At 57.2% G+C, this 57,671-nt stretch carries 38 protein-coding genes and 1 pseudogene; 30 read left to right on the top strand and 9 right to left on the bottom strand.

Features of this window, described 5'->3' with window-relative positions; translation table 11 throughout:
* Window positions 1–811: 811 nt before the first annotated feature.
* Complete coding sequence (gene glmS, locus PHU01S_RS16495; protein ID WP_127508608.1) at window positions 812–2,647, top strand: glutamine--fructose-6-phosphate transaminase (isomerizing); 1,836 nt, start codon at window positions 812–814, stop codon at window positions 2,645–2,647.
* Between the two features lie 858 nt (window positions 2,648–3,505).
* On the opposite strand, the gene PHU01S_RS16490 is transcribed toward glmS, so the two are convergent.
* The gene (locus PHU01S_RS16490; RefSeq protein ID WP_127508605.1) at window positions 3,506–3,913 is read right to left on the bottom strand and encodes a very short patch repair endonuclease; all 408 of its coding nucleotides are present in this window, start codon (window positions 3,911–3,913) and stop codon (window positions 3,506–3,508) included.
* A 92-nt stretch (window positions 3,914–4,005) separates the two neighbouring features.
* Between PHU01S_RS16490 and PHU01S_RS16485 the strand changes: the two genes are divergently transcribed.
* The 3 genes from PHU01S_RS16485 to PHU01S_RS16475 are packed head-to-tail and all read left to right on the top strand — an operon-like array spanning window position 4,006 to window position 7,464.
* Window positions 4,006–5,103, top strand: a complete 1,098-nt coding sequence (locus PHU01S_RS16485) for a DNA cytosine methyltransferase (RefSeq protein ID WP_127508602.1) — start codon at window positions 4,006–4,008, stop codon at window positions 5,101–5,103.
* A 39-nt stretch (window positions 5,104–5,142) separates the two neighbouring features.
* Window positions 5,143–6,480, top strand: coding sequence for an ATP-binding protein (locus PHU01S_RS16480; protein WP_127508599.1), 1,338 nt, complete (start codon window positions 5,143–5,145; stop codon window positions 6,478–6,480).
* Window positions 6,481–7,464 (top strand): O-methyltransferase, encoded by a 984-nt coding sequence (locus tag PHU01S_RS16475; RefSeq protein ID WP_127508596.1) that lies wholly within the window; start codon window positions 6,481–6,483, stop codon window positions 7,462–7,464.
* Between the two features lie 864 nt (window positions 7,465–8,328).
* Here PHU01S_RS16475 and PHU01S_RS27155 read toward each other — a convergent pair.
* Window positions 8,329–8,445: pseudogene (locus tag PHU01S_RS27155) on the bottom strand (excalibur calcium-binding domain-containing protein); the annotation flags it as partial.
* 173 nt (window positions 8,446–8,618) lie between these two features.
* Between PHU01S_RS27155 and PHU01S_RS26390 the strand changes: the two are divergent.
* The 4 genes from PHU01S_RS26390 (at window position 8,619) to PHU01S_RS16450 (ending at window position 12,191) form a co-directional block, all read left to right on the top strand.
* On the top strand, window positions 8,619–8,843 hold the full coding sequence (locus PHU01S_RS26390; protein WP_218032464.1) for an ATP-binding protein: 225 nt from the start codon (window positions 8,619–8,621) through the stop codon (window positions 8,841–8,843).
* A gap of 38 nt (window positions 8,844–8,881) precedes the next feature.
* Window positions 8,882–9,697: a sugar phosphate isomerase/epimerase family protein gene (locus PHU01S_RS16460; protein WP_048745608.1), complete on the top strand. Its 816-nt coding sequence runs from the start codon at window positions 8,882–8,884 to the stop codon at window positions 9,695–9,697.
* A 37-nt stretch (window positions 9,698–9,734) separates the two neighbouring features.
* Window positions 9,735–10,955 (top strand): substrate-binding domain-containing protein, encoded by a 1,221-nt coding sequence (locus tag PHU01S_RS16455; RefSeq protein ID WP_049868871.1) that lies wholly within the window; start codon window positions 9,735–9,737, stop codon window positions 10,953–10,955.
* 69 nt (window positions 10,956–11,024) lie between these two features.
* Window positions 11,025–12,191, top strand: coding sequence for a levoglucosan dehydrogenase (locus PHU01S_RS16450; RefSeq protein WP_127508593.1), 1,167 nt, complete (start codon window positions 11,025–11,027; stop codon window positions 12,189–12,191).
* Window positions 12,192–12,282: 91 nt separating this feature from the next.
* Here PHU01S_RS16450 and PHU01S_RS16445 read toward each other — a convergent pair whose 3' ends face one another.
* Window positions 12,283–14,070, bottom strand: a complete 1,788-nt coding sequence (locus PHU01S_RS16445) for a cache domain-containing sensor histidine kinase (RefSeq protein WP_246029258.1) — start codon at window positions 14,068–14,070, stop codon at window positions 12,283–12,285.
* A gap of 84 nt (window positions 14,071–14,154) precedes the next feature.
* On the opposite strand from PHU01S_RS16445, the gene PHU01S_RS16440 reads away from it, so the two are divergent.
* The 8 genes from PHU01S_RS16440 to PHU01S_RS16405 all read left to right on the top strand — a co-directional run bounded on the left by PHU01S_RS16440 (window position 14,155) and on the right by PHU01S_RS16405 (window position 24,043).
* Window positions 14,155–15,579 (top strand): response regulator, encoded by a 1,425-nt coding sequence (locus PHU01S_RS16440; RefSeq protein WP_127508590.1) that lies wholly within the window; start codon window positions 14,155–14,157, stop codon window positions 15,577–15,579.
* 32 nt (window positions 15,580–15,611) lie between these two features.
* The gene (locus PHU01S_RS16435) at window positions 15,612–17,027 is read left to right on the top strand and encodes an ABC transporter substrate-binding protein (RefSeq protein WP_246029257.1); all 1,416 of its coding nucleotides are present in this window, start codon (window positions 15,612–15,614) and stop codon (window positions 17,025–17,027) included.
* A gap of 188 nt (window positions 17,028–17,215) precedes the next feature.
* On the top strand, window positions 17,216–18,388 hold the full coding sequence (locus PHU01S_RS16430) for a substrate-binding domain-containing protein (protein WP_127508584.1): 1,173 nt from the start codon (window positions 17,216–17,218) through the stop codon (window positions 18,386–18,388).
* Window positions 18,389–18,458: 70 nt separating this feature from the next.
* On the top strand, window positions 18,459–19,958 hold the full coding sequence (locus PHU01S_RS16425) for a sugar ABC transporter ATP-binding protein (protein ID WP_127508581.1): 1,500 nt from the start codon (window positions 18,459–18,461) through the stop codon (window positions 19,956–19,958).
* A complete protein-coding gene (locus PHU01S_RS16420) occupies window positions 19,939–20,922 on the top strand; it encodes an ABC transporter permease (RefSeq protein ID WP_049868878.1) in 984 nt (327 codons plus the stop codon). Before PHU01S_RS16425 ends, PHU01S_RS16420 begins: the two co-directional genes overlap by 20 nt.
* Window positions 20,919–22,088 carry a Gfo/Idh/MocA family protein gene (locus tag PHU01S_RS16415; protein WP_021878547.1) on the top strand — a complete coding sequence of 390 codons (1,170 nt, stop codon included), beginning with the start codon at window positions 20,919–20,921 and terminating at the stop codon, window positions 22,086–22,088. The genes PHU01S_RS16420 and PHU01S_RS16415 overlap by 4 nt, the downstream gene beginning before the upstream one ends.
* 20 nt (window positions 22,089–22,108) lie before the next feature.
* The gene (locus PHU01S_RS16410) at window positions 22,109–23,143 is read left to right on the top strand and encodes a zinc-dependent alcohol dehydrogenase family protein (RefSeq protein ID WP_232317002.1); all 1,035 of its coding nucleotides are present in this window, start codon (window positions 22,109–22,111) and stop codon (window positions 23,141–23,143) included.
* Between the two features lie 48 nt (window positions 23,144–23,191).
* Window positions 23,192–24,043: a sugar phosphate isomerase/epimerase family protein gene (locus PHU01S_RS16405; RefSeq protein ID WP_049868880.1), complete on the top strand. Its 852-nt coding sequence runs from the start codon at window positions 23,192–23,194 to the stop codon at window positions 24,041–24,043.
* Between the two features lie 147 nt (window positions 24,044–24,190).
* On the opposite strand, the gene PHU01S_RS16400 is transcribed toward PHU01S_RS16405, so the two are convergent.
* The 5 genes from PHU01S_RS16400 to PHU01S_RS16380 are packed head-to-tail and all read right to left on the bottom strand — an operon-like array spanning window position 24,191 to window position 26,505.
* Window positions 24,191–24,487 (bottom strand): spore coat protein, encoded by a 297-nt coding sequence (locus PHU01S_RS16400; protein ID WP_048747009.1) that lies wholly within the window; start codon window positions 24,485–24,487, stop codon window positions 24,191–24,193.
* A gap of 11 nt (window positions 24,488–24,498) precedes the next feature.
* Complete coding sequence (locus tag PHU01S_RS16395) at window positions 24,499–24,699, bottom strand: hypothetical protein (RefSeq protein WP_127508578.1); 201 nt, start codon at window positions 24,697–24,699, stop codon at window positions 24,499–24,501.
* A 31-nt stretch (window positions 24,700–24,730) separates the two neighbouring features.
* Window positions 24,731–25,867 (bottom strand): zinc-dependent alcohol dehydrogenase, encoded by a 1,137-nt coding sequence (locus tag PHU01S_RS16390; RefSeq protein ID WP_021878553.1) that lies wholly within the window; start codon window positions 25,865–25,867, stop codon window positions 24,731–24,733.
* The gene (locus PHU01S_RS16385; RefSeq protein ID WP_049868881.1) at window positions 25,864–26,250 is read right to left on the bottom strand and encodes a spore coat protein; all 387 of its coding nucleotides are present in this window, start codon (window positions 26,248–26,250) and stop codon (window positions 25,864–25,866) included. Before PHU01S_RS16385 ends, PHU01S_RS16390 begins: the two co-directional genes overlap by 4 nt.
* A gap of 12 nt (window positions 26,251–26,262) precedes the next feature.
* A complete protein-coding gene (locus PHU01S_RS16380; RefSeq protein WP_021878555.1) occupies window positions 26,263–26,505 on the bottom strand; it encodes a hypothetical protein in 243 nt (80 codons plus the stop codon).
* Between the two features lie 190 nt (window positions 26,506–26,695).
* Here PHU01S_RS16380 and PHU01S_RS16375 point away from each other — a divergent pair, with 190 nt between their 5' ends.
* The 7 genes from PHU01S_RS16375 to PHU01S_RS16345 all read left to right on the top strand — a co-directional run bounded on the left by PHU01S_RS16375 (window position 26,696) and on the right by PHU01S_RS16345 (window position 35,508).
* Complete coding sequence (locus tag PHU01S_RS16375) at window positions 26,696–26,977, top strand: hypothetical protein (RefSeq protein ID WP_049868882.1); 282 nt, start codon at window positions 26,696–26,698, stop codon at window positions 26,975–26,977.
* A gap of 343 nt (window positions 26,978–27,320) precedes the next feature.
* Window positions 27,321–28,409 (top strand): L-dopachrome tautomerase-related protein, encoded by a 1,089-nt coding sequence (locus PHU01S_RS16370; protein WP_127508575.1) that lies wholly within the window; start codon window positions 27,321–27,323, stop codon window positions 28,407–28,409.
* A 390-nt stretch (window positions 28,410–28,799) separates the two neighbouring features.
* Window positions 28,800–29,735: a carbohydrate ABC transporter permease gene (locus tag PHU01S_RS16365; RefSeq protein ID WP_049868884.1), complete on the top strand. Its 936-nt coding sequence runs from the start codon at window positions 28,800–28,802 to the stop codon at window positions 29,733–29,735.
* A 15-nt stretch (window positions 29,736–29,750) separates the two neighbouring features.
* On the top strand, window positions 29,751–30,584 hold the full coding sequence (locus PHU01S_RS16360) for a carbohydrate ABC transporter permease (protein ID WP_049868885.1): 834 nt from the start codon (window positions 29,751–29,753) through the stop codon (window positions 30,582–30,584).
* Window positions 30,585–30,687: 103 nt separating this feature from the next.
* Window positions 30,688–32,052 (top strand): ABC transporter substrate-binding protein, encoded by a 1,365-nt coding sequence (locus tag PHU01S_RS16355; protein WP_021878561.1) that lies wholly within the window; start codon window positions 30,688–30,690, stop codon window positions 32,050–32,052.
* 122 nt (window positions 32,053–32,174) lie between these two features.
* Window positions 32,175–33,929, top strand: coding sequence for a cache domain-containing sensor histidine kinase (locus tag PHU01S_RS16350; protein WP_049868887.1), 1,755 nt, complete (start codon window positions 32,175–32,177; stop codon window positions 33,927–33,929).
* The gene (locus PHU01S_RS16345; protein ID WP_127508572.1) at window positions 33,922–35,508 is read left to right on the top strand and encodes a helix-turn-helix domain-containing protein; all 1,587 of its coding nucleotides are present in this window, start codon (window positions 33,922–33,924) and stop codon (window positions 35,506–35,508) included. Before PHU01S_RS16350 ends, PHU01S_RS16345 begins: the two co-directional genes overlap by 8 nt.
* A 198-nt stretch (window positions 35,509–35,706) precedes the next feature.
* On the opposite strand, the gene PHU01S_RS16340 is transcribed toward PHU01S_RS16345, so the two are convergent.
* The gene (locus PHU01S_RS16340; RefSeq protein WP_049868889.1) at window positions 35,707–35,958 is read right to left on the bottom strand and encodes a YolD-like family protein; all 252 of its coding nucleotides are present in this window, start codon (window positions 35,956–35,958) and stop codon (window positions 35,707–35,709) included.
* A gap of 641 nt (window positions 35,959–36,599) precedes the next feature.
* On the opposite strand from PHU01S_RS16340, the gene PHU01S_RS16335 reads away from it, so the two are divergent.
* The 7 genes from PHU01S_RS16335 to PHU01S_RS16305 all read left to right on the top strand — a co-directional run.
* On the top strand, window positions 36,600–37,034 hold the full coding sequence (locus PHU01S_RS16335; RefSeq protein ID WP_127508569.1) for a hypothetical protein: 435 nt from the start codon (window positions 36,600–36,602) through the stop codon (window positions 37,032–37,034).
* A 203-nt stretch (window positions 37,035–37,237) separates the two neighbouring features.
* Window positions 37,238–38,086, top strand: a complete 849-nt coding sequence (locus PHU01S_RS16330; RefSeq protein WP_127508566.1) for a copper amine oxidase N-terminal domain-containing protein — start codon at window positions 37,238–37,240, stop codon at window positions 38,084–38,086.
* A gap of 274 nt (window positions 38,087–38,360) precedes the next feature.
* A complete protein-coding gene (locus PHU01S_RS16325) occupies window positions 38,361–41,423 on the top strand; it encodes a hybrid sensor histidine kinase/response regulator (RefSeq protein ID WP_164763092.1) in 3,063 nt (1,020 codons plus the stop codon).
* A 3-nt stretch (window positions 41,424–41,426) separates the two neighbouring features.
* Window positions 41,427–42,548: a response regulator gene (locus tag PHU01S_RS16320; RefSeq protein WP_127508560.1), complete on the top strand. Its 1,122-nt coding sequence runs from the start codon at window positions 41,427–41,429 to the stop codon at window positions 42,546–42,548.
* A 168-nt stretch (window positions 42,549–42,716) separates the two neighbouring features.
* On the top strand, window positions 42,717–47,975 hold the full coding sequence (locus PHU01S_RS16315) for a hypothetical protein (RefSeq protein ID WP_127508557.1): 5,259 nt from the start codon (window positions 42,717–42,719) through the stop codon (window positions 47,973–47,975).
* A gap of 31 nt (window positions 47,976–48,006) precedes the next feature.
* On the top strand, window positions 48,007–55,605 hold the full coding sequence (locus PHU01S_RS16310) for an S-layer homology domain-containing protein (protein WP_127508554.1): 7,599 nt from the start codon (window positions 48,007–48,009) through the stop codon (window positions 55,603–55,605).
* Window positions 55,606–55,694: 89 nt separating this feature from the next.
* Window positions 55,695–57,671: hypothetical protein (locus PHU01S_RS16305; protein WP_218032463.1), on the top strand; the 1,977-nt coding region annotated here is incomplete at its 3' end.

The following is a 57,671-nucleotide window of genomic DNA, read 5'->3' as shown; positions in this document are numbered from 1 at the left end:
GGTTAACCCGGGCGCTTCCCGGGTTAATGTCTTCCAGCTGGCTAAGCACTGCGGACGCTCAGTTGCAATTCAAGCCCGCATTGAATATGATATAGGGTATTGGTTTTGATTCCGGAAGGAAAGCGAGGATCGAGGTTGGATCAGGCAATATAAGCGCCAGAGCTTGCAACAAAGGATGCCGATTTTCGGCAGGACTCCCGGCCACGGAGCGGGAGCAAAGGATAGCCCGTGTCATACGGGTACGGTCCATGGTCAACGACGCCGGATAGAAGATCCAGGCGGGAGCGGCGGGACCGGGCAGCTTCGCGAGGAGCGGCGGCCTTTGGATTCCTGAGGCATCCCCAGAGCAAGCTGACGAGGTGAAGGTGTTCGAAACATTCGGCGGGGACCTTCCGGTGGGCATGACATCGACAGCCGTTATCGCAAAAGGACGCGGGCAACCGGTCTTACAAACGAACGGCACCATGCAGGAATGAAACGTAGAGGGCATGGCCGGCATCGCAGCCGGTTTGCTTTTGGACCTTATAGATTCTTTTAGAAGCAACATACTACTACAGGACGGGTCTGCCGCCCTGAAGGTTTGCGATGCCCGTATGAACATGCGCCGAGCGCATGAGGGATCGGGCTGCTGCGGATACTAGGCCAAGGATGGCGACATCCAGGGTTCTGTTTTCTGCTGCTTAAGGTCATCGGCGTCCCATGGACTGCCGCGCCACCACTGATTCGACAAAACGGAATCGGCGCAGGGGAAGCCTGCGTCTAATGGCATCCAACCGGGCGGCCGGCGCCGCATACGGAGGTTTATTTCACTATGTGTGGAATCGTAGGTTATATCGGCAATCGTGACTCGAAGGAAGTTCTGATCGAAGGACTCAAGAAATTGGAATACCGCGGGTATGACTCCGCAGGCATCGCCGTATTCACGGACAACGGGCTGGAAATCCGCAAATCCAAGGGACGCCTGGCCAACCTGGAGGAGAAGCTCGTCAGCGAGCCGATCCAAGGGTCCGTCGGCATCGGTCATACGCGCTGGGCTACGCATGGCAAGCCGTCCGATGTGAACTCCCATCCGCATACCGACAACTCGTCGAAGTTCTCGGTCGTGCATAACGGCATTGTCGAAAACTATCTGGATCTCAAGGAAGAGCTCGGCGCGAAAGGCCATACCTTCGTGTCGGAAACCGACACCGAGGTCATCTCCCATCTGATCGCAGACGAGTACGACGGCGATATCGTCGCAGCGGTGCAGCGTGCCGTGAAACGCATGAGAGGCGCTTACGCCCTCGGCGTTCTGACCGAATACGAGCCGGAGAAGCTGGTTGCAGTGCGTTTCGCAAGCCCGCTCGTCATCGGTATCGGCGAGAATGAGAACTTTATCGGCTCCGATATCCCGGCCATTCTGGAGTATACGCGCAACGTGTACATCCTGAACGATGGCGAAATGGCTGTTCTGACGCGCTCCGGTGTCGAACTGATGACGACTTCGGGCGACATTATTTCCAAGGAAATATTCCATGTCGACTGGGATCTCGTCACCGCGGAAAAAGCCGGATTCGATCACTTCATGCTCAAGGAAATCCATGAGCAGCCAAAGGCTTACCGCGACACGATGATGAGCCGCATCAGCGAAGACGGCAAGTCGGTCGATCTCAAGAAGGAAATCAGCATGACGACGGAGCAGATCCGCGGCATTTCCCGCGTGCATATCGTCGCTTGCGGAACGGCTTACCATGCCGGTCTCGTCGGCAAAACCGTCATCGAGAGCCTGGCCCGCATTCCGGTAGAGACAGATGTCGCTTCCGAATACCGGTACCGTTCACCGATCATCACTCCTGATACGCTCGTCATCGTCGTAAGCCAATCCGGCGAGACGGCAGACACGCTGGCCGCTCTGCGCGAAGCGAAGCGCAACGGCGCGCGCGTGCTTACGATCACCAACGTGGTCGGCAGCTCCATCGCCCGCGACGCGGATGATGTCATCACGACCTGGGCGGGACCTGAGATCGCGGTCGCTTCGACCAAAGCGTACTCCTCCCAGCTGATCGCCTTCTACCTGCTTGGTTTGTACCTAGGGCAAGAGCGCGGAACCGTCGAGGCGGAACAAGCGGCGGAGATCATCGCCGCCATGCAGAAGCTGCCGGAGCAAGTCGAGCAGATTCTGGAGCAAGCGGACATCTTCAAGGCTGTCGCCGAATCCGTGTCGAAACATGCCAATCTGTTCTTCATCGGACGCGGCCTCGACTTCGCCGTCGCCCAAGAGGGATCTCTGAAGCTGAAGGAAATCAGCTACATCCACTCCGAGGCTTACCCGGCCGGCGAACTGAAGCACGGCACGCTGGCTCTGATCGAGGAAGGCATTCCGGTCATCGCCCTGGCGACGCAGGAAGAGCTGTATGAGAAGACGCTGAGCAACATCAAGGAAGTCAAAGCTCGCGGCGCGCATGTTCTGGGCATAGCCAACGCAGGCTACGAGGAAGAAGTCATGAAGTCGGTCGACGAGGTGTTCTCGATTCCTCGCACGCTTCCGCTGCTGACGCCTGCGCTGTCGGTCGTTCCTCTCCAGCTGCTGAGCTACCATGCTTCGCTGGCCCTCGGCAACGACGTGGATAAGCCAAGGAACTTGGCGAAGAGCGTGACGGTGGAGTAAGGAAGGCGAGACGGGTTTAAAACGTGAATGGGTTAAAAATTGTTTGTAACTGAAAAACATTGTAACTGATAAATAAAGACTATAACTGAGTAATAAAGTCTGTAACTGTTCGGAGACATTAAAGTTGGTGTACGGACATTAAAGTTGGTGTACGGACATTAATGTTGGTGTTCCATTGAAGACTCAGGAGCATAAATATCACCTAGAATTGGTCCCGATGATTAAAATCATTCGGGACCTTTTTTATAAAAGCGGAAGAAAAATGGATACCATCGGTGCAAGGGTGAAAAACATGAAGGAGTTAGAGAAGTCAGCACCCAGGATACGATGGTTGGAAGCGACACTCCTCCTATTGAGTTTCAAACCTTGGAGACGATTCCTGCTAATGAAGCTATTGAACTTGAGCAGTTCTTTCAGATAATTGAGATCTTAAAGTCGTCCTTTTCAGTGAGCATAAGAATGTCAGTCCTTAGAGTGTCAAGTGGCAAACGCTTTCTGTGTGTCCAAATGGACCACGAAGGACATGTGCAGTTGTTCATGTTGAATATGGGAGTTCAGTACTTTACATTGTTGAGGTGGCAAGGCAGGATGAATGGTCAATTATCGACACTTATACTACGTCCAATAAATCAGATCAAGATAATAGCAGCTGAGCAGAACATTAACCCTGCTTCTTGACGGTTTGGTTCAAATAGGCGGCCACTGGGATCGGGATGTCCTCAATCAATGCAGTGAAATGAGCATTGATAAGTTCGGGCATTATCGTAGTGATACAAACAAAGAATGGGCCTATAGAGCCTGATTGAAAAAATAAATTAATTCTTAACTATGATAGGGAATCGATATGATTTGTCGAAATTAGTTACGAAGGAACAAGTGGATTTTTTCTAGAGTAGCCGGATAATCGCTTTTAATTTCGTGCTCCCAAATTCTCAATATATTCCATCCTTCTGCAATATAGAAATCGGTAACCTCTATGTCTCTTTGGATATTTTTATTAATTTTATTCTCCCAAAAGTCTAGATTAGACTTTGGTAATTTGAAATGAAGTTGACAACCGTGCCAAAAGCAAGAATCAATGAAAACTACTTTCTTTTTGGTTTTAATCGATATATCTGGTTTTCCAAGTAAGGTTTTAGTGTTTTTTCTAAAACGTAGTCCTTGTGCCCATAAATCTTTGGTTATACGATCTTCAAGTTTTGTGTGGGTGGATTTAACGGAACGCATTATCTCCGACCGTTTTTCTTTAGAAACGTGATCGCTCATACTACAACGCACCTCAAATTATTCATAATTTAGCGATCGACAAATCATTTAACTAAATGTACGATTAAGAAAAATATAAGGTGGAATTTGCGTTGAAAGTAATTGATTTATTTGCGGGTGTCGGAGGCATGAGTCTTGGAGCAGCAAAAGCTGGGTTTTCATTGGCTGGTGCTGTGGAACTAGACCCAATCGCAATCGAAACACACGAATTAAACTTTCCCAAGAGTATTCACTTAAAGTGTGATGTATCTAGCCTGACCGGTGACGATCTAAGGAGTGAATTGAAATTAAACCGTGGAGAGCCTACTGGAATAATTGGCGGTCCTCCCTGCCAAGGGTTTAGTTCAATGGGGAGAAGAGATATTGAAGATCCACGCAACTCCTTGTTTATTCATTATTTCCGAATAGTCAGCGAATTACAACCTGACTTTTTTGTTGCAGAAAACGTCCCTGGGATACTCGATTCCAAATATGATAAAATTAGGGAAGAAGCTTTTGCGCTTTTGAAAAAGAAATATGTTTTTCTGCAACCAGTAACGATTAGCGCAAAAGATGTTGGAGCACCTACTACAAGAACTAGGGTTTTCTTTATTGGAGTCAAAAAATGTTATAAATCGCTTGCACCAAGAATTGAGTTTGGTCTTCAGTTAGAAAAATACAATTATGTAAAAGATGCACTTCTGGGATTGTCGGATGAAGTTATTTTTAAAGAAGATTGTTGGGTAAATGCTGAGAAGCATCAAGATTCATACAGTAATAAAATCTCCAATTTCATTCCTGAAGGAGTAGGGGACCCATCATCGATCGAGCGTTTCCTAATTAAGTCTGAAATATCCGGCATGGTGGGAACAAGGCATACTGAAGAAGTTATTCAACGGTTTGAGTTGGTAATGGAAGGACAAACTGATAAGATCTCCAAGGCCCCAAGGTTGAGACAAAATGGCTTTTGTCCTACATTAAGGGCTGGTACTAATAAAGATAGAGGTTCTTATCAGGCGGTAAGACCCATACACCCTACTCAAAATAGAGTCATCACTCCAAGGGAAGCGGCCAGATTACAAGGATTCCCTGATTGGTTTCAGTTTCATAAAACCAAGTGGCATAGTTTTAGACAGATTGGGAACAGCGTCTCCCCAATTGTATCGGAGCATATCTTGAATCGCATAAAAGAGCATCTATTTAAAGCGTAGTCAATGATTATTACAACGATATTATTGAGGTGAAGGACAATGGATGAAATAAATGAAGAGTTGAGAATTAAGGCTTCACCAACTAAAGAGTTCTTTTTATATATGCTAACGAAAGACATTTTGATTGAAAGTGCAATTGCTGAACTTGTTGATAACAGTGTAGATGGTGCTCGAGCAATTCAAGAAAAAAGCGAAAGTATGTTTAAAGATAAAACTATTAGAATTGATCTTAATAAAAACCAGTTTAGAATTGAAGACAATTGCGGCGGCATCCCTGTAGAGATTGCTCGAAAATATGCCTTTAGATTTGGAAGACCAAGTGCTATTGAAAAACAAGGAAGAACTATTGGTCACTTTGGAGTTGGAATGAAGCGTGCATTATTTAAAATGGGGAATTATTTTAAAATCGAGTCACGTACTATAGATTCATATTTTGTAGTTGAAGAAGATATTAATGAATGGTTAGCTAAGGACGAGGAAGATTGGGATTTTAAGTTTAAAGAGGTGCAAGAGAATTACCCCTTAAAGGAAGGAGAAGAAACCGGAACGACAATAACTGTAAGTCGGCTACATGAAACTGTATCTGAAAAGTTTGCCCTAGAGAACTTTGAAAAAAAGGTTAAAATGACTTTACAAACAGACCATCAAATCAGTTTGCAGAATGGCCTTGTAATGACGTTAAATGGAATACCTTTGACATTTGAACCCACAGGTCTTCTTAGTTCTTTGGATCTTCAACCTGCACATCTCAGCACTACATTCAATATTGATGAATCAATTCTGAATGTTAGTATCTACGCTGGATTAAGCAAATCAGAACCAGAAAAGGCAGGTTGGTACGTATATTGTAATGGAAGGCTAATTTTAGAGGCTGATAAAACGGAAGTTACAGGATGGAAAGACGGAATTCCAAGATTCCATAATCAGTTTGCCAGATTTAGAGGATATATTTTATTTGATGCGGATGATCCGAAAGTGTTGCCATGGAACACCACTAAAACCGGTTTGGATGTATCATCTAAAAGTTTTATCGTTGCAAGACAGGAAATGTTAAATTTGATGAGACCAATAATAGATTTTCTCAATAAACTCGAAAGTGAGAAGAAAAATAAAGAAGATGACAGCCCAACCCAATTAGAAATTATATTGGACCAAGCTACAACTGTTGAAGTGGATAAAATTAAAACTGAACAAGTATTTATTGCTCCACAGCCGAAACCGGAACCCAAAATAATAAAAATCGAGATGGGCAAAATAAGATACGAAAAGCCGAAAGAAGAACTAGAAATTGTAAAGAAAAAACTCAAAGCAAAGACCTACACCGAAATCGGAGAAAAAACATTCGATTATTTCTTCAAGATGGAGTGTGAGGATTAAGTGCCAAGCTACAACAGGATAAACTACGATTTAAGGCCTGCTAAATCAATAGAAAGAAAAATGATAAATGAATCATTAAGGAAATTGAGTGCTTTTCAAAGTATCGAATCTTACAGGTACATTGGATTTGGTTCGCTTTATTTTAGTGATTTTAGTTTGTTTCATAAAGAATTAAATTTAACGGATATGAATAGTATTGAACATACGAGTAGTCCTAAAGAGCAAACTAGAATAGATTTTAATAGACCATTTAATTGTATAAATATGTATTATGATGAGTCATCTAATGTATTACCACAATTTCACTGGGACGATACATGTACGATAACTTGGTTGGATTATGACTATGATCTTAATAAAGAAATTCTTGATGATATACGAATAGTTACTAATAAATCTTGTTCTGGCAGCATAATAATCGTGACGGTTAAAGCGGATCCCCCATCCTTTCAAGATGAAGAGGGAGAATTAAATTTAGATCAAGCTTTACCGAACTTTTATACACGATTTAAAGAACGTATTGGAGAGGATAAATTACCTTCGGATGTAACTTACCGAAATCTAAGAGGATGGGACTTTGCAAAAGTTTGTCGTCGTATAATAAACAATGAAATTCTAGAAGCTCTCCAAGCGAGAAATGTGGCACGTCCTAGCACTCAAAAAATGAGTTATAAGCAATTATATAACTTTCACTATTCTGATGGCGCTAAAATGATAACAGTGGGAGGAATTATTTACAATCAAGGGCAGTCAGATAAGGTTACCTCTTGTGGTTTTCAAAATCTTAACTTTATAAAAGAAGACGAAGAGCCCTTCAAAATTGAAATTCCAATGCTTACATATAAAGAATTAAAGCATTTAAACTCTCAATTTCCTCAAAGTGATCTATCTAACTTAGAGTCTATTGGTATACCTAAAAAGGATATTGAACGCTATCATTCTATTTATAGATACTTTCCTAATTTCGCAGAGATTGGGAACTAGTTGGTCTTATACAGAGATTTGCTAGTTTGAATGTAGAAATCCGAAAAGAGCCTAAAGAATGTCAGTCTAATACTTTATTTTTGAAAATTGAACAGCATGTTCCTACAGGTAGGAAAGCAGTCTAAAACTTATTTCTCAATAGCTGACGATTTTCCAACTCAAAAACCGCGTCAAATCAACAACTCCAGTTTTATACTTTATTTTCTTTGAACAAAACGTTGTCCGGTGATAAAAAAGTGTGGAACCAGTAAAAAACTGTGGAACCACCCATTAAACATCATGGGCCGTCCTACAAGCTGAGGACGGCCCAATTTTCGTTATATATGGAGGTCCAAAGATGAATGTAATTGGTGAGAAAATTAAGCCATTGTATAAGTTTCAACTACCGTCAGCCTCGTTAGTTTTAATGAAATTAAACCACCAGGAGATGTCGTAAAGATAGAATATCGACACGGGGGAAACGGCTTGCTCTACCAGTCAGAGAACAAGGCTGAAATTAATCATTTTATCCAATCAATGAGAGCAACCACATATTCGAAGACAACACAAATCCATGGACAGGTGGTGGAGGTCATCAACTATACGATAAAGAAAATAAAATGATAATAGGTTTGTCGTTTGGACCGAATCAAAATATCCAAATCTATGGAGTTTATTATCATATGACAAAGATATTGATGACAGACTAAAGACCTTCTATGATGAATTTTTAACTGATAAAAATATCGTCAAGAGTAAATGAGATTGAACTAACGGATTACGTTAGCTCAATGAACCGCCCCCCACGTAGGGCGGTTTTCTTTAGGTTGAAAATCAACATTAAGATTTATCATAGCCTAGATAAAAGAAAAAGCTCCGCAGGGCTCATTTACATGCAACGCCATCTTTGTCCCGATCAAGCTTGGTGCTGTATCCAGGATCTCCTACGTAAAGAGGCGCTTTTCCGGCTGCTCGAACCGCTGTGCAGTTTTTGTAATAGACGTTTGCTGGCGCGGCGGTCGCTTTCGGTTTAGCGATTGATCGTGCAGACCGCTGACTTGCCGGCTGCAATTGCCTTGCTGATATGAGCTGCCGTATCCGGGTACTTGTCGGATGGCCAGATCGCGCCGAGCCTTCGTAAACGAAAAATCATCAAATTGATCCTGCAGCCGATCATGGAAAATGCGGTGAAGCACGGGATCAGCAAGCTTCCTGAAGGGAAGGGGGAAATCAAGCTCACCGCCAGGCAGGACGGTAATGAAATGGTGTTCGTCATCGAGGAGACGCGTACGCTAAAAATATCAGCGCTTCCGGCTAATTTATTCCGCTTATTCCGGTTCGCAATGCCTTTTATACTTGGCTTAGCAGCCAACCGTGCCTGTTGCGTTGCAGGAAGATGAAGGCGCTATCAGATCAAAAGGGGAAAGGAGGATGGAACATGAAAATCGGCTATCAGACGAATACCTGGGGGGGCGTCGTCGGTCATCCGGCCGGAGTCACGTCGGTCAAAGATCTGTTCTATCTGGCCAACGGTTCCACGGAGCAGGCGATCCGCGACATTGCGGCTGCCGGCTACCAGGGGATTGAGCTGTTCGACGGCAATCTGGTCCAGTACGAGAACCGGATGGACGAATTCCGCCGGCTGCTGAGCGGCAGCGGCTTGGACCTGATCGGCGTATATACCGGCGCCAACTTCATCTATGAGGACATCCTGCCGGACGAAATGGCCAAAATCGAGAAAACGGCCGAGCTTGCCGCCGCAGCGGGCGCGGAGCATCTGGTGCTCGGTGGAGGAGCCGTCCGCGCTGCCGGTATACGGGACGAGGACTTTGCCGCGCTTGCCAAAGGGCTCGACATCGCTGCCGGGATTGCAAGGCGACACGGCCTGCAGGCCAGCTATCATCCGCATCTGGGCACCATGGTGGAGCGCCCCGATCAGTTGGACCGGCTTATGCCGCTGACGGACATTCCGCTTTGTCCGGATACGGCGCATATCGAAGCGGGAGGCGGCGACCCGCTGGAGGTCATCCGGAAATACGGCAGCCGGATCACATACATTCACTTCAAGGATTACCGCTCGGGCGCATTCGTCCCGCTCGGTGAAGGCGGACAGTCGTTCGGCGACATGCTGAGGCTTCTGCGGGAGCAGGGATACGACGGCTGGGTTACGATCGAACTGGACAGCCACGACGATCCGGCGAAGGCGGCAGGCATAAGCAGAGCATACCTGAGAGATACGCTGCATTTGCGATAGAAGGTTAGGATAAACCAAATTTGGGGGGCCATATGGCATGAAAAGATCGACCCTGCTTTCCATTATGCTCGTCTGCCTGTTATTGCTCGCAGCCTGCGGCAACGGAGGCTCGAAAGCGGATACGAATAACTCCGGTGGCGCGCCGGACAATACGGCATCCGGTGCCGCAGCCAACACAACGTCGAATTCGGGGACGGCGGATGCGGACGGCACTGCCGACGGCCCGATCACGATTAACCAGGACCTGCCGGACAAGGATATCCTGAGCAAGGGTCCCGACGGCGAGAGCGCCGTCTCCGCCAAGACGCTGTCGCTCTCGCCGGAGGATCTGGCTAAGGTCAAGGAAGGCAACTACACGGCGGCGATTTCCATGCACTATGCCGGAAACGACTGGTCGGCCGCTCAGCTTAAAGGGCTTAAGGATACGTTCGCCAAGATGAACATTGAGATCGTCGCCACAACGGACGCGAACTTCAAAGCCGAGACGCAGGTGGCCAATATCGAGACGATTCTGGCCAAGAAGCCGGATATTCTCGTCAGCATTCCGGTCGACGCCGTATCCACGGCGAGTGCGTACAAGAAGGCGGCCGCTCAGGGCGTCAAGCTCGTCTTCATGGACAATAAAGCCGCCGGTCTTACAGCCGGCAAGGATTATGTGAGTGTCGTTTCCGCCGACAACTACGGCAACGGCGTTGAAGCCGCACACATCCTCGCAAAAGCGATCGGCGAAGAAGGCGACATCGGCGTAATCTACCACGACGCAGACTTCTTCGTCACGAAGCAGCGCACCGAAGCGTTCGAGAAAACGATCAAGGAATCGTATCCAAATATTCATATCGTCGAGCGCGGCGGCATTGCAGGCCCGAATGACGGCGAGAAAGTAGCTGCGGCCATGCTGACCAAGCAGCCCAAGCTGAAGGGCATGTTCGTCGTATGGGATGTCCCGGCTGAAGGCGCCATGGCCGCCGCCCGTTCGGCAGGCCGCACTGATCTCGCCATTTCCACGATCGATCTCGGCACGAACGTCGCCTTGGAAATCGCCAAGGGCGGCATGATTAAGGGTCTCGGCGCCCAACTGCCGTACGACCAAGGCGTAGCGGAGGCCATCCTGGCCGCAAATGCGCTGCTCGGCAAGGAGACACCTCCTTATGTAGCGGTTCCGGCGCTGCCCGTCAATCAGGAGAACATCTTGGATTCGTGGAAGACCGTGTACCATGCGGATGCGCCGAAAACGATTCAGGACGCGGCCAAGAAATAAGGCGTATAAGCCGATGCGGAAGTTCCGTGCCCAACAAGCAGGCGCAGACAGAAAAGGAGAGATGGCCACATGCGTACGTTAAATGTTGGAATGATTGGCGGGGGGTTCATGGGCAAGGCCCACTCGCTCGCCTATGCGGGGATGCCGATGTTCTTCTGGCCGGCGCCGGCCATTCCGTTCCGCAAGACTGTCGTGGATATCTCAGACGACTTGGCTAAGGAAGCGGCAGCCCGTTACGGCTTCGAATCCTACGCCTCCGATTGGAGAAAGGTTGTCGAGGATCCTTCCATCGACATTATCGACATCGTGACGCCGAACAATACGCATGCCGAAATCGCAATCGCGGCGGCCAAGGCGGGAAAGCACATTATTTCCGAGAAGCCGCTTGCCCGGACGACCGAGGAAGCCAAGCAGATGCTGGATGCCGTCACCGCAGCCGGCGTGAAGCATATGGTCGCTTTCAACTACCGTAGGACGCCGGCCGTCGCGCTGGCGAAGAAATACATCGAGGAAGGCGCGATCGGGCGCGTGCTGAACTTCCGCGGGACCTACCTGCAGGACTGGTCGGCCGATCCGAATTCGCCGCTGTCCTGGCGGTTCCGGAAGGATATCGCGGGATCGGGCACGCTGGGCGACATCGGCACTCACGTCATCGACTTTGCCCGCTATCTGGTGGGCGAAATTACGGAGGTCATGGGCACGGCGCAGACCTGGATCAAGGAGCGTCCGGTATCGTCCGGGCCGGTCGACAAGCTCGGGACCGTGAAGGCTTCGGGCGAGGTCAAGAAGGAAGCCGTCGACGTCGACGACGAGATCAGCACGCTGCTCCGGTTCGAGAATGGTGCGGTCGGCAGCATTGAAGCGACGCGCAACGCGTGGGGACGCAACAACTTTCTGACGTTCGAAATCCATGGCGAAAAAGGCTCCATCGCGTTCAACTACGAGCGCCGCGACGAGCTGCAGGTCTGCTTCGCCGACGATCCGGACGACCGCCGCGGATTCCGGACGATCTATACGGGTCCGGCGCATCCGAACGGCCCGGCGCTTTGGCCGATTCCGGCGCTCGGCATCGGCTATGGCGAGACGAAAATCATCGAAGCGCATGACTTCATCTCCGCCATTGTCAACGATACCGATGTATCGCCGAACTTCCATGACGGCTACCGCATCCATGTCATTTCCGACGCCATCATGGCTTCCGCAGAGAGCGGCACATGGGTCAAAACGGTCGAATAACCCTCCGAGAACACTTGATACATCAGAAAGAGACAGTCCCGAGCGGATCGCCGTTCGGGACTGCCTCTTTGTCGTTTCATCTCGCAGGGGCTTAAAGGGCCGGTCGTCCGGCTGGAACCCGGAACCGGAAACGCGTTCCCGCGCCGGGCACGCTCTCGACGATGACATCTGCCTCGCTGCCGTAGACGAGAAACAGCCGGCGGAAGGTGTTGCGGACGCCGGTATGCGACCGGAAATAAGGGTCCTTCGACTCGCCTTGTTCCGCAATCAGCTGACGGATGCGACGAAGCACGTCCGGCGGCATGCCGGTGCCCGTATCTTGAACGTCGACCTCCAGATAATTGTCCTGCAGGGACACCTTCACGGTGAGCTTGAATTCGTCCGCCGTCATGTTGGGGCTCCAGCCGTATTTGATCGCGTTCTCGAAATACGGTTGAATGCTGAGCTTCATGACCTGCACGTCCATGGCCGCTGGATCGATGTCAAACATGGCGCTTACCTCCTGGCCGTTCCGGTAATAATGGATGGTCAGGAAATTACGGATGTATTCCAGCTCCTCGCGGAGCGGCGCCCAGCCGTCATCGTTCCGGACCGTAAAGCGCATCATGCGCGAGACCGACTGCACCATGTCGCCTACCGCAACGCCGTTGTTCCGGGAAGCGTAGGAATCGATCGTTTCGAGCGTATTGAACAGGAAATGCGGATTGATCTGGGCCTGAAGCTGCAGCAGCTCGCGCTCCTTTTCCCGCAGGTTCGCCTGGTACACTTCGCGCTCCATCCGCTGCAGCTTCTCCAGCGTCTTGTTGAAGCTGCGGATCAGGTAGCCGATCTCGTCGTACCGTTCGCCCTGTGGAATCGGCACGTACTTGCCCTGCCCCAGATTCAGCATGCCGGCCTTCAGCTTGTACAGCGGACGCAGAAGAACGCTCATGACCGGAAACGCAACGATGAGTGCCGTTAGCAGGCTGAGGACCGCAATCAGCAGCGACAGTTGAACCGTCTGCCGCACCGCTTTATTGATCGTATTCAGGGGCGCGGTCCAGACGACCAGCCATTGGCTGTCGGGTAGCGCGGCGTAGCTGGCTTGGTATTCGGTAGGGCCGGAGTGGAAAAGGAAAGGCTGCTTCGCCCCTGCTTGATCGACCAGTGCGGATTTGAAATCGCGCATGACGCCGGAATCGACCGGCGTCTCCGACACAGTGGCACCGGTTTGGGTGTGCATCAGGATCACCTGACCAGGCTGGTCGGTCTGCTCGCCCCGGAGCATGCTCTTGATCCGGTTCTCCTGGATTTCCACGACGAAAACGGCCCTCGTTACGCCGGTATCCGTGTCCAGGATGGGTCGGACATAGGAGAACGTCGTATCTTTGCTGTAGAGCACGTACGGCATGGCGTGCGGCTCGCTCAGCGCATTCCGGTTGATCCGGAACGCCTTCCGGTACCATGGGTCTTCGCCGAAGGCAAAGGCCGGATCGAGCTGCCGCTGATAGGAGTCGAAGTACACTTTCCCCAGGCGGTCCAAGTAGAGAACGCTAGTCACTTCGGGGTGGAATTGCAGCGAGCTCCGGACGAGCGGCCGGAACCGCATGAGATCCTCCGCCTGCTCCTTCAGCCAGCTGTCCGGCGTACCCATGTAATGGACGAAGGCCGGCGTGCTGAACAGGGGGTCGAAGGATTGATTCAGGCTCTGGAGGTAGGCGTTCAACTCCGTCGATACGAAATCCACGTATTGCGATGAGATGGAGCCGGAATACGCCGTTCCCGAGCGGAACATGAACGTATTGGAGTTGTAACCGACCAGGGTTATCGGGATGATGGATATAAGGATCAGCAAGACGAACAGCTTGAATTTCAAGCTAAGCCGGTTTACGATACGCATGACAAAGGCGGGCATGGCCACGTGAGGACCTCCTGGCGTGTGACGTACTCCAGCTCAGGTTGGCCGGAAGGAGCAAGTTCGATTATGAAAATCTGTGTGGTCGACGACGAACGGGAGGTCCGGATGAGCATTCTTCAGAAGCTGAATGCGCTGTTTCCGGACGACGAAATATTTGACGCCGAATTCGGTCATCAGGCGCTGGAGCGGATTGAGATGGTACGCCCGGATCTGACCTTCCTGGATATCCGCATGCCGGAGATCGGGGGGATCGACATCCTTAAACGGCTGAAAGCCAGTTACCCGGCCATGCATGTGGTCATTATATCAGGGTACGATGATTTTGAATACGCGAGGCAGGCGCTGCAATCCGGGGCATCGGACTATCTGCTGAAGCCCGCGGACCGCGTACAGCTCAGGGAAATCGTCGACAGGGTCCGAGACTCCCTGCATATGCTGCTGCTCCAGGACATGCGGCAGCGGATCGACGCCGCAAGCATTCCCATGCTCGCCGGTTTCCGGATCGTGCCGCAGGAAGCGGGAATATGGTTCGACGAAAGGCTGTGGAAGGCGGTTTCCTTCGAGCCCCGGGATATGGAACCGGCGAGTCCGCGCAACGGCGAAACCGGCCTGGTCTTCGCCTTCGCCCTAGAGGACGGAACGGAAGGGGCCGTCGTCGGCATGACAGTAGAGCCGGCGTCCGGAGGCTTCCGGGAAAAGGCGGCATTCCTACCGTCTTTTCTGGCCGAATACCGGAAGCATCGGGCCCGCATGTTTTTTCATTCGCGTCCGGCAGCGGACAACGGCGGCCGCTCGGGCAAGGAATGGGCGCGCCGGGCGGCCGCCTGCCGGGAGCGGATCGTCCTGCATGCGCGCGGCGGCGATTACGGAGAGCTGGAGCGTGCCTTCGAAGAATGGATGGACAGCCTTGGCCATCTGGATTATAACGCCCTGGAGCACCAGTGTGCCTTTTTGATGGCGCTTCTGGACGAAGGGTTGACGAAGAAGGACATGCTTATCGTCGACGAGGATACGCTGCGCTACTGGCAGCAATGGGTGTCGAACCATGCCTCCTGGGAAGAACTTAAGCAGCGGTTGCAGCGAATCGTTCTTGGCGGCGTAAAGGCTATCCAGGACGTGGAGCGCCAGGAGCGCTCGGAGCGGGAGCAGCCCCCCGGCAGCTGGTTTCAGCAGGCCTTGGCGCTTATCGAGAACTCCACCGACATGAACGTCAGCCTGGAGGCGGTCGCGGATGCGGTGAACGTGCATCCCGTCACGCTGAGCCGGATGTTCAAGCAGCAAATGGGCGAAAATTTTGTCCGCTACCTGACGCGAAAAAGGCTGTCGTATGCCAGGGAACGCCTGCTGCGTACGCCTAAAAAAATCAATGAAATCGCCGAAGAGACCGGTTACGCGGATCATGCCTATTTCAGAAGCCTGTTCAAACGGGAATTCGGCTATTCGCCCTCCGAGTTTCGCAGGCAGCATGGAATCGACGGGGTGCCGGAGTGATCAGGATGCCGTGCGGAAGAGGGACAGCCGGAGTGAAACGATGGAGAGTCGGATGGATTACGCTGCTGGCTGCTTCGCTGCTGCTCGCAGGGTGCAGCCAGTCAGGCGGCGGCGGGCCCGAGGAGCAGCCCCCGGCGCCGCGTCCGCTGCGGGTGTTGTACGCAACGGTTGAAGCCGGCTCGGAGGCCGTGATTGCGGCGACCGAGCGCTATCAGGCCATCACTGGCCAACCCGTTGAAGTCGACACGTTTCCTTACAACAGTCTGCAGGAAAAGGTGTTTTCGGAGCTCGCGCGGAAAAGCGCCCAGTATGACCTCATGGCCGTGGATACGCCTTGGATGCCGCGGATTCTTCCTCATCTGGAGCCCCTTTCCGCCTACATCCGGAGCGCGAACCCGCCAATCCGCGTAGACGATTTTATCGCCAAGGTGTTTCTGGATACGTCTGTTTTCGATTCCATCCAGTCGCGCCAGCAGCCGCCCGCCATGGACGTCGTCGATGTGGACCGCATCCAGAACGCCGGCTTCGATATTTGGAGCCTGCCCATCCAATCCAATGTGCTGACCGTCAGCTATCGGAAGGATTTGTTCCTCGACCCGGCCAACCGTTCCGCATTCCGGGAGCGGTACGGCCGCGAGCTCGAGGTGCCGCAGACGCTGGACGAGTACCTCGATCTGGCCCGTTTTTTTACGCGCGACACAAACGGGGACGGAACGGTCGACTTGTACGGCACAACGCTGATGGCGGGCATGAGCGAAGCCAATTTCGTCGATTTCAAATCGTTCCTGAACGTATATGGCGGGGAGCTGTTCGACCACAATATGCGGCCGGTCTTCAACTCGCCGGCTGGTGTCCGGGCGCTGGAGACGTACGGCGATTGGATCCTCAAGGACAAGGTGACGCCTCCCGGCGTAACGGGGTACACCTGGGACGAGGTCGAGATTGCCTTCGGCTACGGGCAGACGGCGATGGGGATGAATTATCACGACATGAAGCTGAACCCTAAGGTGCAGGGTCAGGTGGGCTCGTTCATGTTGCCCGGCGTGGAACGGAACGGTACGATCATAAGGGGACCCCATTTCGGCTCGTGGGGGCTGGCTGTCAACAAGTACTCCCGGCAGAAGCAGGCGGCCTTCGACCTGGCTGCCTACCTGGCGGGGGTTGAGGCTCAGCAGGGCTACCTGAAATACCGCCACCATGTGACGCGTATGTCGGCCTATGAGGCGGCACGGCACCTTGGGGACACGTCACTGCGGGAATATTACGACGTCCTGGGAGCGTCGCTGCGCGTCGGCGTGGGCCGGCCGCGCATCAAGAACTACAATCAGCTGTCCGAAGCTGTGCAAACCGCAGTCCAGAGCTACCTGTCCGGCAGGCAGTCGGCTAAGGCAGCGCTGGACCAGGCGGTGGATACGGTCTCGCAATTCATGATCATGGAAGGCTACTGAATGAAGTACCGGGTTCGCGAATTGTTCGCGGACCCGTTTTTTTTTGTCAGGGTCCTCCAGCTAAAAATTTCCCCCCGCGCGGTTAAAATCGTCGGCTACAGCCGCTTCCCCGGTCCCGATATACTCAGGATACGAATCGTTCGCAACCGTCAGGTTCGACAAAAAAACAAAAAAGCGGGGGAAGCAGCATGAAGAGAAAGTCGTGGACAACCGCAGTCGCGGTTCTGCTCGTCAGCGGGCTGGCGCTTGCCGGCTGCGGCTCGGCAAAAACAACTACGTCGGCGGCGGAGGTCACCTCCAAAAACTACAGTGCGGATGCATCCGGACCGCTTACGATCAATCCGAACATCCCGGACCTGCCGGTGCAGGACATCGGTCCGAACGGTGAGAAGGCGGTGTCCGCCAAGGAGCTGAAGCTCACCGAGGATGAGCTCAAGAAGATCAAGGACGGCCATTACACGGCCGCCATCGTCATGCATTACTCCGGCACCGACTATATGAACGCGGCCGTCGGCGCCATGAAGAACACCTTTGAGCGGATGGGCATCAAGGTGGTTGCGGTAACGGACGCCCAGTTCAAAGCGGAGAAACAGGTGAACGACATCGAGACGGTGCTCGCGAAGAAGCCGGACGTCATGATTTCGGTTCCGGTCGATGCGGTGTCGACGGCCGGCGCCTACAAGAAAGCCGTTCAGCAGGGCGTCAAGCTGGTGTTCATGGACGGCGCGGCGCAGGGCATGAAGCCCGGCAAGGATTACATCAGCATCGTTTCGGGCGACAACTACGGCAACGGCGCGCTCGCGGCGGACATCATGGCCGAGAAGCTCGGCGGCAAGGGAAAGGTCGGGGTCGTCTTCCATGACGTCAACTTCTTCGTCACGAAGAACCGCTCGGACGCCTTCGAGAAACGAATGAAGGAAAAATATCCGAACATCGAAATCGTGGCCCGCGGCGGCATCACGGATCCGAACAAGGGCGAAGAGGTCGCTTCGGCGATGTTGACGCGCCATCCCGACATTCAGGGAATCTTTGCCCCATGGGACGTGCCGGCCGAAGGCGTTATGGCGGCCGCCCGGACGGCCGGCCGGAACGATCTGATCGTGACGACAGTCGACCTCGGCACGAACGTAGCGATTTCGATCGCGTCCGATGGCATCGTCCGCGGTCTCGGCGCCCAGCTGCCTTACGATCAGGGCGTGGCGCAGGCGATTCTGGCGGGCTACGCGCTTCTGGGCAAACAGGCGCCCGCGTACGTCGCGTCCCCGGCGATCAAGGTGACGAAAGAGAATGTGCTCGACAACTGGAAGCTGATTTACGGTCAGGACGCACCGGACAGCGTGAAGAACGCGCTGAAGCAATAAGGAGCAGAATCAGGCGGAAGGCCGCACCCGGGCGGCCTTTCCCGCCATCCCACAAAGAAGGTGAGTGCGAATGGATCAACCCGTGCTGGAGATGACGAACATTTCCAAGGCGTTTAACGGCATTACGGTTCTCGACGATGTCAGCTTCTCGGTGAATAAAGGCGAGGTTCATGCGCTGATGGGCGGCAACGGGGCAGGCAAATCGACGCTCATGAAAATTCTCACCGGCGTGTATTCCGCCGACAAGGGCGAAATCCGGATCGAGGGCAAGCCCGTTACGATTCACAGCTATGAAGATGCGAGGGCGAACAACATCTCGATGATCTTCCAGGAGTTCAGTCTGATCCCCACGCTCACGGTTGCACAGAACATCTTTCTGACGCGCGAGACGAAGACGGCGATGGGGCTGCTGGACGACAGGGACAACAAAATCCGGACGGCGAAGCTCCTGAACGACCTGGGCGTCGACATCAAGCCGGACGATGTCGTGCAGAACCTCGGCGTCGGCTATTGGCAGATGACGGAAATTGCGAAAGCGCTATCGCAGGAAGCGAAAGTGCTGATCATGGACGAGCCTACCTCGTCGCTGACGAAGACGGAGACGGAAGTGCTGTTCTCGTTCATCGAAAAGCTGAAGGCCAAAGGCTATGCCATCATTTATATTTCGCACCGGATGGACGAAATTTTCAAAATCTGCGACCGGATCACGATCCTCCGGGACGGCCGTAAAATCACGACGGAAGTGATCAAGGAGACCAACCTTGAATCCGTTATCCAGCATATCGTCGGCCAGTCCTTCAATAAGGCGTTCGAATGGGTGGCGCGCGACTACGCGAAGGAAGCGGCGCCGGTGCTGGAGCTGCTCGGCGTCTCCTCGGGCGAACGCGTCCGGGACGTGAGCCTGAGCATCCGGCCCGGCGAAATCGTCGGCATTGCCGGCCTAATGGGAAGCGGGCGGACGGAGCTGCTTCGCACTATTTTCGGCATCGATCCGATGGACGGCGGCGAGATCCGCCTCAACGGCAAACGACGCACCATTCGCAGCGCGACCGATGCCATTGACGCGGGCATCGCGCTTATCCCGGAGGACCGGCGCGTGCAGGGTCTGGTGCTGCAGCACAGCGTGCGGGACAACATGATCCTGCCTATCATCCGGAAGATGAAGAAAGGCCCCTGGCTTGACGACCGCAAAGCGAACGACGTCAGCAAGCGAATGGTCGAACGGCTGAAAATCAAGACGGACAACATTTTCAAAACGAGTAACCTGCTGTCGGGCGGCAACCAGCAAAAAATCGTTCTCGCCAAATGGCTGGCGAACGATCCGGATGTTCTCCTGCTCGACGAGCCGACAATCGGCGTCGACATCGGCGCCAAAACCGAAATCATCGACATCGTCCGCGAAATGGCGGAGAGCGGTAAAGCGGTGCTGGTCGTTTCCTCCGAATTGCCCGAGTTGCTGGCGCTCAGCGACCGGGTGCTGATCATGCACGAAGGCCGGCTTATCAAGGAATTGGAGCGGCAGGACATTCACACAGAGGAGGAGCTTCAGTATGCCATCCAAGGGTATTGAACCGGCGAAGCCGGCCCCGTTCGCGGGACTCAAGGGCTTCGAATGGCGCAACTATATCGTCTATATCGCATTCATCGGCGTGCTCATTTACTTCTCCGTCACCCTGTATTCGGACGGCTTTATGACGACGGGCAACCTGCTCAACATCGTGCGGCAGACGGCGACCATCTCGCTGATGGGTCTGGCGATGACGTTCGTAATCAGCACGGGCGAGATCGACCTCTCCGTCGGCTCCATCGCTGCCTTGTCTTCGCTGACGGGCGCCCTGGCGGTTTCGCACGGCTTCGGCGTCATCGGCGGTCTCATCGCCGGACTTGGAACCGGCGTTCTTGTCGGGCTGGTCAACGGCATGCTGGTGACGAAGGCGGCCATCCCGTCATTCCTCGTGACACTGGGTACGATGGGGGCGGTTAAGGGTCTTGCCATGTGGGTCACGGACACGGCGCCGGTACCGATCGTCAACGATACGTTCAACTTTATCTTCGGCTCGGGCGATATAGGTCCGATTCCGGTTCTGCTGATCTGGACGCTGGTGTTCACGGTCATCGCCCACGTGCTGCTCCGCAAAACGTCGTTCGGTCGGCAGACGCTGGCCACGGGCGGCAATGAGACCGCAGCCCGCTTTTCCGGCGTCAAGACGATGCGGATCAAGCTGCTCGTCTTCCTTGGTACCGGCTTGATGGCCGGTCTGGCAGGACTGCTCTATGCGGGCCGGATGAACGCCGGGCGGTTTTCCTTCGGCGAAGGCGACGAGCTCTCGGTCATCGCCGCGGTCATTCTCGGCGGCACGAGCCTGTTCGGCGGCGTCGGCACGATCATCGGAACGGTCGTCGGCGCAATCATGATCGGCACGATCAACAACGGCTTAATCATCATGGGCCTCGACGTCTCCCAGCAGATGATGATCAAGGGCCTTATCATCATCCTTGCCGTGATGTTCGGCAAAAAGGCGATCAAGAAATGACGGCCCCCAAAATTCGGGCGGGCGTCATCGGAACCGGCTTTATCGGCCCGGCGCATATCGAGGCCATGCGCCGGCTCGAATTCGTCGAAGTCATCGCCCTCGCCCAGAACGGCGAAGAGATGGCGCGGGAAAAAGCGGCACAGCTTGGCGTGCCGCTTGCCTATGGCGATTATCGGGAGCTGCTGGCCCATCCAGACATCGACGTGGTGCATAACTGCACGCCGAACCACCTTCATTTCGAGATCAACAAAGCCATTATCGCTGCGGGCAAGCATGTGCTGTCCGAGAAGCCGCTGGCCATGACAAGCCGCGAGTCGGCGGAACTGCTTCGCCTGGCGCGCGATCGCGGCGTCGTGCACGGCGTCAATTTCAACTACCGGCAATACCCGATGATGAAGCAGCTGGCCGAGATGGTAAAGCAAGGCGAGCTTGGCCCGATCCATCTCGTGCACGGCAGCTACTTGCAGGACTGGCTGCTGTTCGATACCGACTATAATTGGCGGCTCGACCAAGCGATCGGCGGAAGGTCGCGGGCAGTCGCGGACATCGGCTCGCACTGGTGCGATACGGTACAGTATGTGACAGGCAAGCGGATCACGGCCGTCTTCGCGGATTTGTGGACGGTCCACCCGGTCCGGAAAAAGCCGATCGCGAGCGGTGCAACGTTCGGCCTGCAGACGGACGGCGGCGAAACCGCCTACGAAGAGGTGCCTGTCAGCACCGAGGATTGCGCGTCGGTGCTCGTCCGGTTCGAGGATGGAAGCAAGGGCTCCTTTACGGTTTCCCAAGCCAGCGCAGGCCGTAAGAATGCGCTGAGCTTCGAGTTGAACGGCAGCCGAAAATCCGCTTATTGGAAACAGGAGGAGCCCGCCAGTCTGTGGATCGGACACCGGGACAAATCGAACGAAGTTCTGATGGCGGATCCTTCGCTGTTCCTGGAGGAAGCTCGGACATCCATCCACCACCCCGGCGGGCATACGGAAGGCTGGCCGGATTCGCTGAAGAACATGATGCTTCAATATTATACATTCATCCGCGATCGTAAGGACCCGCGCAAGGACCGGCCGAACTTCGCTACTTTCGAGGACGGACACCTGTCCATGCGCATTACGGACGCCATCCTTCAGAGCCACGAAGAGGAACGCTGGATACGCGTAACAACCTAACCACCAAGGAGGGACTCATTATGATGAAGGCGGTTGTTTTTCCGGGAGACAAGAAGGTCGAAATAAGGGAAGTTCCGATTCCTTCGCCGGGCGGCGGCGAAGTGCTGATCAAGATGAAGGCGTCCGCGATCTGCCGCAGCGATATGAGCCTGTACTACGGCAGCGATGCGGTGGTTGGAGGAGAAGCGGCCAAATCCGGCTGCATCCACCCCGGTCATGAACCGGCGGGTGAAATCGTGCAGGTGGGCGAAGGCGTAACCCGCTTCAAGGAAGGCGACCGCGTGGCCGTGTACCTCGCCGTCGGCTGCGGCGAATGCGCGCACTGCAAGAGCGGCTACCGGATGTTTTGCCCGGAATGGAAATGCATCGGCTTTGACCAGCACGGCGGCGACGCGGACTACATGGTCGTGCCGGCTGAGAACTGCATGCGCATCCCCGACCGCATGAGCTACCTGGTGGCAGCGGTATCTACCGATGCGGTCGGCACGCTGTACCACGCGCAGAAGCGGCTGGCCATCAGCGGCCGCGACACGCTGGTCATCTTCGGCATGGGCCCGATGGGGGGCGCCGGCGTCATGGTCGCAAAGGGGCTCGGCGCTACCGTCATCGCCGTCGACATGCTGGACGAGCGGCTGGAGGTCGCCAAGGAACTGGGTGCCGATTATGTCATTAACGGCAAGGAAGACGTGCTGGCCCGAGTGATGGAGATTACGGGAGGCCGCGGCGCCGATGCCGCGATCGACTGCTCCGGCAGCCCGCACGCGGAAAATACGGCACTGAACGCCCTGAGGCCGCACGGCCGCGCCGCGTTCATCGGCGAATGCCGCGAACTGACGATCCATCCCAGCAATCAGTTGATCCGCAAGCAGGTCACCGTTATGGGCTCCTGGTATTTTCCCATCTTCGAATATGACGAAATCACGAGGTTCATCATGGAGAAGGGCCTTCCGGTGGAGAAGCTCGTTTCCCACACGTTTCCGATCGGGGAAGCGGAGACCGCGTTCCGGATGTTCGACGAGCGCAAGACGGAGAAAGCGGTCTTTGTCTGGGACTGACGCGGGCGTACAAGAAGCAAGACTACCCTTCCGAGAGGACGTGTACCGATGAAAGGACTTTCGTTCAATACCTGGGTGTACAGCAGCTTCCCCGTATGGGTTCCGTCGTATCCACTCGAGGAGACGATCCGGCGCATAGCGGGCTTCGGCTATGATGCGATTGAGATCGGCTGCGCCAGCCCCCACGCCTGGCCCCCGCATCTCAACGCCGAACGCCGTCGGGACATCCTCGCCCTGCTGCGCAGGGAGAAGCTCGCCGTCTCGTCGATGCTTCCGGCGCCGGGCGGCGGACCGGGCAACAACCCGAGCTCGCCGGTAGCGGAGGAGCGCGCCTGGGTCGTGGAGCATTACAAGGACATTCTCCGGCTGGCCCACGATTGGGAGTGCCCGACCGTCATCTATCTGGCCGGCTGGGCCGTGTTCGGCACGTCGCAGACGGAGGCCTGGAATTATAGTCTCGAGGCGCTCGACCAGATTGCGCCGTATGCGAAGGAGCTCGGCATCACGCTCGTGATCGAGCCGACGCCGACGGACAGCAACCTGATTGAATCGGCCGACGACGCGATCCTGCTCGCCGAGCAGTCCGGCCACGACAACGTGAAGCTGATGTTCGATACGATTCACGCCCTGTACCGCAACGAGGTGCCGAGCGATTATGTATACCGGATGGGCGACAAGCTGCACCATGTCCACATCTCGGACAGCGACCGTCTGCCGCCCGGACACGGCCGCGGCGATTTTGAAGCGGTGCTGCAAGCGCTGAAGGACATCAATTACGGCGGTTACCTCGCCGCCGAGATCGGCTTCCACAGCCGCCAGTCCGAGCCGGATTGGTATGCCAAGGAGAATATTCGGTCGCTGAAGGCCATCATGGAGAAAATCGACTGGAAAATCGGATAAGGACAAATGGATGATTGCGAAAAAAATGAAATAAATCGAGACACGGGGAACATTTTATTCTCTTGGAGTCTTCGGCTAAAATCAAAAAAACGCGCCTGAACCATAGCGGTTTTGCGCGTTTTTGTCGGGACGGATACGAATACGGTGTCAGGACGGAATGTTCATAGCGGTCTGAATGTTTTTCAGATCGAGCTGAATTTGCTCTGAAATATGGTAGGGATGGTATAGGCCCCGCTGCATCATGTAGGTTGTTATCTTTTCATGGGAATCTATGGCTTCGTCGAGCTGTTTCATCAAAATCTGCTTGATTTCGGGGGTGGCACATTCGGTCACGGCCATGGCGTAGTTTCTGACTCCGCTCTTGGCGTTCATCAAACAGTCCATTGCAATCACGTCATCGGTCAGCGAATGAAGCCCTGTCATGTGTTCTAATATTGTGTTCATGTTTTTATCTCCTATAAGGTCGATTTAGACAGCACTCCACTGAGCTCCTGAAGCTGCTGCTGGGATAATTGTGCGTCTTGCTGCAAAATTTGCATGAGTTCCGGGTCGGTTACCAGAGCTTGAAAGGTTATGGTTTTGGTCATGCAGATGGTCTTGAACGCAGCCATTTCATGAACCTCCAGCATCTCATGCAAAGCGTAATTGGAATTCATTCGGATGGTCCTCCCTTGTATCTATCCATATTCAAGGCTTTAAGACGACTTTGATGCAGTTGTCCGTTTTCGTATCGAACACTTCATAGCCGCGCTTGGCCTCGCTGAGCGGAATGACGTGCGTAATAATGTCTCCAGGGTCCACTTTGCCCGACGTAACCAACTCGTACATATACGGCATGTAGTGAATGACCGGAGCTTGTCCGGAACGGATATTCACGTTGCGCTCCATGATGTCGCCGAGCGGGAATCCGTTATAGCGTCCGCCGTATACCCCAGTGACTTGGATGGTCCCGCCTTTACGGACAGCCTGAGTCGCAATGATAAATGCGCTCATGGTGCCGCCTTGCAGTTTCAAACCGCTGGCCAGAAATTCGAGATCGCTCATCTTTCCGTCCATTCCTACCGCATCAATCACGACATCGGCGCCGCCTTTGGTCATTTCCTTGAGATTGTTGCCGATATTCTTATCCTGTTCGAAGTTTACGATTTCCACATTGTTTGTTCGCTTAGCATGCTGTAAGCGGTAATCGACATAGTCGACGGCTATGACCCGCTTTGCTCCTTTCAGCCAGCAGAATTTCTGGGCCAGAAGTCCGACCGGACCGCAGCCGAGCACGATGACCGTATCTCCATTCTTTACGCCGGCGTTATCTACGCTCCAGAATGCCGTCGTCATGGCATCGGCGATCAAGCTTAGCTTTTCGTCCGGTTGTTCGCAGTTTTCGGGAATCTTGAAGTGGGTAAAGTTTGCGAACGGGACTCGCAGATACTCGGCTTGCCCGCCAGGGTATCCGCCGGTTGTTCCGGAGTAGCCGAAAAATGCGCCCATATCCCCGTTTTCGTTTGAATTGTCACATTGGCTTTCCAGCTGATTTTTGCAAAAAAAGCATTCTCCGCATGCGATGTTGAACGGGATGATCACACGGTCGCCTTTTTTTACCTTTGTCACGCCTGGGCCTACCTCTTCTACGATCCCCATCGGTTCATGCCCGATGACGTAGTTCTCCTGAAGGTTAGGGATCATCCCGTGAATAAGGTGAAGGTCGGAACCGCAAATGGCGGAACTGGTGATCTTTACGATCATATCGTCCGGTTTCTCAATCTTCGGATCCGGCACCTCTTTGACCAAGACATTTTTAATCCCTTGATACGTTACCGCCTTCATGCTTTATGTCCTCCAATATGTTCATCTGGGGTCCGATCAAACATCCCTTTACGCGACGTATCCTCCGGGAACAAATTCATCTGCCCGATCATGACCGTATTTTTCGCCGAAAGCTGGTCGAGTTGGTACTGTTCGTTCAGCTCGTAAGGATGGAACCATTTTTTGCGAATCATGAGCTCCGTGATTTCTTGGTGCATAGCAATCCCCTGATTAAGATGATTGCGCAGCAGAGCTCTTACATCCGGAGAAGCCGTTTCCGTCAGGGCGATGGACAAATTTCGCACACCCTCCTTGGCACGAAGAAGGAAGTCCATTGCAAAAGTCATATCTGCCATTTCCGGCATATTTAATGAATTAATCGGGTCTAGATGATCAGTATTCATTTGCGTTCCCCTTTAATGTGTTATAGGTGTGGGGCTATTCGGAACTGGCGCTTGGAAAGGAGCTCTTGCGTAGATTGCTTGCAGCTCGGAGATTTGTTGTGTGGATTGAATGACGTCTTTCTGCATTAAAGCTTTCAGCTCTTGGTCAAAGACCAAGCCTTGCATAAGCTTTGACTTGGCGATGCAGAGCGTTTTAAAGTTTAAAGCTTCATGCAGTTCCATCGATTCGTGCGGCGCTAGCGTTGGCGTATTCATTGAGAATTTATCCCCTCCTTTTTTTCACTACGTTAGATTTTCCAATTCATCGGATCCTATTCTAAAAAGGATTGCCGGAAATGTAGGGTCGGATAATTCCCATGCAGGCGTAAGAATATAAACAAAATTTCAACCGCATACTTAGTTCTGTTTAAGTGGCTGATCTTTGCTCAAGGAAGGAGGAATCACCTTGCCCAATGAAAAGAAAATGGCTCTAAGCACCGAAAACGCAAGAAAACCGGCAGAAGGCGCACTTGACTCGAGCGGCAATGCGCTGGAGCAGCATGCATCTAACGCGGTTTCTGAGGTGAAATCGGCTTTAAATCAAGCGATAAGCTCGATAAGTGAATCTAATGCGGCAACAAATTCACAAGCCCTGGAGACGGCCCGGCAGCAATTGACCCAAGCAGAGGAATTTTTAGATCAAGCGCAAACTTCGGCAAACGCATTGCGTCTGCCGGACCAACAATAAAAGGGTAGTTTTCTGAACTTACGCCGATAATTATAAGCAGACTGCGGAAATGGCCTCCTTTCAAGGAGACCTTTTGCACGTCGGCGGACGCGCTTGATTGGACGGACCCGCGCCGCGAATCTTGACAAGCGAGAGGGAGGCCCTTAAGGGGGCCTCCCTCTTTCTTCTGCTTAACCGAAGTTCTTCAGCACCACAGCGCGGCGCAAGCAGGAGCGCAGCAGGGCAAGCCGGGCGACGTCCCGGGGCATTTCCGTAAAAAATTTTATTACCCGGGCACTTGAAGCCCCTCATTCAGTCATATATAAGTGATAGCAGTTCGAACCTGTTGAGGAGGATTTTATTCATGACGTTGCCGAGTGAAAGGTATTTCGGAAAGCTTGAGGCGTTTTTTTTATTTTACGGAGCCATGCCTACAGGCGTTGCTGTTTCTGAAACCGGACGAGTTTTTATTTGTTTTCCAAAATGGGGAGACGATGTTGAATTTACGGTGGCTGAAATCGTTTGCGGAACCTTGCAGCCTTATCCTAGTTTAGAAGCTAATTTGGCAAGCCAATCGACAATCACAACGTCCTTCATTAGTGTCCAAAGTGTCTTTGCGGATGGAAAGGGAACGCTTTGGGTACTGGATACGGGGGCTCCTAATTTTTCAGAACCCATCAAAGGGGGGGCGAAGTTAGTCGCTGTCGATTTAAATACAAATACCATAAGAAGCGTATTTACATTTACAGAGGATGTTGTCCTGCCAACCACTTATCTGAATGATGTCCGATTTGATTTTCGTGTTGGGAAATCAGGTTATGCTTATATAACGGATTCGTCTACCCGAGGACCGGGGGCCATTATTGTCGTTGATTTAGAAACGGGATATGCCTGGAGACGGTTGAACGGGGCAAATTCAACTTCGCCCGATCTCTTTTTTTTACCGAAAGTCGAAGGCGAAATCCTGATGAACCGCAACAAAGATGGATCTACTTCACCCTTTAGATTAGCCTCGGATGGTATAGCGATTTCCCCGGACGGCAAGATTTTGTATTTTTGTCCTCTCTCCAGTCGACAGCTGTACTCGATTTCAACGGAAGTCCTAAGAGACCGAACGATACCGGATATGAATGTACAGGATCACGTGAAGTATGGGGGAGAAAAAGGAGCTTCAGATGGAATGTTCACCGGTGCAAAAGGAACCCTTTATGTTGGAGATTATGAAAACAACAGTATTCGAAAGATATTGCCCAACGGCATCATGGAAACGATCGCACATGATCCGAGAATTTTATGGCCGGATACTTTTGCGATTGGTCCAGATCAATACTTATATTTCACCGTGAACCAATTGCATCGGCAGGCCAGATTTCATTATGGATATGACCTGCGGCAGAAGCCTTATAGCTTGCTCCGTATGAAAATAGACGAATCACCTGCTCCTGCCTTTTAATAAGGACTTCGCTCTAGGAAGTTGACTCTATTTGCCTAGAAGGGTTTCTGCTTTCTACAGATCATACATCCAGAAGGTCCTACGGGAGCAGACCTATTCTTTTCCCGCCATGAAGGAACCGGAACGCCTGCTGCTGAACGGTATTCACGATATTACAAGCTATAACAAAGCCATTTCTACTATTAAAGCTAAATAGATGCCGGGAACGGAGGTGCGCTTGCGCATCTCCGTTTTGATCTGTCCGCAAGCCCGAACGCCGGGGCTGCCTCTAAGGTTCCCATCATGAAAAAGTAAAAATATTTTCAAATCGGTCATTTCCAAGGCTTATTCCCTTCGGCGATCTTCGGTACGATTTGTACAGAGATCGATAATGATGAAGGGGTGCGAGCCATGAACAATACCATCCTGAAGACGGCCAGGAGCAAGCCGAAGCCGCGCGTCCGTTCAGCCGCCCGGCGGAGGGAGACGCTCTCGGGCTACATCTTCATCGGACCGATGTTTCTGGGCTTGTTGATCCTGACGATCATCCCGACGCTCCTTACCTTTATTCTCAGCTTTTCGGATTGGAGCTTTATTTCCGGCGTCGACAAGCTCAAATTCACCGGCTTTAAAAACTTTTCCAGGCTGTTCGACGACGATGTCTTCCTCACCTCGCTCAAGAACAACCTCTGGCTGCTGCTCGTCGTCCCTATCCAGCTGATCATCTCTCTGGTCCTCGCGGTCATCATCGACAGGCTGGTCTACTGGAAGGGCCTCTTTAAAATCATCTTTTTCATGCCGTATATCTCCAGCATCGTGGCCGTCTCGATCTGCTTCCAGCTGCTCTTCCAGCCGTCCTACGGTCCGATCAATCAATTTCTGCGTTCCCTCGGCGTGAGCAGCCCGCCCACCTGGCTCGCGGATATCCGTTATGCCCTGCCGTCCGTCATGATCATCATGGTCTGGGTAGGAATCGGGTTTTGCCTGATCGTCTATATGGCCGCTCTGCAGTCCATCCCCAAGGATCTATACGAATCCGCGGACATCGACGGCGCGGGCGCGTGGACCCGGTTCAGCCGGATCACCTTACCCCTGGTGTCGCCTACGACGTTTTTCCTGCTCGTCACCGGGTTCATCAGCTCGTTCAAGGCGTTCGACATCATCAAGGTATTGACCGAAGGAAAACCGGCCTACTCCACCTCCGTCGTGACCTACTACCTCTATACGACGGCGTTCGAGAACCTCAAGACCGGTTATGCTTCCTCCATGGCGCTGATCTTGTTCGGCTTTGTCCTCTTGATTACGCTGTTCCAGCTGTACGGGCAAAAGAAATGGGTCAACTACTGATCGGGGTGACGACATATGGATAAACAGAAAAGAGGCGTCCGGACGGCCGCCACGATCGCAATGCTCATCATAGGCGCCGCCTTCATCACGCCGTTCCTGTGGATGATTTCGGCTTCGTTCAAGCCCGAGATCGATGTGTTCAATTATCCGATCGAATGGATTCCGAAGCATTGGAACCTCTATGGCAATTACCGCGAGGTGTGGTTCGGCGAGCATCCCTTCGGCACCTATTATTGGAATACAATCAAGGTAAGCGCGCTTACGACGGTCGTATCCGTCCTGGTGTCGAGCATGGCCGCCTATGGATTCGCGCATGTGGATTTCAAGGGCAGGAACGTCATGTTTCTCGTCGTGCTGATGACGTTCATGGTGCCGAGCTATTCCATCATCGTGCCGCAGTTCCTCCTCTTCAGATGGCTGCATCTGTTCGACAGCCACCTTGGCCTGATCGTGATCGGCTCCTTCAGCGCCTTGGGCACCTTCATGCTCCGCCAGTTCTTTCTCGGCATTCACAGGGATTACCTGGAGGCGGCCAAGCTGGACGGCGCCGGGCATGCCCGCATCTTCCTGCAGATCACGCTGCCGCTGGTGAAGCCCGCGCTGGCCACTTACGGCATCCTGCGGTTCATCTGGACCTGGAACGACTATGCCAATCCGCTCATCTTCCTGCGCAGCGACCGTCTCTCGACGATTCAGCTCGGCATTCAGAAATTCGCTTCGGAGAGCGGAGTCTACTATTCTCTCATCATGGCAGGGACCGTATCGGCCATCCTGCCGCTTATCGTCATCTTCGTCATCGGGCAAAAGCAGGTCATCGAAGGCATCGCGATGGGCGGCGTAAAAGGGTAAAAATAATTCCGGATCAGTCAAAATAGTAGCTCTGATCACGCTCTGGACTATGGTAAGTTTTGATTGTCAAAAAAGAGATGCACCTAAACCGGGAGGTTGAAAAATGAAAAAGAAATGGTTGTCGGCCGCTGCGGCCGCGCTGCTGGCGACAGGCCTGCTGTCCGGCTGCGGCGACGGATCTGCGAACGACGCAGCTTCGCCCAAGCAGGCTGGCGGCGCGAGTCCGAGCGCCACCGCTCCTGCCGTCAAGGAGCCCGTCTCCATCAAATTCCTGGGCTGGGAAAAGGCATCCGTCTATCAGCCCGCCATCGACGCCTTCCAGCAAGCGAATCCCGATATCAAAGTCGACTATGTTCCGCTCGTCGAGAACGATTCGAACGAAACGATCAAGAAGATCGATCTGATGTACGCTTCGGACGACGATTTTGACGTCTTTACGCTGAACTCTGCCCCGGCCTTCGCCCAGCGCGCCGCGAGCGGGATGCTGGAGCCGATGGACGGCTATCTGGCCAAGGAAGGCGTCAAATACGAGGACGAGTACAAGGCGGAGCAGCAAAAGCTGGACGGCAAGCGTTATTCCCTTCCGGGAAAGTTCGGGCCGTGGATGATTCTTCTGAACAAGGAGCTGCTGGACGCGGCGAACCTCGAGGTGCCGAAGAGCTGGACCTGGGATGAATTCCGGGACTACGCCAAGAAGCTGACCAAGGGCGAAGGGGCGAGCAAGACCTACGGCGCGCATTTCCATGAATGGAAGGACTACTTCCTGCTGAAGCTCTATAGCGCATCGACGGATCAAGGCATCATGAAGGACGACGGCCAGACGCTCAATGCCGACAACCCGCTGATGAAGCAGTCGCTCGAGCTGCGCTACGAGATGGAGAAGACGGATAAATCAGCGACGCCTTATCAGGACGTCATTACGCAGAAGATTCCTTACCGCAATCAGTTTTTCCAGCAAAAAGCCGCCATGCTCCCGACCGGACCGTGGATGGTAGCCGAGGCCGGCGGCACCGACAAGATTCCGGCGACATTCGTATCGGCATTCGCGCCTTGGCCGACCAACGCGGCCGGAGACGACGTCTACTCGTTCGGCGGCGCCGATCCGCTCGTCATCTCCTCCCATTCCAAGCACAAGGAAGAATCCTATCGCTTCCTGCGCTATCTGTCGACCGAAGGAATGGCGCTGACCCACCAGTTCTCGGCTTGGAAGAAGGCCGACATCAATCAGGAGGTCGACCGGATCGTGAGCGCGACGCAGTCGCCGGACAAAATCGACAAGGCATCGCTGATCAACGTCCTGAGCGTGACGAAGCTGCCGATCCCGCCGATTACGGTGTCCTACGCAGGCGATCTGGAGAAGGCTTATATCGCGGAAGCGGACACGTACATGCTCGGCAATAATGACATCGATAAGACGATGGCCTCCATCAAGGCGAGCCTGCAAAAAATTATAGATGCAAACAAGTAGCTCCAAAATTATAATGGGGGGGAGGATGCTCTTGCGGCATCCCCTTTTCCATCTTAAAAAACGTCCGGCCTGAACGGCGGAACGATGAACTTATTCCGGAACGCGGACGGGAGGCAGGGGCCATGCGCATGCCGTTGATAAGCTGGAGGCAGAAGCTGATCGTAATGTCCCTGCTCTGTCTTGTCGTGCCGTCCGTCATCACCCTTATCCTGCTTGGGCTGTATGCGAAAAACGAGCTGAAGGCCAAAGCGGTCGAGAAGGCGGAGCAGTCGCTGGAAGTGGCCGAGCTGTATACGTCCAATATCATGCAGGATATGGTAAACGCTTTCAATTCCATCCAATACGACAGCGAGACGATAACGGATATGCGCATCGCCTGGAACAAATACAAGCAGGACGGGACGGGGAAGGTCGATTTCTTCTCGTTCCGGCATCTCTCGGAGAAGCTGGACCGGATCACCTTTTTCGGCGGAGAGACCTATGTGACCATTCTGCTGCCCAATGGCCTGTACTTCACGAATTATTCGACCTACAACAACAGCCTGAACTTCATGTACAAGGAGAAGTGGCTCGAGGAGATGGCCGCCGAGCCGGGCAACACGACTACATGGCTGGGCACGCAAAACAACTACATCCGGTCGGAAGCCGATAAATATCCCCATGTGGTCACGATCATCCGCAAGTTCCAGCTGTACAACAACGGCGTGAGCGCCTATATCATCCTGAGCAAGCCCGAAGGCCAGTTCCGGCAAATATTCGCTCGTTACGAAGGCGATCCGGTGTTGATGCTGCTGGATAAAAACGGCGTGATCGTCTCTCATACCGACCCGTCGCAGATCGGGTCCAGAGCTCCAGTGCCAGCCCCGCCGCAGGGACAGAACGGCCGCTCCGAATGGAACGGAGCCGATTATTTGACGGTAAGCCACTCGCTGCCCTTTGCCGGATGGAGCCTGCTCAGCCTCACTCCATACGAAAAAGTCACGAGCGGGATCGGCAGCGTGTTCAACCGGACGTTCGTGCTGCAGCTTGCTTTCTTCCTGCTGTTCGCCCTTTTGCTGCTCTATTTTCTCAACCAATGGACGAAGCCCGTCATCCGGCTCGCGCGGACGGCCTCCAAAGTCGAGAAAGGTTTTCTGGACGAGCGCTCGGGCGTCAGAGGACGGCATGAGGTCGGATTTCTGGGGCTTGCCTTCGACCGCATGCTGGACCGCATCTCGGACATGATCGTGCAGATCGAGGAGGAGCAGACCCGCAAGCGGATGGCCGAGCTCGAGCTTCTGCAGGCGCAGATCAACCCCCATTTCCTGTTCAATACGCTCAACTCCATCCGCATGCAGGTCATTCTGAAGGGCGAAGAGGAAATCGGGGGCATTATCGGCTCTCTGTCCACGCTGCTGCGCATGACGATCAACCGCAACAACGAGTTCATTCCGCTGCACGAAGAGGTCGCTACCGTCGGGCATTACATGCAGCTGATGAACTTCCGGCATCATGAGCAGGCGGAGCTTACCGTCAATCTGGCCTCGGACACGCTGCTGGCGTCGATTCCGCGGTTCACGCTGCAGCCGCTTGTGGAGAACGCTTACCTCCATGGCCTGCGCCAAAAGAGCGGAGAAATCGCCATTACTTCCTGGAAGCGGCAGGCGACGCTCTTTATTCAAATCCACGACGACGGCATCGGCATGGCCGAAGAGGCGCTGGAGCTGTTCCGCAGCGGCGCCCCGATGTCCGGCATCGGCCTTAGGAACGTAAAGGAGCGGCTGCAGATCATGTATGGAATCCGGTTCGAGATGGAGATGACGAGCGAGCCTGGAGCGGGCTTGAGGATCATTCTTAAAATTCCGCTGCAGAGCAGGGAGGAGCTCCTTCATGCATAAAGCCATTCTCGTGGACGACGATGTGGCGGTGCTGGCCTTTCTCAAGCAGCTCGTGCCTTGGGAGGCTTTCGGCTTTGAGCTGGCGGGGACCTATACGAACGCGCTGGATGCTCTTGAAGCATGCCGAGGGGGATACCCCGACCTGATTCTGACCGATATCGGCATGCCGGAGCTCGACGGACTCAGCTTGATCCGGAGGCTGCAGTCCGAGGGGGCCAAGAGCCGGTTCGTCATTCTGTCCTGCCACGATGAATTCCACTATGCCCAGCAAGCCGTTCAGCTTGGCGTTCAGGACTACATGCTCAAGGAGTCGCTGACCCGTCAGGGCATCGCGGAAATGATCCGCAAGGCACAGGTCAAGATCGAAGAGGACAAGAGCCTGAAGATCAAGGTGGACCGGCTCAGCGTCCAGGCGAGCAAGAGCAAGGCGGCAGCCAGGGAGCAGTGGCTGAGAGAGGTGCTCTCATCGGCCTATGCGGATCCTTCGACTTTGCTGGAACAGCTCCGGGAGCATGGCCTGCCCGCCCGCCTGGGACATTTCATTCCGCTGCTGTTCCGCTCCCACCGGCATCAGGAGGCGATCCGGCGCTACCGGCAGGAGGATGCCGTCAGGTTCATCGTGGAGAACGCAGCCGAGGAGCTGCTGCGGGACGAGCCGGACATGCTGTTCATGGGGCATGCGGGAAGCGCGTTTTTCGTGCTCTACGGATACAGGAAAGACTTGGCGCGCAATCCCTACGAGCATGCCGCCTCCGCTGCGGGGAAGCTGCAGCGGGCGTTCGCCGGCGTGCTGAAGCTGGAGTATTCCGTTGCGATCGGAGAGGAAGCCTCGACGGGAGCAAGCCTCAGGCGGCAGCTGATAGAGCTGCAGGAAGCCGGAGAGCGGCTGTTTTACTCCGAAGGGCCGGTCGCGGTCAAGAAGGCCGAGCTGCAGCGGGAATGGAATCGGGAAGATCCCTTCGCCTATCATTTCCACTACGCGGAGCGCTTTGGCCGCTTGCTGCTGGAGACGAGCGACGAAGTCGGCCCGGCCGTGGAGGCGTTCATCGGCTTGGTGGCGGAACGCCGGTTCCAGCCTGCGGCCGTCAAGCAGCTGGCCTGGAAGCTTGCCCTCGACCTGCTGCTCAAGCTGCGGCTCGGCATGGCGTACGACAAGGAGAGGGTGCAGCAGGAGATCGGATGCATGACGCATGTCAGCGAGCTTAGGGAGTGGCTGGCCAGGTTTTTGGCGGAAGCCGTCGCCCAGGCCGGACGAATCGCCAGCAGCAGCAAAAAGACCGAGATCGTGGATGCGCAAAACTACGTCAGGCTGCACCTGAGCCGGAAGATTTCGCTTGAAGAGACGGCGGAATACCTGCATCTGAATCCCAGTTATTTCAGCCGCCTCTTCAAGAAAGAGACCGGAGAAAACTTCATCGAGTTCGTGAACCGGATGAAGATGGAGCGGGCGATGGCCCTCATCAGCGATTCCCGAAAATCGGTGGAAGAGGCGGCATTTTCGCTCGGATACGACAATAAGAGCTACTTCATCAAGCTGTTCAAGCAGCATCATGGAATCGCGCCCAGCCGAATCGTCTGATGGCCGTTCGCCTATGGCGAAGCTGCCGGCCGATGCCGGAGCCGGGAAGGTCATAAGGAGCCGCGGAGCGTGCTCGCCCGGCTTGCAGCTCAAGCCTGCTGCCGGCAACAGGGCGTCTGGAGGTGGCGGGGAAGCCGCCTCGTAAAAACAATACCCCAGGACCAAAGGGTCCTGGGGTATTGATCATGGTCCGTCAATTCAATCTCTTGGATAGTCCACGGACATGATATCCATGAACGGAATTTTGACCATATCCTGCGCCTGCTGGACATGAACCTTGCCCGTGCGGGAATCCATGACCACGATCTGCCCTCGCACGAACTCCTCCCGGCCCCAGACCGTCAGAACGATTTCCGAATTCTCCTGATACGCTTCGGTTATTTGGTTCCCTATTTCCTCCAGGACGAACTCATCTCTCGTGGGACGCTTGGGGACCTTTGCCTTTGCCATGTTCACAACCTCCTGTTGCCAATTGCCGTTCAAATTCCATGCGGCCAGCTTCTTATAAGGCTCATAGCCGCACCGAGAGGTACAAGCACCGTGTATCCAAACCTCGTTTAAAAGTGCAAATTCCACTTGTCGTTCCTAGGAATGATAGACGCACCCTATTTATTTATGAACACGGACCATGGATATCTTCACTAGTTTCCCAATAAACAAGGCGCCGAGTCGTTTTTTTCTATAGAGGGTTAGTATAACATACTTCAAATCAACCTGGACGGTCATCATAAAATCATACGAAATGGTTGCCAAATTGCAACCTTCCGGACGCTCCGACTCGTTTCCTTGAGTAGAAAGGGGAGGCTGACGTGAACATGCATATCCGGACGCACAGATTGGAGGAAGCGCGGTGAAACGTTCTTGCCTGCTTCTGGCGCTTGTATGTACACTGTGCGGATGTGAGAGCAGCGACGAAGGAAACACTCCTGCCGCCGTGGAAGATAGCAACGCGAAAGGTGCTATAAACACAGCAGCTCTGCCCGTCACGAAAGAACAGGGCTCGACAGATCCCCCCCGGCTTTTCCGTCGAGGTTGAAGGCGATCGGGCTGGTTCGGATTTTGAAACGGCGTATGAAATGTGCGCAAAAGCTTTGGCTGACTATTACAAGGCGATCTGGAACGGCTCGGAGATCGATTTGGATGCTTATATCGAGAACAAAAACCTTAATCATTATATGAAAAAAAAGATTGCAGCCCAGTATGATCTGTTTCTCAAGAACAATCTTGTGGATAACCTGGTGACCGATGTTGATATTGGCGTTAGTAAAGCAGAGTACGACGGAGGAGACAAGAGCTACGTCTATTTGAAATTAGATGCGCGCGTTCAAAAGGACGTGGGCAGCTATGCTGAACCTACCGAGTTTCTTGTCCATCGTTCAAATGGAAAGGCAGTTATTGCGGATTGGTATGCGAGCGGAAAGGACAGCTACGATTCCATCGTTCGCGGGGATGGTCAGACGATCGACAATCCTGATATCTGGAATGACAGCGAATGGATAGAGAAAGTAGCTCTTATAACGGATTGAGCTGCACATGCCAGATACGGTTGCGGCTCTTGTCCGATGCGGTCAGCGGCCAATCAAGGCCGAACCAGGACTTATCCACAATTGCGGATTAGTTATTATCCACAAGCTGTGGGTAACAACTCGGCAGGAACCTTTTTCCAGTTGTTCCGTCTGTAAGATTGTCCCGTTCTCAATCAATTGATTATAAAAGGATGGATGGAAAAATGAAGAAGATCATTCCCGGCCTCTTTCTTGCAGCAGCCGTGCTCGTCTCGCCGCCTGCCGCCCATGCGGCTAGCAGCCATATCAAGGTTGATGGGGCAGCTGTCGCTTCGGATGTAAAGCCTGAAATGAAGAACAATCGCACCATGGTGCCTTTGCGTGTAATCAGCGAGAATTTGGGAGCTGCGGTCGATTGGTCCCATTCGGAAGTGACGCTGACGAAGAACAAGATGAAAGTGATTCTAAAGGCCAATAGTGCGACTGCGGTAAAAAATGGCGAAGAAGTTCAGCTGGACTCCAAGCCGTACGTCAAAAACAATCGGGTTCTCGTTCCGCTGCGATTTATTGCCGAAACCTTTGGCTGCACGGTCGGTTACAGCAATTCCACGGTAACGGTCGATTCTCCGCCGCTGGTCATTAATGATATCGCAATAAAGACCCTTCAAACCGAATACCATATGACCATGGGCGGCGTCGTCGAGCAGATCAATGGAAATTCCTATATCGATTCGGTCTACAAGCTCATGGATAGCGGCAAAGGCCAGAAGGTCGATGCGCCTGCCAGCTTCGCGTGGAGGGCCAACATCGATGTGCCTGGGTCCTATTATAAAAATAAGCAATATGACTTCCTGGACAGCAAGGGAAGCAGCGTGAAGCGTTATGATGTTTATACTTTGGTCGAGGCTTTCCCGGCTGAGGATCTGAAAGGATTTGCAAAGGTCCTCATTCATGACGCCAAGAGCGACCAATGGTATTTGTTCAGCGAGACAGCAGTAAATTCCCTGGCGAAGCTGACGGACTCAGCCTCCTCGAACGGTTATTCGAAGGTAATCAGCAACACGGTTGTTTAAGCCGCGGCAGCCGACAGTGCTTGCAAACTGATCAGCACCTGACAGGCTTTGCTCCTCGGAGAGCTTGTCCTTCAGCTTAATAGGCTATCCAAAGCCGCATCTCTCCCGAAGTGGAGGGAGCGGCTTTTTTTTGGTTCTATATTATTCAATTCGAGCAGGAAGACGGCAAGAAACGATAGAGAAGCTGACGCGCTCTTCACGAAAGCCGGTTTTCAACCGATAAATACAATCTAGATTTATTGATATTTTAGTAGGCGGATGGAGGCATATGTGGATGCGGAGGGTTGCCGGCATCATCTTCCTCGTGGTGTCGCTAAGCATCTGGATACCGCTCGGCATCAGCTCGGAGCGAGGTTCGGAACCGAATCGGCTGCGGGCGGAAAAAGGCGTGCTCGATCTTGCCGGCTGGGACGGCTCCGGCCGGATCGCGCTGAACGGCGAATGGGAATTTTATTGGAATGAGCTGCTTGCGCCGGGAGAGGCCTCCCGGCAGGGAGAGCCGGCCTGGATGGAGGTGCCGGGCGCATGGAACGACAGACAGGCAAGCGGGGATGAAATGCCTGCCTACGGCGCGGCGACATACCGGCTCAGGCTTCTCCATGTGCCGGAGTCCGGCGTTTATGCAATCAAAAAGACGAATATCCGCTTTGCCAGCGAGATTTACATCAATGGAAAAAAAGTGCTGATCGACGGCGTGCCCGCTCTGAGCGAGGACGCGTATGTGCCGGGCAACTCTCCCAGGATTGCTGCTTTTGAGCTGGAGCGCGGAGAGGCGGAGATTGTCGTGCATGCATCCAATTACGACTATCTCGATTCCGGCATCCCGATGCCGATCTACTTCGGCAAGCAGGAGGCCGTCCGCGCCGCCCATGAACGCAGCCTGCTCGGAGAATCGACCATGGCCGTTGTGCTCACGGTCGTCGGCCTTATTCACCTCGTGCTGTTCGCGGCTGTGTGGCTCTACGGGCAGCGGGATTATTCGCTGCTGCTGTTCGGCCTCACCTGCTTCGGCTTGGCCGTATTCAACGGCCTGCTGGGAGAAAGGCCGCTGACCCTGCTGCTGGACGGGCTGTCCTTTCAAACGTTATATACAATCAAGGATATGAGCTCTCTAGCCGGCTTCATCGTCTCCGTCTATCTGCTTCGGCTATTGCAGGGAGACCGCCCCAACCGATGGCTGCGGCTGTTCGTGCTGGCGCTGCTGGTCAGTCTGCTTTTGTTTCCGTTTCTGGACATCCGGGAGTACCTGTTGATTTATCAGCTCATCATTTTCGCTGAGCAGCTGCTGATGGTTTGGCTGTTCTGGAGCGCTGCGGCTCATTATGCGCGCGCAAGCCGGGCCAAGCGGTACGAGGCGCTGCTGCTGCTGCTGGCTGTGCTGCTGCTGATTCTGTACTCCATCTGCTGCTGGCTGTTCGGCTTGTCGCTGCTCAACTCGTTGCTGCTGACCCAGATCTACGTCGTTTTGTTCAGCCTGGTCGTCTTTCTGATCATTGTCTACCGCTTCTACTCGGCATTCCGCGAGATGGATCATATGCACCGCAAGCTGCTGCGGCTGGATCGCCAAAAGGACGAATTCCTCTCGTCGACGACCTATCAGCTGAGGGCGCCGCTGCAGGATATCGTCCACCTGGCCGACAGCGTAGCCAAGAGCACGGCCATCCCGCCGGGCTCCGGTCCCGCGCGCAGCCTCGAGCTGATTGCCGGTACGGGGCGCAAGCTCGGGTACCTCGTCCAGGATCTGCATGATTTCTCCCGGCTGAAGCATGAGGACATCCAGCCGGAGCTGCGCAACCTCGATTTGAGGTCCGCAGTCGAATCGGTGCTTGGGCTGCACCGGTCCCTGCTGGGACGCCGGCCGGTTCTGCTGCTGAATGGGGTAAAGGAAAATATGGCGGCAGTCTATGCGGACGAGGACCGGCTGGTGCAGATTCTTCATCGTCTGGTCGGACAAGCCGCGTTTCGGGCGGAAGAGGGCAGAATCGAGATCGATGCCGAGGAGCAGGGAGGCTTTGCAGTCGTGACGATCCGTTTCATCGGGAAAAGAAAGCCGATGCACTCGGATGAGCGATTCATCGCCGATCCTCCCCTGTCCGGCGAGGACTCCGCCGATCTGGCGCTGCTGATCTCCCGCCGGCTGATCGAGCTGCAGGGTGGCCGGGTGCTGCAGCCGGCGCCGGGAGAGGCGGAGCTGCCGTTCCGATTCGCCCTGCTGCTGGAGGCCGAGCATGGCGGCAAGCCGGCCCGGAGGGGAACGGGAGCGAAGGAGCCGGCTGCCGCCGCCCATTTCCTCCAGGCCGCCCGCGACGGCAGGCAGCGTCCGGCCGTGCTTGTGGCCGATCCCGACACCGCCAGCCTGCACGCGATTTCCCAGCTGCTGGAGCAGGAAGGGCTCCGGGTCGAGGCTGTCCATTCGGCGAAGCAGATGCGGGAGGCGCTCGGCAAGGAACGGGAGTTATGCCTCGTGCTGCTGGGCGTATCGCTCACGGACGGCAGCGGCTACGAAGCCCTTCAGGAAGCGAGGGAGCGCTTCTCGCCTTCCGAGCTTCCCGTGCTGATGCTGACCGGCCGGCGCCGGGAGGAGGACCGCAAGCTGGCCCTCGATCTCGGCGCGAACGATTACGTCGCCAAGCCCTTCGAGGCGGAGGAGCTGCTCGCCAGGGTGCGCAGCCTCGTCAAGCTGCGGCAGTCGGTCAAGGAAGCGAGGGAGCGGGAGATCGCCTTCCTGCGCTCCCAGATCAATCCGCATTTCCTGTACAACGCGCTCGGCGCCATCGCAGAGCTGTGCGTCGAAGATCCGGCGAAGGCGGAGAAGCTGACGATGGATCTATCGGGATATCTGCGCGGCAGCTTCGACTTCCGGGAGCTGGACTCCTTGTCTTCGCTCGGAGCGGAGATGAAGCTGATCGAGGCGTATGCCGAAATCGAGAAAGCCCGCTTCGGCTCCCGGCTGAAGGTAAGCCTCCGCTGCGACGCCGATCCGGGCCTGCGCTTCCCTCCTCTGCTGCTTCAGCCGCTCGTGGAGAACGCCATCCGCCACGGCCTTCTCTCCAGGGGGCGGGGCGGAGAGGTCAAGGTCACGATCTCCGAGCGGGAGGGCTTCCTGCATGCGGCGGTGGAGGATGACGGCGCCGGATTCGATGCGGAGGCGATGTATGTTCGGCTGCAGCAGCCGGAGCGCATCGGCGGAGTCGGGCTTTGGAACGTCAGCGAGCGGCTGCGGCTGCTGTACGGGGAGAAGCTGGACCTGACAAGCCGGGCGGGGCAAGGCTCGAGGCTGGCCTTCCGGGTTCCGGTCGCGGCCAGGTCCGCACGCGGTTATGACAAAGGAGGATGAGCGATGCTGCAAGCGATTATCGTGGATGACGAGGAGCTGTCGGTTCGCCGGCTGTCGCGAATTGCTGGCGAGATCGGCGGCGTGGAGATCCGCCGCAGCTTCTTCAGTCCGGCGGAAGCCTGCGAGTTCATCCGCAGCCATCCCGTCGACGTCGCCTTTCTCGACATCAACATGCCCGAGATCGACGGGATGGAGCTTGGAGCCCGGCTGAAGCAGCTGCAGCAGTCGCTTGAGGTCGTCTTCGTAACCGGCTACGACCGGTACGCGGTCGATGCCTTCGAGCAGGACGCGGCGGACTATGTCCTCAAGCCGGTCAACGCGGAGCGGCTGGCCAAGACGCTCGAACGTCTCCAGAAGCGCCTTAAGCCGTCTCGGGAGCCGCTTGCGCAGCCGAAGCTCGGCGTCCGCCTGTTCGGCGGCATCCGCTTTTTCCGCTACGACGGTACGGGCGGCGCGGAAGCGCCGATCAAGCTGCGCAGCCCCAAGACCGAGGAGCTGTTCGTCTACCTGCTTTGCAAAGGGACCGTCAGCCGGGAGGAAGTCGCCGATACGCTGTGGCGAGGGCTCGACCCGGACAAAGCCGCCAAAAACATCAACTCCACGCTCTATTATATCCGCCGGCCGCTCGCAGACGCCGGCCTGGAATCGCTGCTGCAGGCCGGACGCTACGATATCCGCATCGACGCCTCGCAGGTGGATTGCGATCTGTACGAGTACGAACGCATCGTCCAGCGGATCCGTGCGGAGCCGTCGCCGGATCTGCTGCGCTTCGACCAGGCGGAGGCCGCGGCGCAAGGCTCGTTCCTGACCGGCAAGCTGTACGAATGGGCGGGCGAGCTGTCGCGGCGCCTGGAGCGGGAGCGGATGGAGCTGATGGAAGGGAAGGCGAGATTGCTGCTGCGGGACAGCAAGCCTCAGGCCGCCTTTCCGCTGTTACAGCGAATGATCGAGCTCGATCCGCTGCGGGAGGATATCCACGTGGAGCTGATCCGCCTCTACATCCGCCTCGGCCGCACCCATGACGCGGCCAGGCAGTACCGGGAGCTGGAGGAGAGGCTCGCCCGCGATCTCGGCGCGGCTCCTTCCCGTTCGTTCGCGTCGCTCATGAACGCCGCTCATTTTTAATTTCATCGATAAGCCAGGACTTTAGAACTAAAGTCCTGGCTTTTTTTGTGTTTTCTATCGCTTGTTTATTTTTCGTTTATTCCTTTTTCCTAGAATGGACTCGGATTGTGTCGAAATTAGAGTGGGTCTGAAGTCAGTCTTCGACAAGGGGATAAGGGGGGCACTGAGGTGCATCTGCGCAAAATTGGCAAACGAGGGTTCAAACTGCTTCTGGCGGCGAGCCTGCTCGTCGGAGCCGCGGCAGGAGGCTGGGCTGCGCCGGCCGAGGCGGCTGCGGCCGATCTGGAGGTTACACAAAAATTCGGCAACCGCATCGGCAATCTCAGCTATGAGGCTCAGAATGCGTTCGGCAATTTCTACAACAGCATGGAGCAGGGCTTCTATATGCAGCATGATCCGGACACGTCGGCGGACTGGGGCGCCGGCGATGTATTCACGGATGAATCCGGAGCGACCTACACGCTGCGCGTCGGCGAAAATCCGCTGCTCTCGGCAATGGCGCTGAGCGGCCACGCTTCGATGAAGATCGGCTTCGGAACGCTCCGCAAAAACTACGGGGTGTTTTCCGGATCGGAAAACTCCAGCATCGAAGTCAAGGTCAACGGCCAGGAAATCATGTATTACAACACGAACAGCACGAGCGGCAGCACGCAGATCTACAACAAATCGGTTGAACGCCTGCTGACGCCGGGCGCCGTCATCACGATCCGCATCTTCGGCCAGGACGACGACGACGGCCCGACGGGCGTGCGCGGCCTGTACATCAAGTTCGAGGACAAGGAGCGTCCCGTGCTGGAGGGCTACACGTTCACCGGCAACGGCGCTACCCGGGAGAACGAAGAGATTCATCAAACCGAGCTTTATGTGAAAAAGAACGAGTTCGTCGACCTCGCCTACAACTTCAGCGAGCCGGTCCGGCCGACCTCGGTGACGGCAAGCTTTTCCGATTATTTCCTAAGGCATCCGCTGTTCGTCAATCCCGACGGCACCGGGCTGCCGGCGGCCGGCCAGCCGCAGTACCTGCAAAACACGACGTACAGCGCGGCCAATCTCGGCACGTACCATGACAAGATCGCCTACCGGTACGCCGCTTCGGCCTATCACAACAGCGGCAACCTGCCGCTGGAGCCGAAGGTCGACGGAAGCACGCTGAACGCCGCTCCGATGGATCTGTCGCTCAAGGAGAAGCTGGAGCAGGCCGTGCTGGCGGACGCCGCGGGCAACGTCGCAACGATGCGCTTCCCGAACAAGGCCAGCGCGGCCAGCCTGCCGAAGGTGCAAGGGCATACGCTGGATCCGTTCGACTACAAGGCCGGCGGCTACCGGGTCATCGTGGATGCGGTCCGGCCGAAGTACAGCAAGTCCGGCAACGGCATCCAGCCGGAGATTCTCACCGGCACGACGCTGAACAAAGGCGACGTCATCGACTTCAGCGTGCAGCTCACGGAGCCGGGCATCGTGAACCGGATCTGGGAAGGCCAGGAGGCGGGCACGTACCTGCTGTTCAACAACGGCATGAAGGCCTACTACGTCTCCGGCTACAGCAAGAGCGTCTGGAAATTCCGCGCCGTCATCGGCGACTCCGTCGATCTGGAGACGCCGCTGCTGAAGGTGATCGCGCTGTCTCACGACAACAAGACGCCGGCTCTGTCCGACCTGTCGGTCATTCAGGACTATGCGGGCAACCTGCTCATCCAGCCGGCGAACTACGACGGCGTGTTCGAGAACGCGCCGATGGATGTGGAGCCGTCGCTCGTGAACTCCAAGATCGACTGGGCGAATCTGTTCATCGACAACACGAAGCCGCTCATCGGCTACCGCTACGAGGCGGGAGGCGCGACGGCCACGGCTTACGCCAAGGCAGGCAAGGTGACGATCGACGCCAACGATCCGTCCCTGCTCGTCCCGGCGCTCGATCCGGCCGTACAGGACCGGGGAGCGGAGCGCCCGAGCCGCGGCATCTACCGTCCGAGCAATATGACGGGAGAGGCGGCGCCGTCGATCGGCCTCGTGTATTACGCCTGGAGCCAATCACCGGCCGATCCGCTGGCGGGCAAGGAGGCCGACAACTATGCGGCTGTGAAGCGCTACTCCCTGTCGGCGAAGCAGCCGTCGGAGGAGCTGTATCCGGAGATGACCGGGCTCAAGCTATCGGCCGCCAACAACAAGACGAACGTCATCTCCCCGCCTCCCGAGGCGCTGCTGCCGGAGAACAGCGGCAAGTGGTACCTCCATACATGGACGGCGGACATGACCTGGGATACCGCGCGCGAGCTGATGCAATACGAAAAGATGAAGGACTACGTCCTCAAGCACGCGGAGCAGTATGAGGCCTGGAAGGCGGAGGCGCCCGGCTCGGAGGCGGACAAAACCTTCTACGCCGACAACAAGGCGCTGGCGGCCGTCGGCCAGTACGGCGACAAGAACGAATGGAAGCTGGAAGACTTCAAAAACGATGATTCCAACTGGACGCATGAGGTCGGCGTGCTGCGCCTCGACAATCTGCAGCCGCAGCTGGAGCCGGCAGTCGTATCCGCCGACGGCACGGCGGACGTGACCGTGCAGGCGCTCGTGGAGGAGCCGCACAGCGGCATCCGCAGCATCGGCTACCAGTGGGTCAAGGACGGCTTCCAGCCGCAGGAGCTGGAGTGGAAGCCGGCAGCGACGGTGGCCGGAGCGGTATATGGAGACGAGGCGCCGTCCTACACGGTGACGCAGTCGACGTACACGGACGTATTCGAGGACGGAGCGTACTGGCTCTATCTCAAGGCCGAGGATCAGGCCGGCAACCTCATCGTCGGCACGCCGCAGAACGCGCCGGTCACCGTCAGCACGGAGCAGGCGCTGCCGACGCGGTTCCTGCCGGAGCCGAACGCGGCCTATACGCGCAGCGGCGAAGTGAGGTTCTGGATCGGCCAAGCGTCGCCGGACTACGTCGGCTACGCCTGGTCGGACAGCCCGCTGAGGCCTTCGGACAGCGGCTTCGCGGCGCTGGAGCCGGACGCCGCGGCCGAGGAGGGCTGGACGGGGTACGCCATTCCGGACGAGGAGAAGAGCGGCGTCCGCTATGTGCATGTGAAGGCGGCAATCGGGGAGCGCACGCAGTATTACTCGCGGGCGTACTATTTCGACAATGAACCGCCGCAGATCGGCTTCGGGCTGGAAGGCCTGAACTATCCGCTGCCGAAGCAGAGCGTGCTCGTCACGCTTGCCGAGCTGTACAGCAAGAGCGGCCTGACCGCCTCCTACCAGTGGGTGCGCGAGGGAGAGCCGGAGCCTTCGGAGAGCTCCGGCGGCTGGGTGTCTCTCGGAGACAGCCGTGTCGCGGAGCTGGAAGGGGCAAAGGTCCTGGCTGACGGCGAGACGGCGGACTTCCGCCTGTATGTAAAGGCGACCGATGGAGCGGGCAATACGGCTCTCGCGGCCACCACAGGCACGTTCAAGCTGACAGGTCCGGTCAAGGATTCGCCGGCCGCGCCGGGAACATCGGCGCTTGTCCGGCTGACCGGCGACGAGGCGGACGGCTATACCGCCATCGTCAAGCTGGGGCTGCAGACCGACAACCCTTCCGGCTATGAGTATTCCGTTTCTCCGGACGGGGGCGAGAGCTGGCAGAAATGGCGTCCATATACGACGTTCGTCAGCCTCAAGGTGCCGTCGGGCGACGCTGCCGCGCTGCAGGTGCAGGTCAAATACCGCTCGCCGAGCGGGAAGATCGGCGCCGTCTATCCGGTCGACGCCAAGGGCTTCGATCCCGATGCCGAGCCGGTCTATGCCGTAGCGGCGATGTCCGGGCTGACGCCGGTGAACGGAGCTGATGGAGCGACGTTCGAGATCGCTCCGCCGCCGGGCATCCGGATCGCGATCTCCAAGCTCAACCCGCATCAGCCGACGCGCTCGGGCAACCGGTTCAACGTCAAGCAGAACGGCTTCTACACGTTCGAGCTGACCGACCTGAACGACGCGAAGCGCAAGGAGACGCTCGTTGTCGTCGTGAACAACGTCGACGATGTGAAGCCGGAGGGCGTCATCCAATACTCCGTCAGCAACAACATCAAGACGAACGGCCATGTGACGGCGATGCTGACCGGCCTGGAGCCGATCATCATGACGAACAACGGCGGCAAGAGCGTCTACACGTTCACGGAGAACGGCAGCTTCGAATTCGAGTTCAAGGATGCGGCCGGCAACACGGGCAAGGCGACGGCAATCGTGTCGAACATCGACCGCGATCCGCCGCGCGTGCAGATTGTGCGCTCCTACGCCTACGGCAAGGACGGCAGCCAGAGCTTCGGCACTCTCCGCGATTCCAGCGGCCGCGTCGTGCTCTCCTCGGGCGTGACGCTGTCGGTCGTCAAGGCGGACAGCCAGGCGCGCGACTTCGTCGTGCACAGCCAGAACAACGGCGTCGCGGTGACGAAAAACGGGACCGTATCGTTCACGATCGGCGACGCGCTCGGCAATACGATGATCGTCAAGGAGCAGGTGGAAGGCGTCGTCAGCGAAGGCCCGCAGCCGGAGCGCGTCTCCTACGCCTTCGTCGACAGCCAGGGTGCCGAGCTGCCGGCAAGCCGCATCGTCACGATCGGCGGCAAGAAGTACGCCGCCGGCAGGATGAAGGTGACGCTCAGCGGCAAGGTCGCCGCGCCGAACGCCGTCTTCTCCGGCTTGAGGCCGATCGGGCCGCCGGGCGCCTACAGCAATCAGGTGAGCGGCGCCGGCGGAGCCTATTCGTATTCCCGCATCTTTGAAACGAACGGCTCGTCGGCGATGTCGATCTCCGATGCGCTCGGCAACGCCACGCAGATTCCGGTGACGGTGGCGGGACTGGACAATGCCGCGCCTGCGATCCAGCTGAAGCAGCCGACGGTCGGCATCGTGCAGAACAAAGCCGGCTTCAGCGCCGCGGCCGATCTCGGCGGCTACGAAGTCTCCGACAACTTGTCGGCGGCGGACAAGGTCAAGGTCGAGGTCAGCGGGCTCGACCTGAGCAAGCTCGGACGCCAGCGCGTCGCCTACACGGCGATCGACGAGGTCGGCAACCGTGCGGTCGCCTACCAGGACGTCGTCGTCGTCAAGAGCGGCGGCCTGCTCATCTTCGGCAACGGCACGCTGATCTCGGCCGCATCCGGCGAGCAGGCGCTGTTCGATACGAACCGCATCACGTTCCGCGTGAGCGGCTACAACACGATGAAGGTCGGCGGCAAGGAGACGGTCAACGAGGCCGGCACGTTCGAGCTGCTGTACCAGCCGGGCTTGTACCGCGAGGGCCAGATGAAGTCGATCGCGTCCAAGCTGACGTACCAGCAGCTGGCGGACGGCGGCTACACGGTCGCCTTCCCGAAAGCGGGCTGGTACACGATCGTCGTGCGGACGCAGGAGCGCGACCGCGAGTATGCGAGCTTCTTTGTCGGATCGGTCAAATAGAGTCATGAACGAAGGAACTGGGGGATGCTTGGTGAGGCTGCTCAAACGCGCGATCTCGTCGCTGCTGGCATTCGTGCTGGTGTTTCCTGCCCTGTTCGAGAGCGGCCACGCAGTGGCCGCCGAGCTGGGCAAGAGCCGCACGACGACGATTCAGAATGAATTTATCAAGGTGACCGTCGACAACGAGACGGGACGATACGGCATCCGGACGGTCGAAGGCCAGCCGATCCGCAAGCAGGATCAGAACGTGAGCCTGATCTTCCGCGGGGACGATCCGGAGACGTCGTTCACGACGTTCCGCATCGACGGCACGGACTATATTTTCGGCAACAAGTACAAGTTCGGGCGCGAAGAGTCGCGCACGACGGAGCCGGTGCTTCTCGAGAAGCCGAACGGCACGAAGCAGCTGGAGATGACCTGGACGCTCAAGGGCGTGCAGATCAAGCAGATCCTGCTGCTGTATACGGACAGCAAGGACAAGGCGAACTCGGGCAACGTCAACATCCGCTACGAGGTCGTCAACGGCAGCGGAGTCAAGGTCGAGGTCGGCAGCCGCATCCTGCTCGATACGATGGTCGGCGGCAACGACGGCCCGGCGTTCCAGGTCGGCACGGCGTACAAGGCGCCGCTGTCGGTGGAGCGCAGGCTCACCCATGAGCCGGAGAAGCTGGGCATTCCCGAGGAGGACCGCCCGCTCTACAAGCTTCCGGCCTACTGGGTCATGCGCGACAAGCTCGACCTGGAAAATCCGCAGGCGACGAACGTCGTCGCCTACGGCTTCAACAATGTGGCCGAGCAGAACATCAACATCGTCGACGAGATGGTCGTCGGCCACTGGAACGGCCTTGCGAATACGAAATGGGACTATACGGTCCATCCGAACCTGGATTTCACGCGCGATACGAACGACTACGGCAGCGCCGACTCCGCCGTGGCGTTCTACTGGAATCCGGACGCGATCGAGCCGGGACGCATGCAGAGCTTCGAGACGGTATACGGCCTCGGCGAGATCGTCGCTCCGGACAAGGTGTTCTCGGTCCGCTACGTCGATCCGGTGCAGCAGCTCGCGACGCTGGCCGACGGCAGCGCTTACCGGGACGAGGGCATCTTCGACATTACGGCCGAAATCGAGAACCTGCCGGCGTTCGGCATGGAGCATTCCCGCATCGAGCTCGAGATGACGCTCCAGAGCGGGCTCAGCTTCGTGCAGCTCGACGAGCGCGGCAACATCAGGCGGGACGCCTCCGGCAAGCCGCTCGTGGACAATGTGAGCAGCAAGAAGGTGGAGTACCGCAAGGAGGCGACGCCGGAGGAAGCCCGTCAGGGCATCCAGCCGAAGTACAAGCCGGGCGACACAGTGACGGCTTCCTTCAAGGTCATGGCCAAAGGAAAGCCGTGGCCGACGACGCGCCAGTACATGCTGACGGCGCGCAGCCCGGAGACGCGCAGCAAGCTGGAGGGCGTAAAGGACGAGGGCATCCAGGCCCAGTACGAGTCCGTCAAGTCCAACTTCATTCTGCTGCCGCCGGTAGGCGAGGCGACGCCGACGTATGTATACGGCGTCTCGCCGAAGGAGCTTTACAGCACGGACGTCAAGTACATGACGGTCAACCTTTCGAATATCGAAGCGTACACGACGGGCGGCGAAGGGACGGAGCCGAACTTCGACCTGTATCTGATCGAAAAGGCGACCGGCGACCGCTACCGGGTGCCGGTGAAGGATTCGGTGCTGCTGCAGCCGACCGACGACGGCCTCACGGGAGACATGCGCATCACCTACCGGGGCGGCGACAAGGTCGACGAGACGGGCAAGGTGCTTGAGGAGGGACTCGGACCGGAGCTGCCGCTCGGCGAATACGAAATCGCGATCGATTACAAGGCGGCCGCCGGAGACGATCCGGAGATCGCGTCGATGTACGACATTACGGCCGGCGAGACGATCCTCGTCACCGACAACGACGAATCCCGCATCCGCGAGGCCGGCATCCTGGCGCTGTACAAGGAAGTCGTCGATCTGAGCGGCCTCGACAACGGCGCGACGGTCGGCGCGGAGCGGCTCGAGCAGCTGAACAGCCTGTTCCCCGGCAATCCGTTCAAGGAAGGCAGCTTCCTGTACGCCGCGGCGACGAGCTACAAAAAGACGCGCGCGCTCATCGGAGCCGCCAGCAAGGCGGTCGATCCCGAATTCGATCTGAGCGGGTTCGCCGACGAATCGGCACTGGCGGAGACGCCGCTCTACAACTACCGCATCTTCGAGAGCGAGGAGGATCTGGAGGCGTTCGAGGAGGAGGCGGAGGAAGCGGACATCGACCGCGAGGCGCTCGTCGTCGTGCGCGGCATGGTGAAGCAGGTCGGCACCGGGGACGATCAGCAGATCATCGTCGATACGAAGACCGAGCCTGCCATCATCAACGATTCGGTCGCGTACAGCGGCAAGGACCTCGTCATCGTGCGCGGCAAGCTCGACATCTTCGGCATGAAGCAGCCGGAGGGGCTGCCGCTGCTCGATACGATGTTCGTCAAGGGCGACGGCACGCTGAGCGTGGCCAGCAGCGGCTTCATTTTCCACAAGGGCGAATGGACGCTCGACTTCTTCAACGGCTTCGACAAGACGCTCGGCGGGGACGGCTACGGCATCCCGCGCGCCGGCAGCGGCGAGGACGAAGACGAGGAAGAGGAGAGCAAGGACGCCAACAAGCAGTCGGCGACCAACCCGGAGGACGACAGCCAGAATGGAAGCCTCAAGTGGGCGGTCGGCGGCGTCGGCGACCGGCTCAATCCGCTCCGGCAGATCATGCTGGAGAATGTGTATTTCAACAAGCACTCGCTGTTCAGCGCGCCGAGCTTCTCCATCGACGGCTTCGGCCTGTCGCTGAACGACTTCATTCTCCGCGAGGGCGGCATCTCGTTCGGCGGCTCCGTGTCGCTGAAGGTCGTGAACGCGGAGATCAACAACGTCATCTACAACAGCAAAGGGTTTGTCGGCATCGACGCCAAGCTCGGCTTCGACCTCAATGAAAGCCTCGGCCTGTTCGGGCCGAAGGAGGACAAGAAGGCGGACAGCGAAGGTCCGAAAAAGCCGAGCGGCAGCATCAGCGTCACCCACTACGTGCAGAAGGTAGAGGGGATCAACAACCAGTACGGACTCGAGTTCGAGGCGCAGCTGAAAAACATGGCCGAGGTCTCGATCGAATTCTCGCTCAAGCAGGTCGACGACGGGCGCATCCTGCCGGATGTAATCGCCTTCGGCACGCAGTTGAAGAGCCCGGGCGTGCTCATCACCGGCGCCACCTACCTGACCGCCGTGCGCGGCGCGGTGCGGGAGCTGGCGGATACGATCGCCGGCGGCACCAAGGAGGATCCGTTCCCGCTGACGATCGAGGCGGGCGTCGGCATCCGCTTCGGCATGGCGCCGGCCTACTTCTTCGGCGACATCGACATGACGCTCAAGCGGACCGGCATCAAGATCGAGGGGCGGATGAAATACTCGCCCGATGCCAATGCGGAGGAGGACGACCGCATCCCGATGCTGACGCAGGCGCTGCTGGAAGCCCAGTGGGTGACGCCGTGGTTCGTCCGGGTGCAGGCCGAAATCGACATCGGCGGCTGGGACATCATCGTCGGCAAGGCCGGCATCTTCGTCGGCCAGAACCTGGAGAAGAACCGCACCGACTTCGAAGGCTACATCGGCTCCAAGGTGCAGATTCCGGGCTCGGTGCCGGTCGTCGGCGGCATGCCGCTCTCGAGCGTCTTCCTCGGCGTCAACAACGACAAGCTGTGGGGCAGCGTCGGCATCCTGTTCATCTCCCTCGGCATCACGTATTACTGGGGAGGCGGAGTGGAATTCGGCACGTCTAGCGATCAGCTGCCGGAGGGACTGGCCCATCTGGTCATCCAGGATCCGGAGCGCGGACCGCGCCTGCTCGTCATCGGCACGGGCGTAGAAAAGGTGGCCGACTCCCGCATCGCATCCGAGCAGGAATCGCAGGCGATCGAATACCGCGAGATCGGGAACGGCGCCAAAATCGTCGACAACGGCGACATGACGCTCGGCGTCGGCGGCATCACGGTCAAAAATGGCGGCCGCGTGCATGAGATTCCGATGAGCGGAGTCAGCGGCAACGCCATCATCGAGATGGAATACGACAGCAAGGACATGCCGGCATTTACGCTCAAGGACGGCAGCGGCAAGCTGTATCCGGTGAAATTCGACAATACGAACACGGACAAGACGGCGAACGCGTTCACGCAGACCGTGCCGGCGAAGCAGTCGCCGACGGGCGTGGACATGCGCAAGGCATACGTCATCGTGCCGGCGGACAAAGCCGCCGCAGGCGGCAAATGGACGCTGACGGCGCAGGCGCCGGTCGAGACGAAGCTGCTGAACGTGCCGACGGCGCCGCAGCTGAGCGAGGTCGGCCTGACGCCGAATCCGGCGGATGCCAACAAGTTCAGCGCGACCTGGAAGGTCGACAATGCGAAGCCGGGCGATACGGTCAGCCTCTATCTGGCCAGCGACGCGGTGACGGGCAAGATGGAGAAGCTGTCGACCGGCGAGCTCGTCCAGCAGACCGGCGACGCCGGACTGCTGATCGCCAAGGATCTGCCGGCCGCGGCGGGCAGCGCGGCGATCGACGTCACCCGCATCCCGCTGGCGGGAGGCACGGAGGATATCCGCGGCCTCTTGCGCCAGGGCAGCTATTATGTGCGGGCGGAACTCCATTCGGAGAACGCCTTCGGCACGAAAACGTCGGCGCAGCGCTTCGAGCTCCAGGACCCGATGGCTCCGGCCAAGGTCGAGGGCGTGAGCGTGAAGCCGGCCGGCAACGGCTACTTCCATCTGTCGTTCAAGCCCGGCGCGGTCAAATCCGGCCAGCAGGCCTATGAACGCAGCTACGTCATCGAGGCGCTGCAGGAGCAGGACAAGGCGATGAAGAGCTACGAGCCGTTCGGCACCGTGCTGATGACGGAGGAGGAGCTGAAGCCGTATTGGAACGCCTCTTCCGGACGTTACGAGGGCATTCCGATCGGGGGCTGGGCCGCCGTCTCGACCTCGGACACGATCAACACCTCCAGTCTCGATGGCACGGCGGTTCCGGCCGGCGAAGCGAGCCATGCCGGACTGGAGACGGGCAAGGTCTACACGATCGGCGTGAGCGCCTCCGCCGTGCCGACTGCGGCGGATGACAAGAACCGCAATCCGCATTATGCGGACCGCGCCGACTCGGCTGCGACGCTGCTGCCTGTCGCGCAGAAGCCGCAGCTCACGCTCGGCGGCGGACCGGCCAAGCCGGACGGCAAGAAGTTCTGGGAAATGCTCACGAGCCGCACGGAGCAGAATCTGACGCTCCTCTCCACCCAGCCCAACGTCGAAGTGGAGGCCTATGTCGGGGAGGAGCTGCTCGGCAAGGCGGACATGCGCACCGAGGGCGGCGGTAGCCGCGGCACGCTGAAGCTGGACCGCTTCGCGACGGACGGCAAGTTCGCGGTGGAGCTGAGAGCCCGCAACAAGGCGACCGGAGACGTCTCGGTCACGATGCTGTACCTGACGGTCGACACGATCGCGCCGGTGCTGTACATCGACGAGCCGGCGACCGGAGCCCGAACCAAATCGGGCCGCATCCGCGTCTCCGGAACGACGACCGTCGGCGACGTCCTCACGGTCGCCGGACAGCCGGTCAAGGTCGGGGAGGACGGGCGATTCAGCGGCGAGGTGCTGCTGCCTGAAGGCGCAGGCGCCGCAGCCGAGCTGAAGTTCGTGGCCCGCGACGCGGCCGGCAACGGGAACTCGGCGGTCGTGAACGTCACGAACGACGGCTTCCGGGCGCCGAGCGCGATCCTGCTGAAGCCGATTCCGAAGCTGCAGCCTGGCGAGAGCGTGAAGCTCCAGGCGGTGCTGAAGGTGGCGGACGGCAAGGACGGCAGCGGCAAGCCGCGCTTCAAGGAAGTCGCGCTCGGCAAGGAAGAGCTGGAGCGGCTGAGCCTGACGGCGGACGGCGAAGCGGCGCTGCTGGCCGAGGACGGCACGCTGACGGCTACTGGTGCCGGAGCGAGCCTGATTACGGCGGAGTACCGGGTTTCGGACGCCATGACGCTGCAGGCGATGGCCGTCGCGGAGGTGGCGCTGCCGGCGCCGACCTCGCTCGGCTCGATCCATGCTTCGACCGAAAGCGTGCTCGGCTCGTCGGATAAGACGCGCATCGTCGTCTCCGATGCCGGAGACATGACCGGCCAGCAGCTGGCATACCGCGTCTATGGGGCGGGCGCCAAGCTGCCTGCCTTCAAGGAGGATCTTTCCGGCTGGAGCGTCGTCCCTTCGGACGGCGTCATCGGGGCGAAGCACGGCGATAACGTCGTCGTGGCGAAGCGTACCTCCGCCGGGAAGCTGGCGATGGCCGCTTCGGTGCTGCCTGCGAATATTTGGAACAGCATGCCGGGCGGCTTCGGCTTCGGAGGCGGCGGAGCGCCGGCTGCGGGAGACAAGGCGCAGGCCAGCTTGAACGGCAGTCCCGTCGAGGCGGCATGGGAGGGCAAAACGGTCGTCATCCGGCTTGATGCCTCGAGCGCGGACGGCTCGGCCGACGTTGTTCTCCGCTCGGCGGAAGCGGCGGCGGAGGGCTACCGGATCACGGTCGCCCGCGCGCTCGCCGACAAGCTCGCCGCGGCAGGCAAGACGCTGCGGATCGAGCTGCCGATGGCCAGCCTGTCGCTCGGCGCCTCGCAGCTGCGCGGCGGCAAGGACGATCTTACGTTGTCGTTCGGCTTGAACGACAACGCCGATCGTGCCGCGCTGGATGCGGCGGCGCTCGCCCAAGGCTTCAGGCTGCTGGGCGGCGGCGCAGGCACCAAGCTGCAGCTGGGCCTTCCGTCATCCGGCTGGAAGCCGGCTCCGGCCGCGGTTCTGCCGCTGCCCGAGGGCGTCACGACGAAGGATGTGACGGCAGTGCTGCTGAGGGCGGCAGACGGCAGCTGGACGCCGCTGCCATGGAAGCCGGCTGCGGGCGGATCGGCCGCAGAGGTCGTGCTGACCGGCTCCGGCAGCCTCTATTATGCAAGCAACAGCAAGACGTTCCAGGATGTAGCGCCGCTGTTCTGGGCGGCGGACACGATCCGGCAGGCCTCGGCGAGAATGCTCGTCTTCGGCCAGTCGGCGGCTAAGTTCGCTCCGAACGCCAAGGTGACGCGGGCGGAATATCCGACGATCCTGCTCCGTTCGGCCGGTTACATGACCGAGCCCGCGGCAACGGCCCGCTTCGGAGACGTGCCGGCGGACAGCTGGTACGCACGGACGGTCGCCGTCGCGACCGGCCTCGGCCTCACCAGCGGCAAGAGTCCGGACCGGTACGATCCGGGCGCGGCTCTGACCCGCCTGGAGGCGATGGTCATGGCCGGCAGGCTGATGGCGATTGCCCGGCCGGGCAAGGAGCTGGGCGAGGAAGAAACCGCCCGCGTGCTGGGCGCCTTCGGTGATGCCAAAGCGATTCCCGCTTGGGCTCGGGCACCGCTGGCGGCAGCCGTGCAGGCAGGACTCATTCAAGGCATCGACGGCAGCATTTCCCCGAACGAGCCGCTCACGCGCAGCCAGGCGGCTGCGATCGCGGTCCGGGTGAACGACTGGATGAAATCATAATCGGCCGCAGCAGACGGCAGGCCCGCATCATGCTCCAAGCGTGATGCGGGTTGTCTGCTAAGGACGGGAAAATAGGCGGGGGGCAGGACATGAAGGCAGCAAAAAGAAAACCGGCCTGGAAAGCGGCCGCGCTCGGAGCGGTTTTGCTCGCGGGCGCGCTTGGCGGCACGGCCATGATGGTCAGGGCCGGCGCCCAGACCTGGTCGGGCTCGGCGGATACGAGCTGGTTCGATTCGACGTATACCACATTCAAGATCGACACGCCGGCCAAGCTGGCGGGAATCGCCAAGCTCGTCAACGAGGATGACGGCGTCGACGGCCTCAAGGGCAAAATTCTGGAAGTGGACCACAGCCTGGATCTGTCCGCATACGATTGGGTGCCGATCGGCACCGAGAGCCACCCGTTCAAAGGCACGCTCATCGCCAAGGATGGAGCGAAGTTCGGCATCTCCGGCATGCGCGTCCCATCCTCCATCCCTTACCAGGGGCTGGTCGGCAACATGGAGGGAGGCACGGTCGGCGGCTTCCGCTTCGAGGCGGACGGCTACATCGGCCTCTCCACCGTGTCCGGCAACGTGTATGCCGGCGCGGCGGTCGGCAGGATGGCGGGCTACAGCATCGTCTACGACATCGAGAACGAAATCGGCATCGGGGCCAAAAGCCTCGCGGGCACCGCATATGCGGGCGGCATCGTCGGCTCGGCCGAGGGCCAGGTGGCGAATGTGTCCAACGATGCCGCGGTCGCGACCGAAGGCTCGGCCTACGCTGGCGGGCTGATCGGATACGTATCGTCCGGCAGCCTGCAGATGAAGACGGCGCATAACGAAGGACCGGTCACGGCCGGCGGTGGCGGAGTCATCTATGCAGGCGGCCTTGCCGGCTATACGGCCGGAATTCTGACGATGAACGACCAGAATACGGTCATCGCGAATACCGCTCCCGTCCAGGTTACGGCGGGCAGCATCGTTCATGCCGGCGGCTTCTCCGGCGGCTTCGGCGCTCCTGTCCTGTTCTCCGCCCAGACGGCGGCCAGCGGCTCCGTCACGGTGACGGCTCCGGATGCGGCGGAGGTATACGCCGGAGGTCTGACGGGCTTGATCGACGGGGCGCTGCCTGAGGTGACGATGGCGCTGCCGGCGACGGGAGCAGTCAACGTCCATGCGGGCGGAACCGTCCATGCCGGAGGCATCGCGGGCCATGTCGGCCCGATGCTTTCGTGGTCCAAGGGGTATGCGCAGTCGGCGGCAGTCGAGGCAGAGGGCGGCGGCGACGTCTATGCGGGCGGTCTGTTCGGCTCCGCAGCCAGCGGACTTCAGCTGGTGGAAGCCTCGCCCCGCGCGTTCTCGTCGAGCGGCGACATTCATGTCCTCGGCGGCGGCAAGGTGCGCGCCGGAGGCATCGTCGGCGAGCTCGGCGGCGGCCTGCTGGGCCAGGCCGGCTTCAAGGGCTCGCTTGACGCGAGGGCGCAGGCGGAGCAGGCGGACGTGCAGGCGGGCGGCATTGCCGGCCGCGCAGCCGCAGGCACGGTCATTCGCCATGTCTTCTCCGGCGGCACGGCAGAGGCGCCTGCATCCATCACGGCGCAAGGCGAGTTCGGCGGCATCGCCGGCCGCTCCGAGGGGACGGTCCAGCAGGCGTCGGCCGCTTATCTCCTGCTCAAAGCCGTCGCATCCGACAGCTCGGCCGGCGGCATCGCCGGCAGCGCTTCGGGACGGATCGAGCAGGCCTCGGCGGGCGATCCGGCTGCGAAGGATTCCTCGAGCATCGTCTTCGAGGCGGAAACCGCCGCTTCGGCCGGAGGACGAGACGGCTTCGCAGCGGGCGGGCTTCTCGGCCGCGGCTTCGGCGAGCTGACGGTGACGGACAGCCGGGTGGACCGGCTGTCCGTGAACCTGCCCGCCGGCAAGGCGGGCTACATCTTCGGAGGCGCGGCGGGACGCGTTGAAGGACAAGCCGTGCTCGGCACGGCGGAGAAGCCGGTGCGCGTCACCGGCATCAGCCTGAATGCGCAGGCGGACGACGCCGCGCTCGGCGGCGCAGTCGGCCGGCTCGACGGCTCGGCGCAG

It is taken from the genome of Paenibacillus humicus NBRC 102415 (assembly GCF_004000905.1).
In the GTDB taxonomy this organism is placed as follows: domain Bacteria; phylum Bacillota; class Bacilli; order Paenibacillales; family Paenibacillaceae; genus Paenibacillus_O; species Paenibacillus_O humicus.
This window is presented reverse-complemented; position numbering and strand designations above follow the sequence as displayed.

Coding starts and splice junctions, on each gene's coding strand:
- PHU01S_RS16380 (WP_021878555.1), bottom strand. CDS start 26,505: ATGAATACGCCAACGCTAGCGCCGCACGAATCGATGGAACTGCATGAA.
- PHU01S_RS16370 (WP_127508575.1), top strand. CDS start 27,321: ATGACGTTGCCGAGTGAAAGGTATTTCGGAAAGCTTGAGGCGTTTTTT.
- PHU01S_RS16330 (WP_127508566.1), top strand. CDS start 37,238: ATGAAGAAGATCATTCCCGGCCTCTTTCTTGCAGCAGCCGTGCTCGTC.
- PHU01S_RS16385 (WP_049868881.1), bottom strand. CDS start 26,250: ATGAATACTGATCATCTAGACCCGATTAATTCATTAAATATGCCGGAA.
- PHU01S_RS16340 (WP_049868889.1), bottom strand. CDS start 35,958: ATGGCAAAGGCAAAGGTCCCCAAGCGTCCCACGAGAGATGAGTTCGTC.
- PHU01S_RS16450 (WP_127508593.1), top strand. CDS start 11,025: ATGCGTACGTTAAATGTTGGAATGATTGGCGGGGGGTTCATGGGCAAG.
- PHU01S_RS16355 (WP_021878561.1), top strand. CDS start 30,688: ATGAAAAAGAAATGGTTGTCGGCCGCTGCGGCCGCGCTGCTGGCGACA.
- PHU01S_RS16320 (WP_127508560.1), top strand. CDS start 41,427: ATGCTGCAAGCGATTATCGTGGATGACGAGGAGCTGTCGGTTCGCCGG.
- PHU01S_RS16460 (WP_048745608.1), top strand. CDS start 8,882: ATGAAAATCGGCTATCAGACGAATACCTGGGGGGGCGTCGTCGGTCAT.
- PHU01S_RS16445 (WP_246029258.1), bottom strand. CDS start 14,070: ATGCGTATCGTAAACCGGCTTAGCTTGAAATTCAAGCTGTTCGTCTTG.
- PHU01S_RS16395 (WP_127508578.1), bottom strand. CDS start 24,699: ATGAATTCCAATTACGCTTTGCATGAGATGCTGGAGGTTCATGAAATG.
- PHU01S_RS26390 (WP_218032464.1), top strand. CDS start 8,619: ATGGAAAATGCGGTGAAGCACGGGATCAGCAAGCTTCCTGAAGGGAAG.
- PHU01S_RS16455 (WP_049868871.1), top strand. CDS start 9,735: ATGAAAAGATCGACCCTGCTTTCCATTATGCTCGTCTGCCTGTTATTG.
- PHU01S_RS16440 (WP_127508590.1), top strand. CDS start 14,155: ATGAAAATCTGTGTGGTCGACGACGAACGGGAGGTCCGGATGAGCATT.
- PHU01S_RS16350 (WP_049868887.1), top strand. CDS start 32,175: ATGCGCATGCCGTTGATAAGCTGGAGGCAGAAGCTGATCGTAATGTCC.
- PHU01S_RS16490 (WP_127508605.1), bottom strand. CDS start 3,913: ATGAGCGATCACGTTTCTAAAGAAAAACGGTCGGAGATAATGCGTTCC.
- PHU01S_RS16400 (WP_048747009.1), bottom strand. CDS start 24,487: ATGAACACAATATTAGAACACATGACAGGGCTTCATTCGCTGACCGAT.
- PHU01S_RS16390 (WP_021878553.1), bottom strand. CDS start 25,867: ATGAAGGCGGTAACGTATCAAGGGATTAAAAATGTCTTGGTCAAAGAG.
- PHU01S_RS16425 (WP_127508581.1), top strand. CDS start 18,459: ATGGATCAACCCGTGCTGGAGATGACGAACATTTCCAAGGCGTTTAAC.
- PHU01S_RS16430 (WP_127508584.1), top strand. CDS start 17,216: ATGAAGAGAAAGTCGTGGACAACCGCAGTCGCGGTTCTGCTCGTCAGC.
- PHU01S_RS16420 (WP_049868878.1), top strand. CDS start 19,939: ATGCCATCCAAGGGTATTGAACCGGCGAAGCCGGCCCCGTTCGCGGGA.
- PHU01S_RS16365 (WP_049868884.1), top strand. CDS start 28,800: ATGAACAATACCATCCTGAAGACGGCCAGGAGCAAGCCGAAGCCGCGC.
- PHU01S_RS16480 (WP_127508599.1), top strand. CDS start 5,143: ATGGATGAAATAAATGAAGAGTTGAGAATTAAGGCTTCACCAACTAAA.
- PHU01S_RS16405 (WP_049868880.1), top strand. CDS start 23,192: ATGAAAGGACTTTCGTTCAATACCTGGGTGTACAGCAGCTTCCCCGTA.
- PHU01S_RS16325 (WP_164763092.1), top strand. CDS start 38,361: ATGCGGAGGGTTGCCGGCATCATCTTCCTCGTGGTGTCGCTAAGCATC.
- PHU01S_RS16410 (WP_232317002.1), top strand. CDS start 22,109: ATGATGAAGGCGGTTGTTTTTCCGGGAGACAAGAAGGTCGAAATAAGG.
- glmS (WP_127508608.1), top strand. CDS start 812: ATGTGTGGAATCGTAGGTTATATCGGCAATCGTGACTCGAAGGAAGTT.
- PHU01S_RS16415 (WP_021878547.1), top strand. CDS start 20,919: ATGACGGCCCCCAAAATTCGGGCGGGCGTCATCGGAACCGGCTTTATC.
- PHU01S_RS16345 (WP_127508572.1), top strand. CDS start 33,922: ATGCATAAAGCCATTCTCGTGGACGACGATGTGGCGGTGCTGGCCTTT.
- PHU01S_RS16360 (WP_049868885.1), top strand. CDS start 29,751: ATGGATAAACAGAAAAGAGGCGTCCGGACGGCCGCCACGATCGCAATG.